A 42,936-nucleotide genomic window follows, 5' to 3' on the forward strand; every position below is an offset into this window, starting at 1 on the left:
GAGGTTACGCGCCGCCTCGATGGCGGTATACATTTCCGCGAGTTTGTGTCGGATCGCCTGGAAGTCGGCGATTGCCTGTCCAAACTGTTCGCGCTCGCGGGCGTACTCGCGCGCTCGGTCTGCGGCCCCCTTCGCGATGCCGACACCCTGTGCTGCAACCGTCACTCGCGTCTCGTCGAAGAACGCCATCTGCTGGTAGAACCCCTCGCCGCGCTCGCCGACAAGATTTTCCTCGGGAACGCGGACATCATCCAGCACGAGTTCAGCCGTGGGGCTGGCGCGAACGCCTAACTTCCCGGTGATCTTCTCGGCGGAGAAGCCGTCGCAGTCGGCCTCGACGATGAGCTGTGAGTACCCGGCGTGAGGGCGCTCGCTCTCGGGGTCCGTCTCGCAGAGCACGACGAAGTAATCGCCGACGGTCCCGTTGGTGATCCACATCTTGGAACCGTTGATCACCCACTCGCCGCCGTCTTCGGACGCTTCGACGGCCGAGGGATCAGTCAAGGCCGCTTCAGCGGCGTCTTTTTCTGCCCGCGTCGACAGCGACGTTACGTCGGAGCTGGCCTGGGGTTCCGAGATTGCGGCCCCCATCACCGCATCGCCTGTCGTGATCGGCGGCAGGTACTCCGCTTTCTGCTCCTCGGTTCCGAATCCCAGAATCGCCTCGCTGCCGAAATCCGCACTGGTGAGCCAAAGCGCAATGCCGGGATCGATCGCGAACAACTCCTCGATCAGCAACGCTCGTTCTCTCATCGAGTACCCGGCACCACCGTATTCGACCGGGAAATGCGAGCCGAGCAACCCCATTTCGGCGGCCTCGTCCACGATCGCTGCCGGGTATTCCTCCGCTCGATTGAACTCGTCGGTGACCGGGTCGATTTCGTTTTCGCCGAATCGACGGATTTCTTCGAGCATTGCCCGCTGCTCGGATGGGACCGTAACGTCCATACTCGACAGTAAGACTCCCGGCACCTAAGTATATGGGTTACCGTGACACTCTCCCGCGGCGACAGCGAGGCTGCCTTTCACCCGTCCCCATCGCTTGCGTTCAGGATACGTGGACCACTCATGCGACTATCCGCGGTTTTGCACCGCGTCGAACGCACTCTTCAGCCACCGTCCGTGTGCCGATCACCGCCGACCTGACGACGCCACCATCCCGGCCCCACTCGAGTACTCCCCACCACAGCACGAGTTCATCCATCTCCCCGCCACAACCCTCTCGTCTACTATTGACGGACGCATCCGCCCAGCTGTCGTGGGTCTCTCCTCGGCACTGCGAGCGACTATTTCGCCCACACGACTGCAAGAGGATGCGAGTTCACCAGTGCGGTCGCTCCCACGCACGGACTGAACTCGTCTCGCTATACCGCCAATAAATTACAGACGTATGTGTGTAATTCTGGGTGGTGCCCGACCTCGGTTGGGCAGTGATCCACTATTGTTGGATTACAGATTGTCGAACGTGGTGTTCGCTCGCGCTCTTGCGGACAATATCACCGATACATTTATACAGTGGTGGTGTCTCATACCATGATATGTTTCGCCAAGACGCATGGCGTAGCGATACGGATGTCTGGGAGGAGACCGAAGCGGACGATCAAACGATCGACGACGAGTCACTGACCGAAACGGAGACGATTCCGTTTCTTCGGTTTACGACGATTTTCGTCGTTGGGGTCGCGTTTTTCGTGCTGCCGGTTCCGTGGGAGAACACGATTACGGTGCCGTTCGACATCTTCGTCGGCCTGATCGAAACCAACCTCGCACAATACGTGCTGGGGATGGCCTGGCTTATGGTCGTCGGCGCAGCCGTCCTCACGACGGTGACGGAAACGTATCATCGCGGTCTCATCGATATCGATACTGAAACTGCGTCTCGACTAAACCTCGACCTCTGGGAGACGAATACCGCGTTCTGGATACTCCGGATCGTAGGTGCAGTGGTTGCAACCGGGTTCTTCCTCGAGAGCGGGCCGTCATTGATCCTCGACCCCGCGGTCTCGGGCGTCGTCTGGGAGACGTTACTGTTGAGCATCGTCATTATCATTCCGCTCGGATCGATTTTCGTCAATCTCCTTATCGAGTGTGGCGCACTGGAGTTCGTCGGCACGCTCGCCCGTCCGATCATGAAACCGCTCTTCCGGCTCCCGGGGCGGTCCGCACTTGATGGTGCCGCCTCCTGGGCGGGCTCCTTTGCGATCGGGTTCTACGTTACCCGGAAGGTCTTCGACCACGGTGGCTACAACAAACGAGAGGTATTCATCATCTGTTCCTGTTTCGGGACGGGCAGTATCGGGACGATCGGCGTCTTCGCGGCTGCGTTCGACATGCTCCACATCTTCCCGGTTATCCTGCTCGCCTACCTGATTGCGATCGTCGCAGCAGCGGTTGTGACGATCCGACTGCCGCCGCTGTCACGCGTTCCGAAGGAGTACGTCTCGGAACCGGCCGTCGAGCCGAATCTGACGGGATCGGCCGGCGACTACGTCCGACTCGCTATCAGCGAGGCGATCGACGAGTCGAGAGGCACGTCCTCACCGCGGGCCGCCTGGAAGGGACTCGTCGACGGAATCGTGCTGACGGCGACAATGACCGGGACCGTCGTCGCCATCGGAACGACCGTTCTCGTCCTCTACCACAACACTCCCCTCTTTCAGGTCATCGCCGTTCCACTGGAGCCGATCATTGCTGCGTTCGGCATTCCGGATGCGGACGTCGTCGCTTCCGCGCTCATCATCGGCTTTGCCGACATGTACGTGGGAGCGCTTACGGCCACCGGCCTCGCGTCTGCAGCGCAGTTCTTCGTGATTCTCGTCGTCAGCGGCCAGATCCTCTTTCTCGCCGCATCCGGGCCGATGATGATGGATATGTTCACGGATATTCCGGTTCGCTTTCGGGACATCGCTGCGATTTTCGCCGTCCGAACGCTGGTTCTGATCCCCATCAGCGCGGCGCTGACTCACGGTGTTACGCTCCTGGGACTGCTCTAATCGGTGTCCCTCGATCACTGCGTCGTTTCGTTCCACAGCTCGTCGGGAACACTATCCCGTGATGTGGATGGACGAGGCGACGGACGTACAGGACCACCCGGAGTTGCTCCCAAGAATTAAATAAGTGCAATTCGACTACCAGTGTGTATGGGAACCTCAGTCAAGCGACTCGATACCGACGCTGAACCGTTTCATTGTGGAGAAAGACGGCTTCGCCGGCCTCCTCGATAACGAGCGTCACGATCTCGTCGGTTTCGTCCGTCAACACCCGCAGAGAACGGTGCGAGACCTGATACAGTTGGTTTCGATACTTTAGTCTCGACCCCATCGAGAGAAAGGAGTGGCTGAGTTCGTACGTGCCGTCCGCACCGACGACGTACTCCGTCGACGCCAGCGTTTGCAGATAGACGTGGGCCGTACTGCGCGGAATGTCAATCGTCCGGGCGAGTTCAGTCGGGCCCGCACCGTCGAGTTTCCAGAGCGCGTCGATCACGTCGAAGGCCCGCTGCACCGACTTCATCGGCGCTATCGTGCCAACCATGGACACGCATAGACGACTGCTGCTAGTAAACCGTTCGACTATGTTGGACCAGTCGATCGTCACCGTTGGCGCTCTCGTCCATCCGCCGTCCAAAGACCTATGTGGAAGTATGACAGAGTTGGCCGTGATGACGTGCGAGACAGTCCAACGAGTAGCGGTTCTTGGAGCCGGTAGCATGGGTCACGGTATCGCCGAAGTCGCCGCCCTCGGCGGCTACGACGTTACGATCCGTGACATCGAAACGGAACTCGTCGAAGACGGGTACGACAACATCGAGTGGAGCGTCGAAAAGCTCGCGGAGAAGGGGCAACTCGATGAGTATTGCTCAGATCGGAAGAGCGNTTCCCTACACGACGCTCTTCCGATCTGAGCAATATCGAGGCCGTGCCGGAGCAACTCGACATCAAGGAGGACACGTTCTCGACGGTCGATGAACACGCGCCCGAACACGCGATTCTGGCGTCGAACACCTCCAGCCTCTCGATATCTGCCATCGCGTCGGCGACGAACCGACCCGAACAGGTCGTCGGACTCCACTTTTTCAATCCGCCGGTGAAGATGGACCTCATCGAGGTCACCTACGGCGAAGCGACGACCGACGAGACGGCCGAACTCGCCTACGAATGGGCCGAATCGATCGACAAAACGCCGATCTACGTCCGCAAGGATGTCCACGGCTTCGTCGTCAACACCGTCCTCGTCCCGTTCATGGAGGAACCGGCCTGGATGCTGTCGAACGACGAAACGACGGTTCGGGCGGCCGACGCGACGATGGTCTACGAACGGGGCTATCCCATGGGTCCGTTCGAACTCAACGACTTCGGCGGCATCGACATCGCCTACCACTTCCGGGACGCCTCGGATCAGCCTGTCCCGCCAGTTATCGCGGAGAAAGTCGAGAACGAGTCCCTCGGGAAGAAAAGCGGGAAGGGGTTTTACGACTACGAAAACGGTGACGGCGTCGACTACAACCCCGATGATATCACCGACTTCGACACCCTCCGCACCGAAGCCGTGATGATCAACAAGGCCGCCTGGCTCATCGGCAACGACGTTGCCACGCCCGACGCGATCGATACCGGCCTCCGACTCGGCGGGAACTTCCCCGAAGGCGTCTGCCGCCGGGGAGACCGACTCGGACTCGATACGGTCCTCGAAAAACTCGAAACGCTGCACGAGACCCACGGTGCCGATCGCTACGAACCGGCTGGCTACCTCGTCGAACTCGTCGAAGACGGATTCACCGGCGAAGACGCCGGCAAAGGCTTCTACGACTACCGCGTCGATCCCCCGTATCACTACCTCGACTGGGACATCGACGACGACGGCGTTCTCGAGGTCGCGATCGACCGCCAGGAGCGGATGAACTCGATGTCCGAGGACGTGTTCATGGAAATCGACCGCCTCCTCACCGAGGTCGACACCGACGATGTTTCCTGCGTCGTCTTTACCGGCGCGGGCGACAAGGCGTTTAGCTCCGGCGCGGACATCACCGGCTTTACCGCGGGCGAACCGACCGACATCATGGATGTCGACGAGGTCTTCCGGACGGTCTCCGAGTTCGATCGGCCGACGGTCGCGAAGATCGACGGCTTCTGCCTGGGGGCCGGTATCGAACTGGCGCTGGCCTGTGACATCCGCGTGGCGACCGAGGGATCGACGATCGGGACGCCCGAGACAACGCTGGGACTGATTCCCGGCGGCGGTGCGACCCAGCGCCTCGTGCGGCTCGTCGGCGAGGCTCGGACGAAGGAGTTGATCTTCCGCGGGCTCCAGATCGATGCCGAACAGGCCGAGGACTGGGGCGTGATCAACCACGCCGTTCCCGAAGCCGAGTTCGAAACCGTCGTCGGGGACATCGTCGACGATCTGGTATCGGGACCGCCGATCGCGCTCAAGGCCGCAAAACAGGTCATCAACGAGGGGCAGGAAGCCGGCCTCGATGCGGCACTCGCCATGGAGAAGCAATCGTTCGCGCTGCTGTCGACAACCGACGACATGTACGAGGGCGTCACAGCGTTCCGAGAGAACCGCGACCCCGAGTTCGAGGGAGAGTGAGCGTGCGATGACGCGAAACGTTGCCATCGTCGGCGGCGGACAGGCAAACTGGGGCGAACGAGACGCAACCTGGAAAGACCTCGCACAGGAGGGCGGCAAGGCGACGTTCGACGCGGTTCCCGGTGTCGACCCTGACGACATCGAGGGGCTGTTCGTCGGCGCGGTCCAACCCGAACGCTTTGCCAACCAGACCCACGTCGCGCCGATGGTCGCCGAGCTCCTCGGAATCGAGGTCGACGAAATGATCGCCCGAACTGAACTCGCGTGTGCGAGCGGGCAGGCCGCGCTGCGATATGCGTGGCTGGCGATCGCGGCCGGCCAACTCGACGTCGCGCTGGTACTCGGTGTCGAGAAGATGAACCTCGGGCGCGAGCACATGCCGGAGGTGCAGTCGTCGATGGCGAACGTCTTAGACCGCGAGTTCGACGGCGTCAACGGGCTGGCCGCGCCGCCGTTTTTCGCGTGGTACGCCCAGCGTCACATGCACGAGTTCGGGACGACCCGCGAGCAGCTCTCGCTGGTCGCCGCGAAGAACAAGACGAACGCCTCCCGGACGGACTTCGCCCAGTTCCAGTCGACGGTCGACTCCGACGAGGTGACCGACTCGCCGGAGATCGCGCCGCCGTTGCACCTCTATGACTGCAGCGGTATCACGGACGGTGCGGCCGGCGCGATCCTGATGAGCGAGGAGAAAGCCCGCGAGGTGACCGACACCGCAGCCTGGATCACCGGCAGCGGGCAGTCCACGATGGCGGGGAACTCGATCAACAACCTGCCGTCGTTCAGCGGCTGGCCGCAGGCCCGCAAGGCATCGCAGAACGCGTACGACCAGGCCGGAATCGACGACCCACTGGCCGAAATCGACGTTGCGGAGGTCCACGACTGCTTCTCGATCAGTGAGATCATCGAGTACGAAGAACTCGGCTTCGCCGAGCGCGGCGAGGGCGGCCAGTTCATCGAGGACGGCCGCAGTCACCTCGACGGCGACGTTGCAGTCAACCCGCGCGGTGGGCTCCTCGGCTGCGGCCATCCGCTCGGTGCAACGGGCGTCTCGCAGGCCCTCGAAATCACCCAGCAGTTCCAGGGCGACGTGACGAACGACCGGCAGGTAGACGACGCAACGACCGGTCTCATCCACAATCTCAGCGGCAGCGGCTCGGTTCACAGCGTCATGGTCCTCGACCGTGATCCACAATGACAGACAGTTCGACCGACGACGAGCGAGAACAGGTTTCGGTCCCCTCGGAGATCGAGTTCCCCCGACTGCTCGACTTCTACGACCTGCAGACGGCGGACCAGACCCAGATTCACGAGTTCTACGACAATCTTCGAGCGGGACAGCTCACGACGACGCGATGTACCGAGTGCGACGCGATCCACTTCCCGCCACGGATCGTCTGTCCCGAGTGTACCGGAGACGCCCTCGAGTACGTCGACCTTCCGCACGACGGTGAACTCTTTGCCTTCTCAGCGGTCCGCGGCGGGCTTCCGCTCGGATTGCGCGAGCACGAGGTTCCATACGTCGTCGGCGTCGTCGACCTGGGCCCCGTCCAGCTCTCGGGTCGTATCGACGACGCGGCCTACTCCGACCTCGAGATCGGCGATCCCGTCTCGCTGAAGATCGTCGACATCGACGGGCCGACCGACGACGACCGCGTCTTCTACCGGTTCGAGCCGCAGTAACCGACTTGCGATCACCGTCGCGTCCGATTCGTTCTTCGCGGTCGGTCCCGATCGCTCATCGAGCATCGCTGCCACTATCACTATCCTTATACCGGCTGCAATACTGCCAACCGACTGTTGGAAATGAGTTTCACGCGCACCTGGACCGTCCGCTTCTCGGATACGGACCCGTTCGGTATCGCTCACTATCCGCGGCTGATCGAGGCGATTCACGAGACCTCCGAACTGTTCTTGGAGTCGATCGGCTGGCCGCTGTGGGACCTCATAGACGTCCACGAAATCGGCATCCCGCTCGTCTCGATGAATTTCGATTTCACGGGACAGGTCAGCGGCGGCGACGAGGTCGATATTCGACTGCAAACGACTGTCGGTGACTCGAGCCTTCGCTTTCACTATCGGGCCGTCCACGACGGAACGATCGTATTCGAGGGTACCGAACATCGCGTCTGTGTTCCCGTGAACGGAGCCAGTAGCATCTCCGTCCCCGACGAGTTCAGGCGCGCACTCGAGAGCGCGGCTCGATAGGTCGTCGGTCGTCGGCGAGACGCTCACAACTCCGGGCCGTCCTCGAGTTCGTCGGCGCTCAAATGACATGCGATGTGATGCGTGTCGCCGTCCGCCGTTTCGACGGGCGCGAGTTCCGGTTCCTGCCGGTCACATTTTTCGCCGATATACTGGGGGCAACGCGTGTGGAACGGACAGCCGGTCGGTGGATCGCGAGCGCTTGGGACATCCCCGTCGAGTTGGATTCGTTCTGTGTCCGTTTCCGGGTCTAAACCCGGATTTGCAGAGAGGAGCGCCCTTGTATACGGGTGATACGGCGGGTTGAAGACGGATTCTCGTGAGCCGACTTCGACGATTTTTCCGAGGTACATGACGGCCACCCGATCGCTACTGTGTTTGACGACGCGTAGATCGTGACTGATAAACAGATACGAGGTATCGTATTCCTCGCGGAGCCTGTCGAGTAAGTCGAGGATGTTCGCTTGCACGCTCACGTCGAGCGCGCTGACCGGTTCGTCGAGAACGACGAACGCAGGGTTTCCGGCGAACGCCCGCGCGATCGCGACGCGTTGTTTTTCGCCGCCGGAGAGTTCGTGCGGATAGCGCGCCGTGTGGCTGCTATCGAGGCCGATGTGGTCGAGCAGTTCCTCGACTCGATCGCGCCGCGCCGTCCGATCGAGATTGGTGAGCGATGTTACGGCTCGGTGTAACTGATCGCCGATCCGCTTTCGCGGGTTGAGACTCGAGTGGGGATTCTGGAAGACGATTTGTGCGTTTGAGCGGAACTCGTCGCGAGCGGAACCGCGCAAATCGGCAAGGCGGTCCCCGTTGAACGTAATCTCTCCGCTCGTCCGCTCTAGTACGTCCACCAGACAGGCACCGAGCGTGCTCTTTCCACAACCGCTTTCGCCGACAAGCGCCAGCGTTTCCCCTCTCTTCACGGATAGATCGACTCCATCGACGGCTTTGACCGGCGGATCGCCACCACTGATTCGATCGAGAAACGTGGGCGTATCGAAGTACTTGGTCACGTTCGATACGTCGAGCAGTGGGTCGCCGTCCGACGACGTCTCCCTGCGGGTCCGTTCCGATACCGTTTCGGGTTCGATCGGATCCGAAACTGCGTCTTCCCAGTGGCAACACCGCGTCCGATGCGGTGCTTCACCGTCGCTATCCACGGCGGTCATGTCTATCGGCGCGACTCGGCAGTCGGCAGTGGAGAACGCACATCGATCCGCGAATACACAGCCCTCGGGGATTTCCGTAAGGGCCGGTGTTTGTCCTGGAACCGAGTTCACCGTTCGCTCGCCTCGGATGCGTGGAACGGCCGCGAGAAGCCCCTGCGTGTAGGGGTGTGCAGGTGAATTGAACACTTGTGAAACAGGGCCCGTTTCCATGACCTCACCGGCGTAGAGGATCATCGCCTTCTCACACGTGTTCGCGATGACGCTAAGATCGTGCGTGATGAGCACGATCGTTGTGTTGAACGATTCGTTGAGGTCTCGAACGAGATCGAGAACGGTCGCCTGCGTCGTGACATCTAGCCCGGTCGTCGGTTCGTCGAGGATCAGCAGGTCCGGATCGCACGAGAGCGCCATCGCGATGAGGACGCGCTGTTGCATGCCGCCGGAGAGTTCGTGTGGGTATTGGTCGGCAGTGTACGCGGCGTCGCCTATTTGAACCGTCTCCAGCAACTCGTACAGCCTCTCTTGGGCCGCTCGTGCCGTCTTATCCGTGTGCTCTCGGATGGTCTCGGTGATTTGCTCACCGACACGTAATGCGGGATTCAACGCTGTGTTTGGATCCTGCGGGACGTGTGCAAGGCTGTTTCCGCGCAACGCTCGCAGTTCATCCGCCGAGAAGTCGTGGATTCGCCGTCCGTCGTACCGTACGGATCCGCTCGTAATCCGGCCGTTTTCGTCGAGATAGTCGAGAAGTGCGAGCGCGAGCGTGCTTTTTCCGCTTCCGCTCTCTCCGGCTATGCCGAGCGTTTCTCCCCGGTCGAGCGACAGCGATACATCACGGAGCGCATGTACGTTACCGTCCGGCGTGTCGTACGTTACGGTGAGCGATTCGACATCGATGAGGCTCTTTCCTTCGTCTCGAACAACTGAGTGGTTTTGTTTTGACATATTACGGTCGTTTTGACACGTGTGATTTTGGGTCGAGAACGTCTTGCAAGCCGTCTCCGAGGAGGTTACAGCCGAAGACGGTAAGGCCGAGCCAGAGACTCGGCCACAACCAGTACCAGGTCGTACTCCAGAGGTGATCACGGGCGATCGAGATCATGTACCCCCAGTCCGGCGTCGGCGGTTGCGTTCCTAATCCGAGAAACGAAAGGGACGCGCCGATCAGAATCGCGAACCCGATCCGAATCGATCCCTCGACGATAACCGGCGAGAGGATATTCGGCAAAATCTCTCCGAAGCAGATGTACACCCGCGATTCGCCGCGCGCCTCCGCAGCTTTGATGAACTCTTCCTGTTTCACCGCGAGCGTACTGCTTCGGACGACGCGAGCGATCCGCGGCGTGTACACGACGGCGATCGCAAGAACCGCATTGAGAAGGCCCGACCCCAGCAACGCGACGATCAGTAGCGCGAGCAAGAGCGACGGAATACTCAGCAACATATCCAGTAGCCGCATGACGCCCTCGTCGATGCGGCCGCCGAGATACCCGGACGCGAGTCCGAGCGGGACGCCGACGAGCATCGATACCCCCGCCGCAGCGAATCCGAGCACGAGGCTCGATCGGCCGCCGTACAGTACCCGGGAGAGCAGATCCCGTCCGAGATGATCCGTTCCGAGGAGGAACTCGCCGCCCGGAGCGGCAAACTGCGCACCCATATGCGTTTCAGTCGGGTTATGCGGTGCGATAACCGGCGCAAGAACCGTTGTGAAGACGATCGGTGCAAGTATCGCTATTCCGATCGCACACCGCCGATTTGCGAATACCTCGCACAAGCCACTCTTCAACCGGTCGCACAGCGCGTTTTCGGCCGTACTCCGTCTTCCAGTATGTTGGCTCCCCATCACCGGTCACCTCGTTGAGCTACCGTAGCTGATGCGCGGATCAAAATAGGTGTAGAGCAGGTCGGCCCCGAGATTGGCGAACATGTAGATACCTGCCACCAGAAGAACGGTCGCCTGCAGCACGGGTATATCGCGGTGGAGAACCGCCCCGACGAGCAAGCGCCCCAATCCCGGATACGCAAACCCCTCTTCGACGACGACGACACCGCCCACCAGATACCCGACGTTCATCGCTAGCAGGGTAACGGTCGGTAACAGTCCGTTCCTCACCGCGTGTTTCAGAACGACCGTCCGTTCGTCGAGCCCCTTCAGTCGAGCGGTCCGAACGTACTCGGACCGAAGCGTCTCGATCATCTCGGTCCGCGTCAATCGTACCAGCTGTGCGATCGAGAGGAACGTCAGCGTTATCACCGGCAACACGAGGTGAGAAGCCCATTCAATGAGTCTGCCCGCTGAAAGCGGCGTATATCCGCCGGCAGGGAAGACGCTCCATACCGGGCCGGCAAACAAGACGAGCAACCCGGTTCCCGTAACGAACTCGGGAACGCTGATTCCAACGTACGCAAGTCCGGTAATTCCGGCATCGAGAGTGCTCTCGGAATAGACTGCAGCGATAATCCCAGCCGGAATCGAAACCGCGACGATCGTGATCAGGGAAATCACGGCGAGATACGCCGATCGAATACCGCGCGTTACGACGAGATCGAACACCGGCCGGTTGTGCCGAAAACTCGTCCCCCAATCGCCCGTCACGAATCCGCCGACCCAGTCGAGGTATTGAACGTACTGCGGACGATGAAGCCCGAGATCGCGCTCGAGGGTGGCAACGTTCTCCGGGGTCGCATATCGTCCGAGAATCGTTTCGGCTGCGTTCCCCGGAAGCACCACCGTTATACAGAACACAACCACCGACAGCCCGACCAGGTTGAGGAGCACGTATGCCAATCGCTTGAGGAGATACCGGTGAAACGAGTTCATCTTTGTTGCCACCCGTTCGTCCGTCCGTCTTTGAGACGCTCGAAACCGATCGCGTTTTGATCGAGTGCGCTACGACCGTTGCTTCGTCCGAGCGGGCCGCGTCGCGGGCGAGTTGCACGGATCATTGGTTGGTCGAGCGTACTCTCTCCAGGTGGTCGTGTCCTAACATCGGGTGGCGCTCCCAACCCTCGATCCGCGCCGCGTTCGCTCCGAGGTTCTCCATGTGGAACGGAATTACGTACGGGCCCGCTTCGTACATGAGCTCCTGTACTCGTTCGTACAATTCGCTTCGCTCATTCCCGTCCGTCGTTCGTCGGGCTCGTTCGATCAATTCGTCCTTTTCTTCGTTTTCCCACCTGTTCTCGTCCCACCACGACCCTTCCGACCAGATCAAATTACTCAACAGGTGGTCTTCGTTCAGATACGTTCCGTAGTGGACCGAATACGTCGGTTTCTCTCCCCAGATCTCCGTCTCGAAGATATCGTAACTCACCTGCTCGAGTTCCATCTCGACGCCGATTTCGCCGAACTGTTCCTGAAACAGAAGCGCCGCGTTCAGCTGTTCCGGAGGCTCCGTCGGCGTGTAAAACGTGATGCCGAAGTCTTCGGTGAGGTGGAATCCGTCCGGATAGCCCGCTTCGGCAAGGAGTTCCTGCGCTCGCTCGAGATCCTGCGATCGATCCGGGAGGCCCGCGTAGAACGGAAACAGCGGTGCGAGTACCGAGTCCTGCCCGACCGTCCCGTATCCTTGAAGGACGCTTTCGACGAACTCCTCCCGGTTTACCGCGTGTTTCATCGCCTGCCGCACCCGGACATCGTCCCACGGTTCGTGGTCGGTGTTCATGACGAACGCGACGAAGTTACCGGCGGTCACACGCTGTGGTTCGACGTGAGAAATCGACTCGAGACGAGTGAACTGCGAGGTATCCGTTCGGTGTATCACGTCGATCTCTCGATTTTGGAGGCGCGTGACTTCCGTCCCAGCATCAGGAACGTGACTGAGCACGAGTTCGTCCGCGTAGGGGAGCGCGTTTCCGTCCGCATCTGTCAGGTAAAATTCCGGATTTCGGCGCAGCGTAATCTCGTCGTTGCCGGGGAACGAGTCCAGAACGAACGGTCCACTACCGTACGCTTCGGTTTGGAGCGACTCGAGGTCTCCCTCGAGGATTTCTTTCGGAACGATCGACGCCCAAGCGAGCGCTTGATAGCGAGGGAAATCCGGGTTCGAACGATCGAGTTCGAACTCGACGGTGAACTCGTCGACGCGGTTGGTCTCGATTATTCCGCCGAGATTGCCCGTCCCCGGATAGCCGCCTTCGACGATCGTCTTGTATGTGTGAACGACATCTTCGGCAGTAACGGACTCACCGTTGTAGTGGAACGTAGCGTCATCGCGAATGGTGACTACCCAGCGGGTGAGGTCGTCGTTTTGCTCTTCCCACCCCGTTGCGAGGTCGTCCTCGCGTTCCATGTCGTAAGTGATCCGAGAGAGTTGCGAGTACAGCATCCGGATCGGAACGAAGTTCGCGTATTTCGATGGCGTTTGGATCGGGCTGATATTCGTGATGCTCCGTGGAACCGTCATTTCGAGCGCGCCGCTGTCACCCTGGTCAGTGCAACCGGAGACACTTGCTGCAACACCGCCACTCAGTGCTTGCAGCAACCGTCGTCGTCTGAGGGTCGAATCCATACCGGCTGATTACTCCCCATATTATTCCTAGTTATGGTGCAACCGTCGAAAACCCGGACCTCGAGTGCCGGTTGGCGTCTCCAGGTTTGGATGTCTTATCGCCCAACTCGGGGAGAATCGGCTGTAGTGAGCTAGATTATTAGTAGAACCGTGATCCGCTGTGAACTCGTTACCGGACTCTGCTTTGCATCGGTCAGCAAATTCTATATCGCGTAATGTGATTTATATCCAATCTAGTTAGCGTGAGATGCCCGGTATCTGTCTCCCCACGGGTTGTATCTTCGATATCATGGATTGGGAAGGTACACTGCACATTAGGCCAATAATGTGCGGTAGTATTTTGAACCTTGATGCCCTCTACGAAGCTACGTCGATGGCAGATAGCAATTACAGTTCAGATGAGAAAATTCCGCTCGAAGACGCCACGGACGAGTTCATTACGGAGAAACAAGGGAACTACAGCCAGAATCTCAAGTACATCCTCGAAATGTGGATCGATTGGTGTGCGGACCGAAACGTGACGACGATCACAGATATTACGGCACTGACAATGCGCCATTACGCCTCGTCTCTCAAACGCCGGGCCCGCAGCGACAACGGGATCGCTGCGTCGACAGCTCGCACCTACTACAACTACATCTCGGCTTTCCTCTCGTGGGCTGTGGAAGTCGAATACCGTGTCGAAAATCCCGCAGAGAAACGGAAAGCAACGAAACTGCTGCCGAACTCGCGAACCAATAGCGGGGATCAACAGTTCTGGTCGCCCGAGCAACGACAGGCAATTACCGAGTTCACCGATAAGCGTGCACGCGAGGCGATTGAGGCTGACAACATTGACCCGTTCGAGCCAGTACGGAATCGAGCTATCGTCCATGTCCTCGCCTACACCGGCGTTCGGGGTTCCGAAGTTCTCGCAGACTATCGCGACGAGCGCCGGAACGGGCTTCGATGGGGCGACGTGGATCTCGAAAACAGTGTCATCACGGTTCTTGGTAAGAGCCAGAACCCGCACGAAGAGGTTGGGCTCCCGGGCCAGACTATCCAACCGTTGCGACGACTTCGAACACTTGTCGATCCGCCGACCGATTCGTGGCCCGTGTTCCCCTCTCGTCATCCGCCGTCATTGTACAGTCGGATTGAGGACGCGGGATACGACAAACCAGATGGCGACACGTGGGATTTCATGCTCGAGAAAAGCATCCAACCGCCGCCGATGAGTACCTCGGGTGCTCGAACATTGTTGAAACGTCTTTCGAAAGAGGTGGCGGTGCCAGGCTTAGATCTGGAGGATGGTGACTATCTCACGCTGCACGGTGCTCGCCGTGGCGTCGGCGAGAAACTCTATCGTGAGCGCGGGGCCGCTGCAGCACAACGGACGTTGCGTCACGCTGACCCGCAGACGACTTCTGAAATGTATTCGCATATCGAAGCGAGTGAGCTAGCTGCAGACAATACGGAAGTGTTTGACACAGAATAATGTATTTCAAAAACGAAGAAGCGATATATACTTAGTATTTAACCGGGTGCTGACTCAAGAACGCTACCCAGAATAACGCTAAACGCTCTTCCGTAGTATGTTGGTAATCTCAGAGAACTGCTCGGGTAGCATGTTTGAAAGCGTTCGACCCAATTTTTGGTATAGTCTCGCTGAGTTGGAACGCCCTGAGGTACTGTGTAACTTGTCGTTGGTAATTCCTCGATTGGGCAAGAGCTACCGTCACGTTAGCGGTGCGTGACTCTCGCAGGAACGAATAGTCTTCTTTGAACGATTTGGCTCTGTTGAAATTCTCTTCTTTAGAGATTTATTCGCGTGAATCTACTGATCACTACATGTGCGAAGTGACCGCAGGAGCTTTTACCAGTTCAGAGAGGTGTTCTTGTGGTCGTGCTGCATATACGCACGGATGTTTCAGAATTGTAGACAATTTGTACCCTAAACTGCTTTACCGGGAACGAATCATTGGATTGGAACTTGGGTAAACTCTCCAATATCTGGTCTTCCCGCTGCGAGCTCCACTGACGGCGTACCCAATTCTGCAGTCCACGACCAGAGCGTTTCGATGGGGTCATCATCGTCATCGGAACCACAGGCACACGCACCTGCATCCGGGTCGGCCAGCGTTGATTGAAGCATCTCCATCGTGAGCGTATCCTCCTCGTCCAACCGCTTGAGATGGCCCAGCCGCTGTTCGCTATTTGGATGGATCTCCTCGTTCGGTTGGAGGTCGTCCATCGACTCGGAGAGAAAATGGTTGGTGATCGCGGCGAATCCATTCGACGGGCGTGTGACTTCGACTCGCTCCGGGCTCGCTTCCACGATTGCCATGGAACCGGTGGAATCTGCGACGAGGAAGTTGGTGTTCCGGGCGTGGGGGATACGTTCAAGAAATTCTAACGCTTCCTCGGTCGTTTCGCATGTATCGAGCACAGCACGGGCCGCAAGGGCGAACATCACGCCCGGTTGCTCTCCGCGGTTTGGGACGAAGGTGTGGCCGATGGCCAACCCAGCCTCATTAACCCCATCGTGTCTCCCCGTCCAGTGGTCGGTGACGCCGATATGGCGATGGCCGTTTTCTGGCGTTGTTCGGATTAATTCAGAGAACGGAGCGAACGAGGCATAGAAGTCGTAGTTGCGTCCAAACAACGGTTCCCCATGAGCGGTTCGTTCACCAGAAACCGCCACGACGGAGCATCCCGATTCGATTGTCAACGCGAGGGGCACAGCTTTGATCAGCTCGGTATTCCACGCTCCAGCATCAGCCATGCTGCGTAACTCATTGAGCAAGTAGGGGATATGCTCCTCCACGCTCGATTCCGAGGCGCGCATGAACGCGAGCTTCTCATCAGAGGCCGGAGGTGGTGAGAAGTTTACCGCCGAAAGTTGTTCCCCGTACTGTCTTCCCATCTCTCCGTATGATCCGGAGAGTGTCGTTTCTTGCATCGTGCCATCTCATTAGATGACCAAGGGAATAAATCAGTGACAATTTGGACACGGGTCGTGGTCGTCTTTGATTCCTCTCTATTTTGAGCACGTCGGCTAAGTGACCCAATTCGACCGAATTTCGGGAAAGTGGATGATCTCTTTTTCGGTCTCCATAATACTATGACGACCAGCGCTGGTAGTGTATACATGACTGATAGACTTCCATCACGGGCAGATCCTGCATTGTTGATCCAACTATGTCAGATGCTTACCGATGAAGGCCCTTTAGCCACCAATTCACTACAAACACGCCTCGATAGCGGTGACCGAACACTTCACGAGACGGTTGAGTACGGTGAGAAGCTTGGGTTTGTTTCTGAACATGATGGCGAACTCAAACCCTCCACAGAAATCATGATCGAAGCGAGTGCTGAGGATAGCGATTGGTCGGTTGAGAGGGCATTCAGACGGGGTATCGAGCAATACGAACCGTATCGGACCGTGATCGAAACGATCTCCACGAACGAACCGCTCCCCGAGGTACTGGCGAAGCAATCGATCAAGAAGGAAATCACCCAGGAAGCGCTCGAAGACGCAATTGAGTCAACGGTTACCGAGCGGGCCGTACTGTTGCTATTAAAAACACTGCATCATGCCGGACTCGGGTCATTCGTTCATGGCCGAAAAGGATACCCAACCCGTGTCGAGGTCACCGATGATTTTGATCAGTATTGTCGAACAGTCATCACAAGTCGCGGACAAGAAGCCATCCAGACTGCGAGGTCTGGAGCTCCTGACAGTGAGCTTGATTCGATCACCTTCTCCGTCGAAGTCGATGTATCGACGAGCTCTCCAGAGGAGGTAGCAGCATTGGTTTCGAGGATCCAATCGGTGCTCCGTTCGCACTCTGAGTAACAGAACCTGTTGCTGGGTGAATACCGGTCAAGTACAGTACATATATCTGCAAATCCAATCGAATCTACGGCACTGTCTAGTTCTGCACCTCCTCGACTGGCACGTTTCCATCGAGAGTTTGATGCGGTCTTTGGTGGTTGTAGTAATGCACGAACTGTTCAAGCCACTCGCGGACGCTCGCCCGACTGCCCACCCATGAATTATGGAAGCGGTCGATACGCATTTTGAGGGTGTGAAACCACTTTTCGATCTGTCCCGTTTCGACGTGATAAGGTTACCGAGCAAGCAACAACGCAAGAGACTATGGTCTGTCAGATCGCAAAGCAGTTCAAAGGGACGAAGACGTAATCTACCAGCCGCAATCGTCCAGACTCAGCCTCAATAGCTTGGTAATCACCTGTCTGGAGAGTGCCGCCGCTCCTGCGGCGGCGCTCTCACGGCGTTATCAGATGATTCACCCGTACACGGGAAGCGACTTGTTCCAGCGTGTACGAATGAGACGGACTGCTTCCGGCACGCCACCCCGAAGTGGGTGGCAGTGCCGGAACCACTCGACCAGCACGTAACCAATCAGCGTACAGAACAACTCGAACAACACGCCGTTTACCGATTGTGAATGGAAGTTCTCGATGTTCGTATACTGCTTTAGCTCACGAAACAGAATCTCGATTAACGTCCGAAGCGTGTAGATGTTCATCACGTCCACAGGATCGTACTTCTCCGGAGATAGCGTCGTTAGATACGCTATCTCCTCTCCATCCACGTCCTCAAATACGATCCGCCGAAACGTTTCGCTGGTCTCGGCCAGTTCAATCAAGTCGTCGCGTACGTGTCGTGTCCCTGCTTCGTCAGTGATGTCGATGTCCTGGATTCGCTCCAGGACATCGACCCGAGAATCTGACTGCAACAAACACACGAAGTCCTCTTCACGCTCTTTCAGCGCACAGAAACGGTCATAGTCGAGATAGCCACGGTCGAACACGCGAATTGGCGAGTCGAGGTCTGCGAAGACCTCGACATCGCCTTGGAGATGGTCGAACTGAGTTGGTTCGCGTGTTTCGCCCGCTGTGACAGACACGCCAAGAGGCTGCTTGGCGTGTCCGTCCACACGTGCAGCGAAGTTGAATTTGAGGCCACGGTCACCTGGCTTAATCTCATCAATGACTTCGCTGTCATGCAGTTCACTTGGAACAGCGACCGACCTAGTGAGAGCGAGATTTGTTCCGTCGAGAGCGACAACTGCTCGATCGAGCCATTCGAGCCGCTTGCGCTGAACACTGCGTTGGTGATACAGCTGGGGCGAATGGAGTAGCTCGAAGAAGAGACGAACGACCGCGCGGTAGTCGCGGTCGTTCGTTCGCCGGGAGAACGTTGATGCAGCCATTTCCTCGAGCTGATCATGTGTGGCTGTTTTCTCGGCAAGTTCAGCGAGCGAGTCAGACGGATTGATGCCCTCGAAGACGCCGACCTTGAGATGGTTCTCAAAGTCGTGCTTGTTCGTGTAGGTGCCGATATCGAACTGCTCGGCGATGAACTCGCTGTCGACTTCGTCGAGCAGCGAGTAAAATTCGCTTGCAGTCGTGGCTGACTGACAACTCCCTCCGCTGAGATTCTGGTCAGAAGAACGCTGTGTCAGGGTATGAACCGTTTCGGTCATCAGGCCGAACATGACGGCCTGACATCGGATTTAAATACTCGAAACGGGACAGTTTTCGATGAGGTTTCGGTCGGTGTAGTTGACCCGACCGCTCAGTCCGACTCGAGCGAGGGCAGTCCGATAGCCAAATTGATCGACGAGAAACTCAGTCTCGGAGAGGTCGTGTTTCTCGCGAAATTTCTGCAGAAACGCAGGCGCCGGATCAGTGCCATGTCGACTAAACAATGCAACGTCAAGAATCACCTTTGTCTCAATGTCTATTGCAGCGTATAGCCAAGACCACTCGCCGTTGATCTTGACAGCAGTTTCGTCGACAGCGACCCGCGACGGCGATGCCGTCGGCGGGTCGCGTTCGCTGTCAGCCAGCCGATGAACCCAGTTCCAGACCGCTCCGTGAGAGCGTTCAACGTCTAATTCAGCGAGAATCGTTGTTGTCTCCCGAAGCGAACAACCGATCTGATGGAGGCGGACGGCGAACGCCCTGCCAGGCGTCGCCGTCCGCTCGTTCTCCCAAGATTCTTCTAAATCCATCTCATAGCTCTCGCTGAGCAGGTCTGCGAGCATCAACCAACTCAACAGTACGACCTGCTCACTTCTCAAACTGGCTCAACTAGACAGTGCCTCTAATTCGTGTTCTAGGCCCGACCGGCAATCACAAGCAAAATACTACTCGGCAAGATTTTCCCTAGTTCGATAGCTGAGATCGTTTCTTTTGAAATCAAAAGCCTACGATCTCTCCACGTCGTGTTATTCGGATACTCAACGAGTTCTGTTTTCACTCGACGATGATTGCGTCGATATCGTAGTACCCCCACCCTTTCTCTATCGTGATCTCGTTGTACCCCTCGACGAACTGGTATGTTCCTGCGTCCGTCTGTTGAAACGAGGTCGAGTACGGGAGCAGCGCTTGTCCAACGGACTGGCTGTTAATGTACAGATTGCACTCCTTGTCGTCATAGGGAGCAGCGTACCGAATTTTGACGGTTCGTTCGCCGCTGGTCACCGCATCGAAGTTCACCGTGACGGAGTCGCCTGAACTGTCAAAGCCCGTAACGTATGCGTCGCCCCAGTAGTCCGTCCGACTCGTTGCCGTCGAAACACCATCGAGCGAATAATACTCGGCGTTCAGGTACTGAGTCGTTGTCCCCCTTCCTCCTCCGTCACCAGAACCCCCGCCGCTCAGCTTATTGTACACGGTGTCAAAATACGAAGTCTTTGAGTAGGATGTTGCACTGCAATCGTCGCCCCAGAACGGCGAAATCATGTTCATGGGGTCGGACTCGCCGTCACCGTTCCAAGCCCAACCGAGTACTGGCCAGCCCAGTTCCTTCGCATGATCGACGACTGCTGACCAATCCGTCCGGTCGTCCGGTCCAAGCGGGCCGAACTCTCCGACCAGACACGGATAGGGTTGGTTCGAGTTCAGATAGTCGAGGGGAGATTTCTTCAGCGGCTCTCCCGCGTACTCGTTCCATGCCTTCGCGTACACGTGAACAGAGAACGCAATGTTGTCGTCACCGATGTAATCGACGCTGTCAGCAGCAATCTGTGGTTCCTGCCCGTATCCGGGTACGTCACAGATCACGGTTCCGTCGTAGTTGCTGTCGCGCAGTTTACTGAGAGCGCTATCGTACGCACTGCCGTACTCAGATACTGATACCTCATGTGTCCCCCACTCGTTGTGGAGATTGATCGTGAATGAGGAGTTCTGCGAAAGGTAGTCGTAATTTTCCACCCACCAGTTCGCTGCATCTTGCAAGTCCTGTGGGTCCCCAGATCCGTTTGACGGCCAGTGGTGATAGGTCGCGATGACCTGGTATCCATTGGCGTTCGCCTCATCGATCCACCGCCGGATGTCTGAGAGAGTCGCGCTTGTCTCACCGCCAGTCGGTGGTTCGATTTCGATGCGGACGGTTTCGATATCAGGATATTCGTTCATTAGATCCCATCCCAGATCCTGCTCGCCGCTGCAGTAGTAGGCGGGTTGGAGATTAACACCGTCGCCGAACGACGCTCCAGTCGCAGTTGTCGTCGAACTACTCGCCAGTACGCCAATACCCATCGTAGTCCCTATCGCAGAGGACTTGAGTACGTCACGTCGTTTGTACATTTCCAGACTCCGACCAATAATGGAAGAACAATATTATTGAATCTTTGTGTTAAACTCAGTTCCTGAGGAGTCCCAAAGCCAGCCGCTGTCGGTACTTTCGCAAAATCCATCTATCCAGTTGACACGCTATTACGGTGTAGAGCCACTAACAGAAACACACGGACCGAAAATCGACCGAAGAACATCCTGCTGGGGGTAGAGTTGTGCGAGTTCATGCCACGGGACAATATGGTTCTGAGCCATCGAAAAACGGATAGTGGCAAAGCGGAACAGAAGGCCAGTCCCGAGGACGGCGGCCACGATCAGCACACGAACTCAGCTAGCAGTCGAACGCATTTCTGCCGGAGATTTCATGTGCAACTCGCTCTCGTTCTCCCACCGATACCCGATGAACGATGGGAGAAAGCAAAGCAAATCGGGTCGACCACGCCGTGTATCACTCGCTCGAACTCGGCGACGGTCGGTGATCGTCAGAAGACGACGAACTGCTCCGCATCGTCAACAGGTCTCGTGACCACGGGATCGAACCCGCCGCGTTCGAGAGAAGCCTCCTGCTAATCGATACTACGCGCCTTGCGAAGGACGGTCGAGACGACGAAATCGACGAGTTTTGCCAATTGCTGCGGAATCTCGGTGAACTCGATATCGATGTCGTGTATTACGACTGGATGGCAGGACTACGGTGGGTTCGGACCTCCGTCACGGCGCCAAGCAGAGGTGATTCACTCACCACCTCGTACAGCGACGACCAGATGCGACGCAGACCTGCCTGCCACAGCACGCTCGACGACGGCCGACGAACGCTTGGCAAATCTGGACTACTTCCTCGAGCGTGTCGTTCCGGTCGCCGAGGAAGCGGGCATCAAACTTGGACTGCACCCCGACGATTCTCTCACCAGAGACGGTCGCGGGATGCCGCGCATTATCAACTCTCCGGGGGCGTATGAGTGCGTTCTCGATATTGCCGACTCGCAGTACAACGGTATCACGTTCTGCCACGGTAACTTCTCGGCGATGGATGTCGACGTGCCGGCGACGATCCGCCGGTTTACTGACCGAATCAACTTCGTCCACTTCCGCGATGTTGCAGGCACTCCCGACAACTTCACCGAGACGTGGCACGACGACGGGCCAACTGACATGGCTGCCGCGATCGAGGCGTACCGTGACATCGGGTTCGATGAATCGGGACGATTGTACGACCGTTATCGGAGCAGCAGTCGTCTACGTTGGGCCGATCGAGAACGACTCGCTTCGGTCGTCGAAGGTTCCATCGGGGTGGACTTGGTTCGGGCTCGTCCCCAAGGTGCTGTTCGTTAGTACGTTTTTCGGAGATGGGTCAACGACAGAGTTTGGGTGAGTTTCTGTTCAAGATCGTCGGATGACTCCGTTGCGTCGAACGCGACCGTTCGCTCCTCATTGGGCCGCAGGTGAAAGTAGTTGTCTGAGAATCGGCCGGCGATCGGAACGTCAAGCGTGACGAACAGCGCGGCAGCGTCCGTCTCAATCGTCACCTCGTTCTCGTTGATGGAGGTGGCGAGGTTCGGTTCTGGAAGGTCAAGTTGCTTGTACTCCTCAAAGAACTCGAACGCTGGATATGTCTCGTCGCTCCCGTCGAATGTGACACTGAGGAACGCTTCTTCTCGAGGAATACCGTCGATCAACTGATCTGCATCGATAGTTGCCACGCAATCGCTTCCGAGCCCTTCGACAGAGACGCTCTCGTCGACCTTGCCAACGAGTTCTCCGTCGAAAGAAGAGGCCTCGATGGTGACTGTCCCGGTGAGGGGATCGCGTTCGTCGTTCGTAAGCCAGATTTCGACACCATCGTCACCCGTGGTCGTGGTTGTCGAGAGGAGGACCGGCGCGTAGATGCGACGGCTGATATGCTGGAGCGCCTTCCAATCGCCGCCGTATTCGATGGACGACCACGACGCACAGGGCCAGAGGTCGTTCAACTGCCAGTACAACGTGCCCATGCAATTTGGCTTTAGTCGCCGCCAGTGTTCGATAGCAACTTTCATTGCGAGAGCTTGCTGCACCTGGCTGAGGTAGACGAAGTCCTCAAAACTAAACGGGATACGGAACGATGAGGCCATTCGTTGGAGTATCGTTCGATTGCCGTCCTCGTTTCGCTGGTGATGCTCCATCAACGGCGCGGTCGGGTTAAGCTCCTCGTCCGGGAGCACGGCTGAGAGAGCGTCAACCGAGGGGAACGACTGGTATCCGAACTCCGAGACGAACCGCGGTTCGACCGTTTCGTACTCGTCGAAGTCCGCGCCATCGTGCCAGACATTCCAGTAATGGATATCGCCTTTATCCGTCTGATAGGGATCTTGCATCCCGGTCCCACTCGACGGCGATCCCGGCCAGTACGTTCGGGTCGCGTCCTCCTCGGTGACGGCATCGCCGATCACGTCGTAAAACAGCGTCTCGTAGTTCCGCTTTAACTGTTCCAGTTCGTCGGCATCATCGAACCAGCTTTCGAGGCCCATTTCGACCTCGTTGTTTCCACACCAGAGCGCGATCGACGGATGGTCCGCTAACCGGCGAACCTGATACCGGACTTCTGCCTCGACGGACTCCAGATACGTTTCGTCGCTGGGATACAGTGCACAGGCGAACATGAAGTCCTGCCAGACGAGCAGTCCGCGTTCGTCACAGGCCTCGTAGAAACCGTCGCGCTCGTAGTACCCGCCGCCCCAGACGCGAATCATATTCATGTTGGCGTCGGCGGCGCTGTCCAGTAACGAATCGTATCGATCGCGCGTGACCCGCCCATACAGTGCGTCGGACGGAATCCAGTTGGCTCCCTTTGCGAACACCGGTACTCCGTTGACCTCGAACTGGAACGACTTGCCGCCACCCTCCCGATCCGGTTCGCGAACGAGTTCAAGCTCTCGGAATCCGAGGCGGGTAGTGGTTTCATGTGAGGGGGCGTCCGTCGTTACACCGCCGTCGGCTGTCATCGTGTCCATGTCATCCGGTACCAGTTCGGGGTCTGCGTCGATAGCGACGGTGAGATCGTATAACGGCTGGTCGCCGTACCCGTTCGGCCACCAGAGATCGGGGTCGGGAACGTTGAAAGAGATCGGTACCTCGGTGTGCCCCTCGGGTACATCGACGACTTCGCGTGTCGCCGCACCTGCAACCTCGGCAGTGAGCATCACTTCGTCGTCGGACGGGGCATCGAGACCGACGGTCACGTCGAGGTCAACTCCCTCGACATCGTGATCTTGTGCGGTCTTCGTGTACTCGATTCGCGGTTCGGAGTACGCCAAGAGTTCAATATCTCGCCAGATACCGACCGTCGGAAGACACGGCCCCCAGTCCCAGCCGTAGTGGCACTGGGCTTTCCGGATGAAGTTTCGCCCCGGCTGGTCGATCGGATACCGAAGTGTTGGGACCCGGTATTCGTGGTTCGTCGAGCGGCGAGTGCTGTACTCGATAGGCGAATCGAACGCGATCGCTATCTGATTCTCTCCTGGAGTGAGGACGTCGTCGACATCGAACTCGTATTTGCGGTGCATGTTAGCGGCTTCACCCACGATCTCACCGTTGATACGTACCGTCGCGACGGTGTCGAGGCCTGCACAGCGCAAGCGTATACGATCCTCGTCGAGGAAGTCATCGTCCAGTGTCACGGTGCGCCGATAGACCCAGTCGGATTTCCCAACCCACTGAAGGTCGAGTTCGTTGTCAGCGTAGTACGGATCGGGGATTTCACCTGCATTGAAGAGGTCCGTGTAGACTCCGCCGGGAACCGATGCATCGAACCAGCGATCGGTCTCCGACTGATGGAACTTCCAACTACCGTTGAGCGACTCTACCCGCATACCCTGACTGTATCAGCAGAGCATAATAACGCTATCGGTCCCTATAATGGGTTCACGGCGCTTTTCTCGTGAATAATCGATGGGAGAAGCGGGAGTGGGTTTCTATGGCACACGTATCCGACGAGACGGTACTGATCTAGTCGGTTAGTCAAGGGCCACTGTCACAGGGCCGGGGAACTCGAGAAGGAGTTGCTGTGTCCGATCTCCGAAGATTGCTTTACCGGTTGGGGAGCGCTGGTTCCCGCACGTGAACAGGTGGTCGCATTCGGTTTTCCGGGTGGTTTGGAGGACTGTCTCGACGTATTCGTCTTCCGACGCGACACTGACCCGGTACGTAATTTCCAAGTCCGTGTCGTCAATACTATCAGCGACTATTGACTGAACGGAACGCCGCTCAGCATCGAGGACGTTGCTCTCATCGTAGTGGGTGTCTTCAATGTCGCCGATCGCTTCGAGAGTTTCGACGTCCGCTGCAAATGACTCCGGGCGAATAACGGACAAGACGACCAATCCACAATCGCTACCGCGAGCAGTCGCAGCCGCTTCAGCAAGTAGTTTGTGACCCATCTCGGTATCGTCTGCAATGACTAGTCCACGTTGCATACGCGGACCCACGGACTTATTCTACAAGAATCTACTGTCGCGACCGGAGAGGCTGTGATCGAAGGCAACAGCGCAATTGTTTGATAGACGGAAACAAAAATGGATCATCTCTACTATCCGATTGGTGAACAGCTCGAAGGGTCACTGATACACGCAAATTGGTTCTGAGACGCTTTGATGAACTACTTGAACCGTGGCCGGTCCAGACGGAACTGCCACGAGCTGCTTTTCACCTCGTTCTTTGTTCACGATCATCAAACAAATTGGTCTTGCCATCGCGGTTGTTCGATGGATGTTGCGATATGACTCAAACGAGACACGGTGCAGTAGGTGGGTTTGTACTCACACGTACACAGTGGGAGTGGATTACAATTGTACTTTTGTAATCCCCCAGTTCCTTAAACGGGACTCCGACGGCCTTAGAGAACGTCCGTCCACTCCGAATACGTAGTGTTGATTTCGACGACACCAGCGACGTTCTGGAGTTGATTCGGTATGTCAGTACGGAATCGTTCTTCGTTCATTCGGTCGATCGGTGCGGAGACGCTGAGCGCGCCGAACAGTTCTCTTTCTTCGGTGCTGATAGCGGAGGCTACGCATCGATACCCCTCATATCGTTCCTCATCGTCAAACGCCACTCCTCGGTCTTGGATTTTGTCAAGTTCCCCTCGTAGCTTGTCGGCGTCAGTGATCGTATTTTCGGTGTACGGAGTGATGGAGACCGAATCGAGGTACGAATCAAGTTCCTCGTCCGAGAGTTCAGCGAGGAATACTTTGCCGGCCGCAGTGCAGTAGAGTGCCTCGATACTACCCACGTGCGTTATCGGTTCCGTAACGCGGTTGCCAGTCGCCTGATAGAGCGTAATGCCGGACCCGTTCCGTTCGACGATGAGGCGCGCCTGTTCGCCGGTTTCCTGTGCGAGTTTATCGACATCATCCTTTCCGAGATGATACAGTTGCTCGCGCTCGCGGACCTGACCGCCGAGCGTGAGAAACCGCAGACTGAGCTGATACTCCCCGTCGACTTTCTCGAGATAATCGTGTTTGACCAGCGTCGTCACGTAGTGATGGACCGTACTTTTGGAGCGATCGAGTTCGTTCGCTATCTCCGTGACACCCGCCCGTTCCTTTCGGCGAATGACTTCGACGACAGCCAGTGCTGACTCGACAGACTGGATCGTCTTTCCGCGACCCCCTGGGGTTTCCTCTGGCATACTCGCTACCAATATCTACGGATAGTTAAACATGCGCACCTGCAGATTAGGAGCGGATCCGATGTGAAATCGGCGGTAGGGTAACGAGTACGGAACGTTACTGACTCGCTCGGTAGATCCGGTCGATGGCACGCTGCACATCGAGCGCCTGTTCTACGTTCGTCATCTTCGGCCGCTTGCCGGATTGGACCGCATCAAGAAACGTCTCCAACTCGTCCCGGTACGGATCGTTTGACGAGACGATAATTTCGCTGTTGACGAAATGGTTACGGCGTCCAGATCGCGCCTCGTACAGTTGGAGGTCGTTTCGCTGATCGATATCCGGTTCGACTTCCTGGAGCGTGTTCGTAATATCGATTGTCATGCCCGCTTCTGTACCCCGAAGCCGATAACTGTGCGTTGAGGCCATATTTGCTGCCCACGCGACTTGGATATTCGCGGTCATACCGGAGTCGAACTCACAGAACGCTGTTACGGAGTCTTCGACATCGTACATCTTGCCGCGGTCGTCTTCGCCCCACATGTGCAGGTACGTGTAGTCATCGTGCTGGCCGAAGTCCGACCGTGACGCTGCCATTGCGTCGGTGATCGTCGGCCAGTCTGTCCAGAAGAGAAGCAAGTCGAGGACGTGTGCGCCGACATCGATTAATGCACCACCGCCAGCGATGTCTTGTGATGTGTACCACGTACCCCGCCCAGGAACACCGCGCCGTCGAATGAACTGGGCGTCAATGTGCGTAATCTCGCCCAGATATCCGTCTTCGACGTACGATTTGACAACCTGACATGCGTTCCGGTAGCGGTGGTGAAAGCCGACCATGCAGACATTACCGGTTCGGTTCGCCGCGTCGGCGATACGCTCTGCGCTTGCTAACGTGTGTGCAAGTGGCTTCTCGAGAAGAACATTGTGATCTGCTTCAAGTGCATCGACCGCCGCCGTTTCGTGGAACTTGTTCGGCGTCGAGATAATGACGGCATCTAAATCTTTCGCATATAGTTCGTCGAGACTCTCGAAGGTCGTTGCGTTGTACCGTTCCCGAAATTCCCGCCGCGCTGTCGTGTTGGCATCTACTCCGTACACTTTGTGTCCGAGTTCTCTGAGCCGCTCCACATGATTCGTCCCGTGTGCTCCGAGTCCGACGATGCCGACCGTCAGTGCCGTGGATTCCATGTTATATCCACCCACACTCAGTCGGTAAATCAATTGTGGTTGCTGGATTTCTCTCATCGTTGCTCCTCTGCCATATTCTCGATTTCTGACGGGCATACGACTGTAAACCAATCGTCTGACGTCATCAGACGTTTCACTTGGTCAAACATCGACGACATCGACAGTACTCGATGCGAGACAACCAGTAGACCGATCAGAGGGGGAGAGTAAATGAGCTATCATAGTACACAGGTTTTGCGGCATTGTCTAATGCGGTCTATCGACGAAGCGTTTGACACTGTGAAACAAAACCACTGTTCGAATTGATAGAAACAGCCTGGCTGCGGGCAACCGAATGTTGTCCGCTCTCTGTCCACCGAACTGCTATCGTGGCCTTGATCACCGTAGTCAGCGCGCGTTCAAACATCGGATAGCTGTTCCGTGTTCTCAATATGTATAAATAACGAATGATATGCCAGGCTTTATAACCCCTGACTTACACTCACATGATGGACAATGGCGGACAATAATCGTAATTATCACAGCCACATCGATCGCCGGGCATTCCTCGGAGTTGCCGGCGCGTCGGGTGCAGTTGCGTTTGCGGGCTGTATGGGCGGCAATGCGACTGATGGCACCCATATTAGCTACACGAACCAGGTGCCGACGAAGATTCAGTACAATCCGAATAATCCAACGAGCTATTCGCAGTACTCACACTACCTCCTCTTCGATCGATTTGCGAACTACAACTTTGCAAAGGGCGAGTTCGTTCCGTATCTCATCCAGAATTGGGAACTCGTCGACGAGACGTTCGAGATGACCGTCCGTGACGGTGTTACCTGGGAGGACGGGGACGATGTCACGGCCGAAGACGTCGCGACGCAGCTACGCATCGCAATGCTGAGCGGGGGGCCGATTGACGAGTTCACAGACAGTATCGAGACGACGGACGACCGAACCGTCGTGCTCAATCTCAGCGGCGATGTTAATCCGCAGATCGTCGAGTTCGAGACGCTCGGACAGCGGTTTATGACCCTGAAGGAGAGCGAATTCGGGGAGTACGTCGACCAGTTCGAAGACGATCCTGAGCAGGCCCAAAGCGATATCCAGGGATATGCCTATCAAGATGTCATTGCCAACGGGCCGTTCACGATTGCAGAGCGGAGCAATCAACAGATTCTCCTCGAAAAACGGGGGGACCATCCCGATGCGGACAATATCAACTTCGACCGGATAGCGTTTCGCTACCTCGACGGCAATACGGCCGTCCACCAATCGATCAACGCGAACGAACTCGACTCGGTGATGGTGTTTGCGCCGCCGAACGTCGTGAGCGATTTCCCCGACCATATCCAGATGGAGACGATTCCGGGGAACGTCGGGTACGGACTAGTCCCGCAACACGATCACGAACATGCCGGAGACAGGGCAGTTCGCCGGGCGATCGCGCACGTACTAGATCGGGAGACCATTGTCAAGAACGTCGGTGAGACGTTGAAGAAGGCGCCGCCGCTGCCCGTTGGAATTCCCGCCGACGATCAGGAGCGCTGGCTCGGCGACGCCTACGACTCGTTCGAGGACTACGGCGTGAACGAACGACAGACCGACGAGGCAGAACAGCTCCTTGGAGATACAGGATATTCGAAAGACGGCGATACATGGGTCGACAGTAGCGGGGCCGTCGTTGAACTACCTATCGTTGTTCCGTCCGGGTGGTCCGACTGGGTCACTGCAACGGAAACCGTCGTCGATCAACTCAACGACTTCGGGTTCGAGTCCGAGGTCGACTCACGGAACTTCAGTGCGCTAAACGGGACGGTGTGGCCAAACGGAGACTTTGTTCTCTCGGCCGGCGGGTGGCTTCCGGGCGGCGGACGTGCGTCCTTCCCGTACTTTTCCCTTCATCACCAACTCGTAGAACACTATCGCGGGTTCACGTACAACTATACGCCCGCTAATGAAAACCGGGGTGGGACCAACGGCGACGTTACCGTTCCATCCCGAACCGGCTCGGGATCGATGACGATCAATCCGAGTGATCGACTACAGGAACTGTCTGATACATCTGATGAGGAGATAACTCGCGAGATCTCGATCGAACAGGCGTGGGTGACCAATGTGGATCTGCCCGTAATCCCCGTTATGGAAAAACAAGAACAGGCGTTTCTCGCTACCGATGAGTGGTCCGTTCCTGAACAAGGTGCTGATGTCTCACAGGTTCGGTGGCCACATCTGTGGCTCATCCGGCAGGGAGAACTGCAGTATACCGGATAACGCCGCAGCACAACGCACGTAGACACACCATCAAAAAACCTATAACACAGAACTACACAAACCACTCCATGAACAACTATTATATTAAACGAACCGGGCGTGCAGTCCTCACCTTGTGGGTGACTGTGACGCTCACGTTCGGGTTGATCCGGGCGATTCCCGGCGGCCCCCTAGAAATGCTTCGGGCGCGATTAGTCCGACAGGGAGTCGATCCGTCACGAATCGACGCGATTATTCAATCACGACAACAGGAAAGTCAACCGATCTACGTCGAGTATTACGAGTACATGTCGTCGCTCCTGTCCGGAAATCTGGGGGAGTCGTTCTACTTCAGAGAGCCGGTCTCTGATATCATCATTGATGCGCTTCCGTGGACGGTCTTCGTCATGGTGATGGCGACGATAATCCTGTTCGCTATCGCCGTTGTCTGGGGTGCACTCATCGCGTACAAGGAGGGATCCACGTTCGATACGGCCTCGAGCGGTCTCTCGATCTTGTTGTCATCAGTTCCCTTCTATGTGCTCGGAATCCTCTTTGTGGTCGTGTTCTCCTACAAGTTTGGTGTATTCCCGGCCCGATACCGGACGAGTCCGGGTGTCTCTCCCGAGTTATCGTTCCTATTCATCCAGGACGCGTTATACCATGCGGCGCTCCCAATCGCATCGGTCGTGATCACTCAGGTTGGCCTGCAGACGCTCGCAATGCGCGGTAACAGCATTCAGGTTCTCGGCGAGGATTTCGTGAGGGTCGCACGACTGCGAGGGCTCTCGGATCGCCGGATCGCGACACGCTACGTCGGACGGAACGCTATTTTGCCGATGTACACCGGTTTCCTGACGCTTATCGGATTCAATCTCGGTGGATCAGTGATCCTCGAAGAGATATTCACCTACACCGGGATCGGATACTATATGTTCGAAGCGCTCATCAACCGAGATTATCCGCTCATGATGGGAATCTTCCTCGTCATCACGACAGCACTCGTACTGTCGGTGTATATAGCTGACTTGACATATGGGCTCATCGATCCCCGGGTCAAATCGGGTGATTCCAATGAAGCATACTGAATCCGATACTGGATCGGAACGAGAGTTCTCGTTCGGCGCCGCCCAGTCCGAAGTCGAGGTTACAACGGCGGATCGACTCCGCGAGTTCTATCGCGAGTTCATCTACAAACCGGGACTGGTCGCGTGGGAAGACCGGCGGACGCGAATCGGCGCGATCATCATGGGTGTCTACGTCTTCATCGGCACCATCGGCGCGTGGCTCTATCGCGAACCGAGTACGAATCAATCGCCACGTAGCCTGCGACCGTTCGAGACCCTGGAGGCCCCGCTCGGTACGACAGGGTCCGGGCAGGACGTTCTCGCGATGGTGATTCATGCAACACCCGAGATGCTTATCATGATTCTGTCCGGCGGCATCTTCGCGACCGGGCTCGCCGTCTTGATCGGGACGGTCGCCGGCTACAAAGGAGGGACGACGGATCGCGTCCTGACGACGTTCTCCGACGTGATGATGTCGATCCCCGGACTCCCGCTCATCATGGTACTGGCGGTCGTGGTGTCTCCGGAGCGTGCCGCCGTGATCGGCATCCTCATCACGATCAACTACTGGGCGGGGCTTGCTCGCTCCATTCGTTCGCAGGTGCTAGCGATCCGGGAACACTCCTACGTCGAAGCGTCGCGGACGATGAACGTGAGTACGCCACGGATCCTGCTCAAGGACATCATTCCGAACATGATGCCGTACGTGCTCGTCAACTTCGCTAACGCCGCACGGTACGTCGTCTTCGCGTCCGTCGGGCTGTACTACCTGGGTATCCTCCCGACGTCAGTGGCGAACTGGGGGATTCAACTGGATAACGCCTACAGTCAGGCTGGTGCGCTCAGCGGCGGCGGCACGATGTACCAGCTGGTCGTGCCGATGATTGCGATTATGTTTCTCGCACTCGGTCTCATCCTGCTCGCGCAGGGGATGGATCGAGTCTTCAATCCGCGCGTTCGGACCCGCCTCGCCGGAGAGTCAGGATCGGAGACGGACGACGAAGACACTGCTGCGCCCACCGAGGTGATGACCTGATGGCGATCGACCAGACGACCGACAGACGGGTGTACAGCGCCGACGATCCGATCATCGAGATCCGCAACGCGGCCGTGACCTACGACGAGGGCAGGTCGTACGTCCTCGATCACGTGTCCCTCGAACTCGAACGCGGTGAGATACTGGGCGTCGTCGGTGAAAGCGGCTCCGGAAAATCGATGCTCGCTTCCTCATTGCTCGATGCGGTCCCCTCCCCCGGACACCTAACAGGAGAAATAACGTATCGTCCCGACGGGGAGGCACCGATCAACCTTCTGGAACTCGAGAAAGCCGACCGTCGCTCGCTGCGCTGGGAAGACATCTCGATGGTATTCCAGGGAGCGATGAACTCGTTCAACCCGACGCTGGACCTCCGAACACACTTCGAGGAAACGCTACGGGCCCACGACGCCGATATCAAGAAGGGTCTCGGACGGGCCGAGGAACTGCTTGAAGATCTGTATCTCGAACCCGACCGCATTCTCGACTCCTATCCCCACGAACTCTCCGGTGGCATGCAACAGCGCGCCCTGATCGCGCTCAGCCTAGTCCTTGACCCCGACGTGCTGGTGATGGACGAACCGACGGCGGCGCTCGATCTCCTGATGCAGCGGTCCATTCTGTTATTGCTCTCGGACTTACAGGAGAAGTACAACCTGACGATGGTATTCATTACACACGACTTGCCGCTCGTTGCTGCATTGGCAGACCGAATGGCAATCATGTACGCGTTTCGGCTCGTTGAAATAGGAGACACGCGAGACATCGTCGAGAACGCAGCTCACCCGTACACGCGTGCGCTTCTCAACTCGACGCCGAATCTCGATGCACCGCTATCGGAAATGCAGCCAATCGACGGCCAGAGTCCCGCTCCGATCAACATGCCCACCGGTTGTGCGTACCACCCACGGTGTCCGCTCGCGACCGAGGAGTGTCGGACCGAGGTGCCGGATTATCACGAGGTTGAAACAGATCACGGCTCGGCTTGCTACCACTGGCAAGCATCGTACGACGAAGTCCCGCTCCTCCACGAGAACTCGCCTGGTGACACTACAGGAGGTGTAGATGAATGAGCGACAATCCGCTCATCTCCCTCGAAGACATCGAGGTACACTTCACCAACGAGAATCTGCTGAATTTCGACGAACCGGAGACGGTCCATGCGGTCGACGGCGTCTCGCTCGATATCGAAGAGAACGATATCGTCTCGCTCGTCGGAGAGAGTGGCTGTGGAAAGACGACGCTCGGAAAGACGGCAATTGGACTCCAGCGGCCTACCGGCGGATCGGTAACGTACCGAGGCGAGGATATCTGGGCCGTTCGCGACGGCACCGCAACAACCGAGACGGAGTGGGAAGATATCCGCACGTCGCTCCAGATCATCCACCAGGATCCCGGCGCATCGCTCAACCCCAATCGACGGATCGTTTCGATCCTCTCCGAGCCGTTGCGTCAGGTCAATCCCGAACTCAGCCGTTCGGAGAAGCGAAGCCGAATCTATTCGCTGTTAGAGCGCGTTGGGATGAATCCTCCCCAAGACTTCGCGGAGCGATACCCTCACCAGCTATCGGGCGGCGAACAACAGCGTGTCGCGCTGTGTCGCGCACTGTTGATGAACCCCGACGTTATCCTCGCTGACGAGGCGATCAGCGCCCTGGATGTCTCCCTGCGGGTCGAAATGATGGACCTCATGCTCGACCTGCAAGACGAGTTCGATACCTCCTACATTTTCATCTCACACGACCTTTCGAACGCACGGTATTTCTCCGGACACGGCGGCGGGAAAATCGGCGTGATGTATCTCGGTGAACTCGTCGAGGTCGGGCCTGCCGAGGACATGATCAACGACCCACAACACCCCTACACGAACGTATTACGCTGGGCGACGCCCGACCTAGCACTGCGCGGAACTGGCGAGCCACCCATGCGGAAGATCGACGTCCCCGATCCGGTGGATCCACCAAGTGGCTGTCGGTTCCACACGCGCTGTCCGAAAGCAACCGAGGCCTGCCGTCAGGAAACTCCATCCGACTACCAACACGGGGAGCAGACGGTCGCCTGTTTCCGCGAAGACGAGAACCACGAGTACTGGGACAGCCCCGAACTCACTGACTAATTTCGAACTGTCCCCTCTTTCCTCGCTATTACGCTGTCTGTCTGGGAGTGAGTATCCGTTCATCGAATGACCAGGACACGGTGAAAAAGCTTATTCAGGTAACGGACGCAGGTAACTCACATGTCTTGGAAGGGATCGTTTTGGGCGCTCGTCCGTGACTACCAGACGCAATTAGGGATGCTCTGGCTATTCCTCGTATTCATGCTGGTGCTTACGGTTATCACGCTTCTATTCGGCGAGCGTGGCACCGAGTCGTACACGCTCGCGGTGATTAACCTCGCAATTGTACTGGGCTTCGGGTCGATAGTTAGTGCTGTGTTCTGGATGAGTATCCGCCACGGGAGATCTCATTGAACTGAACTGAGACAAAGATCGTTACGGCTGTTCGATCCAGCAAGTCGCTTTGTGGTGACTGTTAACAGGCGTCTCTCGAGAAGGTAGTTTCCGTCTCGACACTACCAGTATTCGGTAACGATGTCCGCGGCGTGGTCGAGCGTTTCATAGGAATCAGGCCGTTCTTCGGCCTCGTAGACGAGCCACTCGAAGTCCAGATCTCTAACCAACTCCACGGTTGCCTCGATGTCCAAATCACCCTCACCGACCTCGACCGTCTCGCCCGCAGCGGCGTCGTAATCTTTCAGATGTACGAGATCGATCCGATCGGCATGTGTTTCGAGGAACGAAAGTGGCTCGTAGCCCGCTGCGCCGGCCCACCCAAGATCCAGTTGAAGACCCACATCGTCCGTCGTATCGAGCAGGTACTCCAGCGCGGGACCGCCGTCTAGTTCGATGAACTCCTGATCATGATTGTGATAGTGTAGATCGAGTCCGTAGTTCGCCAGTAACGTGGCGGCATCCGCGAGTCGTCCGGCCGTTTCCGTGACGGCCTCTCGAGAGGCGAAGTGCTCTGGATCGAGCCACGGGACGGCGACGGACTCACAGCCGAGATCACGATACGTCTCAGAGATGCCTTCTGCGTCAGCTTCGATTTCGTTGAGACCAACATGAGCGCCTGCTGGGGCTACCTCACTTTGATCCAGCGCAGCATCCACCGACGTGACATCAGCATCGTCGAGACCAGCGAACTCGACGCCTTCGAACCCCGTTTCGCCGACGCGTTCGATTACGGTCGGGAGCGACTCATCGACTGCGTGTAAGCTATACAGCTGGAATCCGATCGACGTCATATTCCTTGGATACCGATGATGGCACTGTAAGTGTGCACCAATAGTCAAAGGTTGCCCCTTCCATCCCCGAGGTGCCGCTATTGTGAACTCCCGTCCGAGGGAATTCCGATACAGCGTTTCCCTGAGCAAAAAACGCGTCCGCTAGAATTATCTAAATAACCACCTAATCGGATGCCTACCCATATGATCGATGACGAGTATCCATCCGTCAGCCTCCACAACGTCACAGCCACGACGACTGCTAACTGGACGGACGACGGATGTCAGCTTTGCCGCGTGTCGGAGTCGGTCACCGCTGACGTCAACGTCACGGCACGCGATCGGTACCGCCATCCAGCAGGGTGTGAACTCCGATTCGTCCCTGTGGATAGTGAAGCAACGGTGTCAGTCACACTTTCAGCGGCATCCGAAACCGTCGTTCGCCCGTTCTGGGGTGCGTTTCAAGGGCCCGAGGCGTATGAACTCGGTCCGGTTCCCAGGACGCTTGAACTTTCGATGCCAGACAACATCGATCGTCTTGAGTCGGACGTTGCTGTGATGGGCGCGTTCGGTCCTCGCGTGTGTCGACTCCGGTTCGACGCATGGGCGCCGGTCGCAGTCCACGACATCTCGGGTCCATGTCGACCGCCGGACGAGACCGAACTACCGTCGCTCCAGTATCTGGCGTACGGCACGTCAATCACCGAGGGTGCATCGGCGACAGGCTGTCACCTTACGTACGTCTCGCAAGTTGCGCGCGAACTGAATGTCGACGCGTTGAATCTCGGTGTCGCCGGATCAGCGTTCTGTGAACCAGCAATTGCCGAACACGTTGCAGATCGTGACGACTGGGACGTTGCCACGCTAGCACTATCTATCAACATGGTGAATAGAGGTTTCACGGTCGAGCAGTTCAGGAAACGTGTGACGGAGTTCGTGAATACCATTGCGGCGGCGACGTCCGGTCGTCCGATCGCCTGTGTCACCCTCTTTCCTTATTACGTCGATGCACTCCGAGACACCGACACTAAGCGGGCTGAAGATTTTCGAGCAGTCGTTCGACAAACGGTCGAGAGAGCCCCCAACAACGTGATGCTGATTGACGGTCCAGATGTTGCGGACGTAACTGGACTAACCACCGATCTGCTTCACCCCGGTGACGCCGGGATGAGGTCGATCGCGAGCGGAATCGCAGCGAAATTAGCAACAGCGTCAGGGAGCCGAGAACCGCGAACCCCCTGACCGAATAGTAGCCGGTCACCTAGTTATCATCGACTGCTGGTGATGACAGAGAGAGTGCACCAGAATTGACCATGGACTCCAGTGGATTGTCCGTAACGTCAAGCGGAAGATCGACGCGGCCACGGCGGCGGACAGATTCGTAGCCTGCAAACAGTATCTCGGCCGTGGTCAGACCGGTTCGCGCGCTGATACACGGTTCTTCCCCGCTCTCTACCCCGTCGACGACTGCGTTGACCGCTCGGTCGTGAAACTGTGATCCGTAGCAGTCGTCGGCTTCGTCGTTCGTTGCGTGCATTGTCTCACCGTTCACGTCAACCGCTCGTCGATCCCCATTACAGTCAAGTTCAAGCATTGGGCCGTCCGTCTTGTCGATGCGGATGGTTCCTCCTGTCCCTCGGAGTACCATCGCGGCGTCGATGAAATCACCGCCTTCACCGGTCGAGACGACACCGTAGACGCCGTTCTCGTACCGCCACTGCGCCCACATCTGATTTTCCTGGTGAGCACCAAACCGAAGATCCTCCTCACGGTAATCGAGTCCGGCGAGTACCCATTCGGCAGCCCGGTCGTCGTTATACATTCCGGCGAGGTCGACCGTGTGAGCGCCGGTATCGAAGAAGTCGCCCCATCCAATCTCGATTCTCCGGAGTGAACCGATCTTTCCGTCGTCGAGCAGCCGTTTGGCTTCGGTGAATAGTCGACCGAACCGACGCTGGCGGTTCAGCGTCAGCTGTACGTCGTGACGCCAACACTCCTGAGCCATCTGTCGGGCGTCCGCCCACACGTTCGCCATGGGCTTTTCACAGTGGATAGCGTCAACGACGCCGCTTTTGGCACATCCCACGACGATGTCTCTGTGTATCGCCGGCGGAACTGCGACGCTCACGATATCCGGTTTGAGCGCCGAAAGCATCTCCTCATATTCCTCAAAGGCGTTCTCGGCCGGCAATCCGAACGTGTCGGCGAACGCGAGACGGTTCTCTTCGACGATGTCCGCGCAACCAACGAGTTCACAACGGGTGTCGGATTCGAACGCTTCGCCGTGTCGATAGCCCATCGCAAACCCATCCACGGTCGGGTTGTTCGGGTCGGGACCCGTTCCGATAACTGCGACTGTGTAACTACTCATGTACGTCACTCATTGGTGGAACACCCCATAGTATATGTATTTCCCTCCTGTTTCGCGTTTTGAGTCTCGGCGAACGGATCACCGACCGGTTATCATCCGTTTAGCAGGGTAATCCGCTACCGGTATTATTATCCACCACGTAGACAATGGTCTATCCGTAATGCCAGACGTGGCCACCCTTAAAGACGAGTATCTCTCATCACTTGAGCAAACGCTGACGAACAACGTCCTCGATTTTTGGTTTCCTCGCAGCATCGACGAGGAACACGGGGGTTTTATAACCAGTTACGATGAGGACGGTGAATTCGCAGGAAACAGCAACAAGCAAGTTGTCACACAGGCACGCATGGTCTGGTTGACAGCGCGGCTCGCCCGCGAAGGGTACGGCGACGAGTATTACGAAATCGCCGATCACGGATTTGCGTTTCTGATCGATGAGATGTGGGACGAAGCCGATGGCGGCTTCGTATGGGAAGTCCAACGCGACGGAACGACGACCAAACCAAACAAACACCTGTACGGACAGTCGTTCGGCCTCTACGCGCTCTCCGAATACTACCGCGCAACCGGGAGCGACGAGGCGGCGGAGTACGCGCATGAACTCGTCGACCTGATGGACGAACACACCAAAGACGACGAACACGGAGGGTATGTTGAGTACTTCACGCCCCACTGGGAGCCTATTACGGAGGGTCAGACGTACCTCGAAAACATCGAACCGGACTGGTCACCCAAAGAGTCGGGCGACAGCGTCCTCGATCCAACGCTGAAGCTGATGAACACGCACCTCCACCTCATGGAGGCATTTACGACCTATTATGAGGCGTTCGACACTAGTCGCGGGCGCGATCGCTTGCACGAACTGCTTGACATCCTCACCAACACGGTCTACCGGAAGAAGCGCGGTTTCTGTACGGACAAGTACGATCCAGATTGGTCCCCGAAACTCGACGATGAGGAGTTCCAGGTCGTTTCGTATGGACATGATCTAGAGAACGTCTGGCTCGTCATGGAGGCTACTTCCGCGCTCGGTCTCCCACAGAACCTGTACCGCGAGTTCTTCGAGACGCTATGGGACTACTCGCTCGAATACGGATATGACGAGGATCGCGGTGGATTCTACTTCTACGGTGGCTTTGACGAACCAGCGAGCTTTCGCGTCAAAGCCTGGTGGGTGCAGGCCGAGTGCATGACTAGTGCCCTACGAACCTACGAGTGTACTGGCGATGATCGGTATCTCGATGTCTTTGCCGACACATGGGAGTTCCTTGATGAGTATCAGATCGACCGCAAAGATGGCGAGTGGCATTCTGGCGTTGACGACGATCTCGATCCCGTCGGCCGCAAAGGCGCAGTCTACAAGGCGGCGTACCACAACGGCCGTGCGCTGCTCGAGTGTATTGCGACACTAAAACGCCTCTGAAGGAAGAGGCGATTGTGAGTTTCAGTTGCAGGAAACAGGTCGAAGTCGATTATGAGAAAACGTGGGCATGTGCCGCGATTGTAACGAGATCGGAGCTCCCTGATCGAAATCAGCTTGTTCAGTAGCCACGAGACAGACTTCGCGGTGTTGATGAGAGTGTGACTCTCGTGCAACCCATCAGAATCCGAACACATTAGGAGGATAGCATTCTTCCAACGGCTCAATGAAAACCACGAGATCCAATAGAGTGATTCCTCATCATTCTGGCGTCTATTTCATCTCCTTTGACCCCGTCAGATGTTAGTACAAGCACGATCGACTGAATCAAGTGTTAGCACCAAACACCGACCGAAGAGATGCTGACTAAGCAGTTCCCACATCAGCGAATTATTGTATGAATCCTTACCCTAGTCTTAAGTAATTAGATGTTATTGGTGATTTCGAGTGGTTACAAACACTCAAATGAAGTGATGAAAGCATGAACGAGGAAGACATAGAGGATGCTAACAATAGAGTAAAGCAAGTTGATGACAATAACTCAATTCTACCACCGATAACACGACGGTCCACGATGAAAGGGGCAGCAGCAACTGGAGCGAGTAGTTTTTTCGCGAGTTCAATGGCTACAGCCGCTGACAACACCAATCAAAGCGAGAGTTCAGACAGGACCTTGGTGGATACTCCCCCGATGGGATGGAACAGTTGGAACACGTTCTACTGTGATATTGATGCGGGATTGATCAAAGACACCGCTGATGCGATGGTTGAAAATGGGATGAAAGAAGTGGGCTACGAGTATATATGTATTGACGATTGCTGGATGGCATCCGAACGCGACGTGAATGGTAATCTTCAGCCGGATCCTGAGACATTTCCGAATGGAATCGATGCTGTTGCTGATTACGTTCACAAGAGGGGACTAAAACTCGGGATCTATCAGTCAGCAGGGACGACAACCTGTGAAGGTCTTCCCGGCAGCCTCGGTTACGAAGAAAAGGATGCACAGTCGTTCGCTGACTGGGGAGTTGATTACCTTAAATACGATAATTGCGGAGAACATTATGGTCTATCGGCAATTGAGCGCTATACGCGAATGCACAAGGCGCTTGAAGCCACCGATCGGGATATCCTTCTCAGTATCTGTGAATGGGGAGATAACGATCCTTAGATGTGGGCCCCAGAGGCAGGTGGCAACCTTTGGCGAACAACTGGTGATATTAAACCGCTCTGGAGCGCCAAGGAGAATCTATGGGGAAACGGCATTATCGACATCATTGATCAGAACGAACCGCTTGCTGAGTACGCTGGTCCCGGTCACTGGAATGATCCAGATATGCTTGTGGTCGGCGTAGATCTTCCAGAGTATCCAAACCTAACCGAAGCGGAGGACCGAACACACTTTGGCATGTGGGCGATGATGGCTGCGCCGCTCATAGCTGGTAATGACATTCGAAATATGTCTGAGGAAACTCGCAATATTCTAACTAATGATGAACTGATCGAAATCAACCAAGATCCAGCAGGTAATCAAGCCATCCGAATTCAACGGACCACTGGTCAGGATGGTCTGTCGCGCTCAGTCTGGGCGAAAAAACTCGCAAACGGTGATCGAGCAGTAGGATTATTGAATCGTAGTGACAGGAGAACAACAATAACGACCAGTGCTCAAGAGGTCGGACTTGATGAAGCGTCATGCTACGCTGCTCGCAATCTCTGGAACGGCACTAACTGGCAGACTGCGGGTCTAATTGGTGCAACGGTTCCACCACATGGTCTCGCAGTATTCCGTGTCAGTGGAGGCAACTCGGATAATAACAAACCACTCGCAATATTGTCACTTAGTGCGGATGAGGAGACCGTTGCGCCAGGTGAGTCTCTCTCCCAAACAGTTCGATTCACTAATTATTCATCGATAGCTGTCAATAATGTACGTATTGTCTTTAATTTGCCGGATGAATGGAAATCCGAATCTACCTCGACAACATTCAACGATATTGCAGCCGGACCAGCAGTTTTGGGTGCATCTGATTCTCAAAACGATGCCAAAACTGAGTGGATGGTCCGTCCTCCAAGAGATGCAATGCCCCAGGAATACGAACTTGGGGTCACCGCAGAATACGCAGATAGAATGTCTATTGAGGAATCATTCACTGTAAACATCGAATATCAATCATAAGTGGCTATGTGAATCGATCAAGCTTGTAGTAACCAACAGACTAGTTCATATCACCTGGCGTATAACTAGCAGGAAGTTAGTTATCATGTTGGGAAACGCACCGAATTTTATCAAGTCCTCTTTGTCAAGGCCCTTGCATTCGGCACTGGTGAATCACCATGCTGCGTCGAGTTTGGATGTCATTGTGAAAACGATCAACCGCCTCATTATCACCGAATTCGTCGAGGTTGTAGTCGGAATTTTCCAGAGTAACATTTTGACCGGCGTAGTTCCTCACCGAAGGTTGCCGCAGCCTAGTGATTCGCCAGACCCCTGTATTTTCATCCATGAGATGTTGTGAGTCAATCAACTTCACAGTGGGCATATGATCAGCATTCCTCTCGGATGCTTATATTATGGAGTTGAGCCCTATCTCGACCTTGCCGAGACAGTCCCCAGCGACGCATTCAACAATATCGATGAAAGCCGTTGTACTGTATTTGAGCTCTACATCCAGAACCCATTCTGAATTGGATGGGTAGTATTCACCAGGTCTTGTTTGATTCAGCAAGACTTCAACGAGTCCAACACTTTATCACTCGCTCGAGCAACCGTGCAATTTATGTTAGCATCCTCTAGGGAGACGACAGCTTACGCAAAACGTACGATTCGAGATCCGGTGTTCCAGTTTCGAATGCATCGACAACGAGAAGCTTTCAGTGTACTCGTTCGTCGTAATACCGGTATTACTGGTACTGGTCGGGGGCTTACGTTGGTGTTTTCGCTGACGATTGACTGTTTATCGACGGGTACGCCCGATAGCCATCAAAACCGCAAGCCCGCGACGATGATTACATATCAACCTTCTATTTGAACCCGATACCGCCCGTCTTTCTAGCCACATGAGCGGGGAATCTGACACACACAACAGTATCGAACCACCTGAGCTCACCGCCGATTTGATCCATCACATCGATGATCCGCGGTTTACCAGTGAGAACGTGGCGATCGTGACTGGCGCAGCGTCGGGTATCGGTCGTGCGACGGCGCTCGTCTTGGCGGCAAATGGCTTGACAACGATCGCAACCGATGTTGACGAGAATGGTCTCCACGAGACGGCCGAGAAAGCGGGCGGCCTCGCAGTCAAAGACGACCTCGAGACGGTCGCCTGTGATCTGACTGACGACACCGAGATCGAGGCACTCGTCGAGATGGCCGCCGATGCGGGACAGCTTCGATACGTCGCGAATATCGCTGGCCTACAGCACATCTCGCCGATCGCGGCGTTCCCGATGGAGATGTTCGACTCGCTCTACCAGGTGATGCTCCGCGCGCCGATGTATCTCACGAAACTGGCGCTTCCACACATCCGCGAGGCCGAAGATGGCGTCGGTGCCATCGCCAACATGGCGTCCGTCCACGGCCACTACGTGACCCGCGATAAGGTCGCATACAACA

Annotated in this window: 33 protein-coding genes and 3 pseudogenes (1 of these 36 cut by a window edge); 19 read left to right on the forward strand and 17 right to left on the reverse strand. The window is 56.6% G+C overall.

What is annotated here, in order from left to right; genetic code table 11:
• Window positions 1-948, reverse strand: the 5' portion of a protein-coding gene (locus C484_RS00460; protein ID WP_006824011.1) for an acyl-CoA dehydrogenase family protein. The gene continues 249 nt to the left of window position 1, outside the view; the window shows 948 of its 1,197 coding nt (coding positions 1-948); it begins with the start codon at window positions 946-948; its stop codon lies beyond the left edge, outside the window.
• A 590-nt stretch (window positions 949-1,538) separates the two neighbouring features.
• On the opposite strand from C484_RS00460, the gene C484_RS00465 reads away from it, so the two are divergent.
• Window positions 1,539-2,993 (forward strand): YjiH family protein, encoded by a 1,455-nt coding sequence (locus tag C484_RS00465; protein ID WP_006824012.1) that lies wholly within the window; start codon window positions 1,539-1,541, stop codon window positions 2,991-2,993.
• Window positions 2,994-3,153: 160 nt separating this feature from the next.
• Here C484_RS00465 and C484_RS00470 read toward each other — a convergent pair whose 3' ends face one another.
• On the reverse strand, window positions 3,154-3,534 hold the full coding sequence (locus C484_RS00470; protein WP_169332866.1) for a helix-turn-helix domain-containing protein: 381 nt from the start codon (window positions 3,532-3,534) through the stop codon (window positions 3,154-3,156).
• Between the two features lie 2,065 nt (window positions 3,535-5,599).
• Here C484_RS00470 and C484_RS00485 point away from each other — a divergent pair.
• The 3 genes from C484_RS00485 (at window position 5,600) to C484_RS00495 (ending at window position 7,800) form a co-directional block, all read left to right on the forward strand.
• On the forward strand, window positions 5,600-6,790 hold the full coding sequence (locus C484_RS00485; protein WP_006824016.1) for a thiolase C-terminal domain-containing protein: 1,191 nt from the start codon (window positions 5,600-5,602) through the stop codon (window positions 6,788-6,790).
• Window positions 6,787-7,275, forward strand: a complete 489-nt coding sequence (locus C484_RS00490) for a Zn-ribbon domain-containing OB-fold protein (protein WP_006824017.1) — start codon at window positions 6,787-6,789, stop codon at window positions 7,273-7,275. Before C484_RS00485 ends, C484_RS00490 begins: the two co-directional genes overlap by 4 nt.
• Window positions 7,276-7,398: 123 nt before the next feature.
• Entirely contained in the window at window positions 7,399-7,800 is a 402-nt protein-coding gene (locus C484_RS00495) for an acyl-CoA thioesterase (RefSeq protein ID WP_006824018.1), read from the forward strand.
• Between the two features lie 23 nt (window positions 7,801-7,823).
• On the opposite strand, the gene C484_RS00500 is transcribed toward C484_RS00495, so the two are convergent.
• The 4 genes from C484_RS00500 to C484_RS00515 all read right to left on the reverse strand — a co-directional run bounded on the left by C484_RS00500 (window position 7,824) and on the right by C484_RS00515 (window position 13,480).
• Complete coding sequence (locus tag C484_RS00500) at window positions 7,824-9,911, reverse strand: ABC transporter ATP-binding protein (protein WP_006824019.1); 2,088 nt, start codon at window positions 9,909-9,911, stop codon at window positions 7,824-7,826.
• A gap of 1 nt (window position 9,912) precedes the next feature.
• On the reverse strand, window positions 9,913-10,626 hold the full coding sequence (locus C484_RS00505) for an ABC transporter permease (protein WP_006824020.1): 714 nt from the start codon (window positions 10,624-10,626) through the stop codon (window positions 9,913-9,915).
• Window positions 10,627-10,818: 192 nt separating this feature from the next.
• Window positions 10,819-11,790 (reverse strand): ABC transporter permease, encoded by a 972-nt coding sequence (locus C484_RS00510; protein WP_006824021.1) that lies wholly within the window; start codon window positions 11,788-11,790, stop codon window positions 10,819-10,821.
• Between the two features lie 121 nt (window positions 11,791-11,911).
• Entirely contained in the window at window positions 11,912-13,480 is a 1,569-nt protein-coding gene (locus C484_RS00515; RefSeq protein WP_239640886.1) for an ABC transporter substrate-binding protein, read from the reverse strand.
• Window positions 13,481-13,853: 373 nt separating this feature from the next.
• On the opposite strand from C484_RS00515, the gene C484_RS00520 reads away from it, so the two are divergent.
• Complete coding sequence (locus tag C484_RS00520) at window positions 13,854-14,957, forward strand: tyrosine-type recombinase/integrase (protein ID WP_006824023.1); 1,104 nt, start codon at window positions 13,854-13,856, stop codon at window positions 14,955-14,957.
• Between the two features lie 480 nt (window positions 14,958-15,437).
• On the opposite strand, the gene C484_RS00525 is transcribed toward C484_RS00520, so the two are convergent.
• Window positions 15,438-16,421 (reverse strand): C45 family autoproteolytic acyltransferase/hydolase, encoded by a 984-nt coding sequence (locus C484_RS00525; RefSeq protein WP_006824024.1) that lies wholly within the window; start codon window positions 16,419-16,421, stop codon window positions 15,438-15,440.
• A gap of 189 nt (window positions 16,422-16,610) precedes the next feature.
• On the opposite strand from C484_RS00525, the gene C484_RS00530 reads away from it, so the two are divergent.
• Window positions 16,611-17,318, forward strand: a complete 708-nt coding sequence (locus C484_RS00530; protein ID WP_152422631.1) for a hypothetical protein — start codon at window positions 16,611-16,613, stop codon at window positions 17,316-17,318.
• A gap of 76 nt (window positions 17,319-17,394) precedes the next feature.
• Here the strand turns inward: C484_RS00530 and C484_RS21840 are convergent.
• From C484_RS21840 to C484_RS00545, 4 genes and pseudogenes are all read right to left on the reverse strand, one after another.
• Window positions 17,395-17,574, reverse strand: a pseudogene (locus C484_RS21840) (integrase core domain-containing protein); the annotation flags it as partial.
• A 198-nt stretch (window positions 17,575-17,772) separates the two neighbouring features.
• Window positions 17,773-18,975 (reverse strand): IS4 family transposase, encoded by a 1,203-nt coding sequence (locus tag C484_RS00535; protein WP_049914935.1) that lies wholly within the window; start codon window positions 18,973-18,975, stop codon window positions 17,773-17,775.
• A 54-nt stretch (window positions 18,976-19,029) separates the two neighbouring features.
• Window positions 19,030-19,539, reverse strand: a pseudogene (locus tag C484_RS00540) (IS6 family transposase); the annotation flags it as partial.
• 211 nt (window positions 19,540-19,750) lie between these two features.
• On the reverse strand, window positions 19,751-20,914 hold the full coding sequence (locus tag C484_RS00545) for a CBM35 domain-containing protein (protein WP_239640887.1): 1,164 nt from the start codon (window positions 20,912-20,914) through the stop codon (window positions 19,751-19,753).
• Between the two features lie 692 nt (window positions 20,915-21,606).
• On the opposite strand from C484_RS00545, the gene C484_RS24820 reads away from it, so the two are divergent.
• Both C484_RS24820 and C484_RS24515 read left to right on the forward strand, forming a co-directional pair.
• Window positions 21,607-22,032: a mannonate dehydratase gene (locus C484_RS24820; protein ID WP_394295288.1), complete on the forward strand. Its 426-nt coding sequence runs from the start codon at window positions 21,607-21,609 to the stop codon at window positions 22,030-22,032.
• Window positions 21,947-22,405, forward strand: coding sequence for a mannonate dehydratase (locus tag C484_RS24515; protein WP_394295289.1), 459 nt, complete (start codon window positions 21,947-21,949; stop codon window positions 22,403-22,405). Before C484_RS24820 ends, C484_RS24515 begins: the two co-directional genes overlap by 86 nt.
• On the opposite strand, the gene C484_RS00555 is transcribed toward C484_RS24515, so the two are convergent.
• From C484_RS00555 to C484_RS00570, 4 genes are all read right to left on the reverse strand, one after another.
• Window positions 22,402-24,921, reverse strand: a complete 2,520-nt coding sequence (locus C484_RS00555) for a beta-mannosidase (RefSeq protein ID WP_006824031.1) — start codon at window positions 24,919-24,921, stop codon at window positions 22,402-22,404. The two genes, C484_RS24515 and C484_RS00555, sit on opposite strands and share 4 nt — an antisense overlap.
• Before the next feature lie 144 nt (window positions 24,922-25,065).
• Complete coding sequence (locus C484_RS00560) at window positions 25,066-25,524, reverse strand: universal stress protein (RefSeq protein WP_083867255.1); 459 nt, start codon at window positions 25,522-25,524, stop codon at window positions 25,066-25,068.
• Between the two features lie 419 nt (window positions 25,525-25,943).
• Window positions 25,944-26,738 (reverse strand): IclR family transcriptional regulator, encoded by a 795-nt coding sequence (locus tag C484_RS00565; RefSeq protein ID WP_006824033.1) that lies wholly within the window; start codon window positions 26,736-26,738, stop codon window positions 25,944-25,946.
• Window positions 26,739-26,835: 97 nt separating this feature from the next.
• Window positions 26,836-27,909, reverse strand: coding sequence for a Gfo/Idh/MocA family protein (locus tag C484_RS00570; protein WP_006824034.1), 1,074 nt, complete (start codon window positions 27,907-27,909; stop codon window positions 26,836-26,838).
• Between the two features lie 495 nt (window positions 27,910-28,404).
• On the opposite strand from C484_RS00570, the gene C484_RS00575 reads away from it, so the two are divergent.
• The 6 genes from C484_RS00575 to C484_RS00600 all read left to right on the forward strand — a co-directional run bounded on the left by C484_RS00575 (window position 28,405) and on the right by C484_RS00600 (window position 34,717).
• On the forward strand, window positions 28,405-30,165 hold the full coding sequence (locus tag C484_RS00575; RefSeq protein ID WP_239640888.1) for an ABC transporter substrate-binding protein: 1,761 nt from the start codon (window positions 28,405-28,407) through the stop codon (window positions 30,163-30,165).
• A 68-nt stretch (window positions 30,166-30,233) separates the two neighbouring features.
• Window positions 30,234-31,232 carry an ABC transporter permease gene (locus C484_RS00580; protein ID WP_006824036.1) on the forward strand — a complete coding sequence of 333 codons (999 nt, stop codon included), beginning with the start codon at window positions 30,234-30,236 and terminating at the stop codon, window positions 31,230-31,232.
• Window positions 31,219-32,247 (forward strand): ABC transporter permease, encoded by a 1,029-nt coding sequence (locus C484_RS00585; protein WP_006824037.1) that lies wholly within the window; start codon window positions 31,219-31,221, stop codon window positions 32,245-32,247. Before C484_RS00580 ends, C484_RS00585 begins: the two co-directional genes overlap by 14 nt.
• A complete protein-coding gene (locus C484_RS24730) occupies window positions 32,247-33,320 on the forward strand; it encodes an ABC transporter ATP-binding protein (RefSeq protein ID WP_006824038.1) in 1,074 nt (357 codons plus the stop codon). The genes C484_RS00585 and C484_RS24730 overlap by 1 nt, the downstream gene beginning before the upstream one ends.
• Window positions 33,317-34,363 carry an ABC transporter ATP-binding protein gene (locus tag C484_RS24735; protein ID WP_006667472.1) on the forward strand — a complete coding sequence of 349 codons (1,047 nt, stop codon included), beginning with the start codon at window positions 33,317-33,319 and terminating at the stop codon, window positions 34,361-34,363. Before C484_RS24730 ends, C484_RS24735 begins: the two co-directional genes overlap by 4 nt.
• Window positions 34,364-34,483: 120 nt before the next feature.
• Complete coding sequence (locus tag C484_RS00600) at window positions 34,484-34,717, forward strand: hypothetical protein (protein WP_006667471.1); 234 nt, start codon at window positions 34,484-34,486, stop codon at window positions 34,715-34,717.
• 101 nt (window positions 34,718-34,818) lie between these two features.
• Here the strand turns inward: C484_RS00600 and C484_RS00605 are convergent, their stop codons facing one another.
• The gene (locus C484_RS00605; protein ID WP_006824039.1) at window positions 34,819-35,550 is read right to left on the reverse strand and encodes a sugar phosphate isomerase/epimerase family protein; all 732 of its coding nucleotides are present in this window, start codon (window positions 35,548-35,550) and stop codon (window positions 34,819-34,821) included.
• Between the two features lie 183 nt (window positions 35,551-35,733).
• Between C484_RS00605 and C484_RS00610 the strand changes: the two genes are divergently transcribed.
• On the forward strand, window positions 35,734-36,771 hold the full coding sequence (locus C484_RS00610; protein WP_006824040.1) for an SGNH/GDSL hydrolase family protein: 1,038 nt from the start codon (window positions 35,734-35,736) through the stop codon (window positions 36,769-36,771).
• A 19-nt stretch (window positions 36,772-36,790) separates the two neighbouring features.
• On the opposite strand, the gene C484_RS00615 is transcribed toward C484_RS00610, so the two are convergent.
• Complete coding sequence (locus tag C484_RS00615) at window positions 36,791-37,900, reverse strand: Gfo/Idh/MocA family protein (RefSeq protein ID WP_006824041.1); 1,110 nt, start codon at window positions 37,898-37,900, stop codon at window positions 36,791-36,793.
• A 160-nt stretch (window positions 37,901-38,060) separates the two neighbouring features.
• On the opposite strand from C484_RS00615, the gene C484_RS00620 reads away from it, so the two are divergent.
• From C484_RS00620 to C484_RS00635, 4 genes and pseudogenes are all read left to right on the forward strand, one after another.
• Entirely contained in the window at window positions 38,061-39,323 is a 1,263-nt protein-coding gene (locus C484_RS00620; protein WP_006824042.1) for an AGE family epimerase/isomerase, read from the forward strand.
• A gap of 688 nt (window positions 39,324-40,011) precedes the next feature.
• Window positions 40,012-40,827 (forward strand): annotated as a pseudogene (locus C484_RS24060) (glycoside hydrolase family 27 protein); the annotation flags it as partial.
• A 63-nt stretch (window positions 40,828-40,890) separates the two neighbouring features.
• Window positions 40,891-41,499, forward strand: coding sequence for an NEW3 domain-containing protein (locus C484_RS24740; protein ID WP_338041823.1), 609 nt, complete (start codon window positions 40,891-40,893; stop codon window positions 41,497-41,499).
• Window positions 41,500-42,380: 881 nt separating this feature from the next.
• Window positions 42,381-42,936, forward strand: a 556-nt coding sequence (locus C484_RS00635) for an SDR family NAD(P)-dependent oxidoreductase (protein WP_006824045.1), incomplete at its 3' end; no start/stop codon positions are given.

It is taken from the genome of Natrialba taiwanensis DSM 12281, assembly GCF_000337595.1.
Classification (GTDB): domain Archaea; phylum Halobacteriota; class Halobacteria; order Halobacteriales; family Natrialbaceae; genus Natrialba; species Natrialba taiwanensis.

Excerpts from the sequence above, each read along its gene's own strand:
- C484_RS00465 (WP_006824012.1), top strand. The coding sequence starts at position 1,539 with ATGTTTCGCCAAGACGCATGGCGTAGCGATACGGATGTCTGGGAGGAG.
- C484_RS00470 (WP_169332866.1), bottom strand. The coding sequence starts at position 3,534 with ATGGTTGGCACGATAGCGCCGATGAAGTCGGTGCAGCGGGCCTTCGAC.
- C484_RS00485 (WP_006824016.1), top strand. The coding sequence starts at position 5,600 with ATGACGCGAAACGTTGCCATCGTCGGCGGCGGACAGGCAAACTGGGGC.
- C484_RS00490 (WP_006824017.1), top strand. The coding sequence starts at position 6,787 with ATGACAGACAGTTCGACCGACGACGAGCGAGAACAGGTTTCGGTCCCC.
- C484_RS00495 (WP_006824018.1), top strand. The coding sequence starts at position 7,399 with ATGAGTTTCACGCGCACCTGGACCGTCCGCTTCTCGGATACGGACCCG.
- C484_RS00500 (WP_006824019.1), bottom strand. The coding sequence starts at position 9,911 with ATGTCAAAACAAAACCACTCAGTTGTTCGAGACGAAGGAAAGAGCCTC.
- C484_RS00505 (WP_006824020.1), bottom strand. The coding sequence starts at position 10,626 with ATGGGTGCGCAGTTTGCCGCTCCGGGCGGCGAGTTCCTCCTCGGAACG.
- C484_RS00510 (WP_006824021.1), bottom strand. The coding sequence starts at position 11,790 with ATGAACTCGTTTCACCGGTATCTCCTCAAGCGATTGGCATACGTGCTC.
- C484_RS00515 (WP_239640886.1), bottom strand. The coding sequence starts at position 13,480 with ATGGATTCGACCCTCAGACGACGACGGTTGCTGCAAGCACTGAGTGGC.
- C484_RS00520 (WP_006824023.1), top strand. The coding sequence starts at position 13,854 with ATGGCAGATAGCAATTACAGTTCAGATGAGAAAATTCCGCTCGAAGAC.
- C484_RS00525 (WP_006824024.1), bottom strand. The coding sequence starts at position 16,421 with ATGCAAGAAACGACACTCTCCGGATCATACGGAGAGATGGGAAGACAG.
- C484_RS00530 (WP_152422631.1), top strand. The coding sequence starts at position 16,611 with ATGACTGATAGACTTCCATCACGGGCAGATCCTGCATTGTTGATCCAA.
- C484_RS00535 (WP_049914935.1), bottom strand. The coding sequence starts at position 18,975 with ATGACCGAAACGGTTCATACCCTGACACAGCGTTCTTCTGACCAGAAT.
- C484_RS00545 (WP_239640887.1), bottom strand. The coding sequence starts at position 20,914 with ATGAACGAATATCCTGATATCGAAACCGTCCGCATCGAAATCGAACCA.
- C484_RS00555 (WP_006824031.1), bottom strand. The coding sequence starts at position 24,921 with ATGCGGGTAGAGTCGCTCAACGGTAGTTGGAAGTTCCATCAGTCGGAG.
- C484_RS00560 (WP_083867255.1), bottom strand. The coding sequence starts at position 25,524 with ATGCAACGTGGACTAGTCATTGCAGACGATACCGAGATGGGTCACAAA.
- C484_RS00565 (WP_006824033.1), bottom strand. The coding sequence starts at position 26,738 with ATGCCAGAGGAAACCCCAGGGGGTCGCGGAAAGACGATCCAGTCTGTC.
- C484_RS00570 (WP_006824034.1), bottom strand. The coding sequence starts at position 27,909 with ATGGAATCCACGGCACTGACGGTCGGCATCGTCGGACTCGGAGCACAC.
- C484_RS00575 (WP_239640888.1), top strand. The coding sequence starts at position 28,405 with ATGGCGGACAATAATCGTAATTATCACAGCCACATCGATCGCCGGGCA.
- C484_RS00580 (WP_006824036.1), top strand. The coding sequence starts at position 30,234 with ATGAACAACTATTATATTAAACGAACCGGGCGTGCAGTCCTCACCTTG.
- C484_RS00585 (WP_006824037.1), top strand. The coding sequence starts at position 31,219 with ATGAAGCATACTGAATCCGATACTGGATCGGAACGAGAGTTCTCGTTC.
- C484_RS24730 (WP_006824038.1), top strand. The coding sequence starts at position 32,247 with ATGGCGATCGACCAGACGACCGACAGACGGGTGTACAGCGCCGACGAT.
- C484_RS24735 (WP_006667472.1), top strand. The coding sequence starts at position 33,317 with ATGAGCGACAATCCGCTCATCTCCCTCGAAGACATCGAGGTACACTTC.
- C484_RS00600 (WP_006667471.1), top strand. The coding sequence starts at position 34,484 with ATGTCTTGGAAGGGATCGTTTTGGGCGCTCGTCCGTGACTACCAGACG.
- C484_RS00605 (WP_006824039.1), bottom strand. The coding sequence starts at position 35,550 with ATGACGTCGATCGGATTCCAGCTGTATAGCTTACACGCAGTCGATGAG.
- C484_RS00610 (WP_006824040.1), top strand. The coding sequence starts at position 35,734 with ATGATCGATGACGAGTATCCATCCGTCAGCCTCCACAACGTCACAGCC.
- C484_RS00615 (WP_006824041.1), bottom strand. The coding sequence starts at position 37,900 with ATGAGTAGTTACACAGTCGCAGTTATCGGAACGGGTCCCGACCCGAAC.
- C484_RS00620 (WP_006824042.1), top strand. The coding sequence starts at position 38,061 with ATGCCAGACGTGGCCACCCTTAAAGACGAGTATCTCTCATCACTTGAG.